The sequence below is a fragment of the Erythrobacter sp. JB1-15 genome (assembly GCF_057365035.1).
This window is the reverse complement of the sequence record NZ_CP200295.1, coordinates 2,450,547-2,508,217: the sequence shown is the minus strand read 5'-3', so window position 1 is coordinate 2,508,217 and position 57,671 is coordinate 2,450,547. Positions and strand designations below refer to the sequence as shown.

The 57,671-nt window shown below is 57.2% G+C and carries 52 protein-coding genes, 2 tRNA genes and 2 pseudogenes (2 of these 56 cut by a window edge); 13 read left to right on the top strand and 43 right to left on the bottom strand.

The genetic code is table 11. From position 1 onward, the window contains the following. From AC0V6L_RS12105 to aspS, 17 genes are all read right to left on the bottom strand, one after another. Positions 1-26: the 5' portion of an alpha,alpha-trehalose-phosphate synthase (UDP-forming) gene (locus AC0V6L_RS12105; protein WP_486155133.1), read on the bottom strand. It extends 1,366 nt beyond the left edge of the window; the window shows 26 of its 1,392 coding nt (coding positions 1-26); it begins with the start codon at positions 24-26; its stop codon lies beyond the left edge, outside the window. Continuing rightward, on the bottom strand, positions 23-1,864 hold the full coding sequence (locus AC0V6L_RS12100) for a glycoside hydrolase family 15 protein (RefSeq protein ID WP_486154467.1): 1,842 nt from the start codon (positions 1,862-1,864) through the stop codon (positions 23-25). Before AC0V6L_RS12100 ends, AC0V6L_RS12105 begins: the two co-directional genes overlap by 4 nt. 10 nt (positions 1,865-1,874) lie before the next feature. Continuing rightward, a complete protein-coding gene (otsB, locus tag AC0V6L_RS12095) occupies positions 1,875-2,609 on the bottom strand; it encodes a trehalose-phosphatase (RefSeq protein WP_486154466.1) in 735 nt (244 codons plus the stop codon). Between the two features lie 70 nt (positions 2,610-2,679). Next, positions 2,680-4,329, bottom strand: a complete 1,650-nt coding sequence (locus tag AC0V6L_RS12090; protein WP_486154464.1) for an acyl-CoA dehydrogenase family protein — start codon at positions 4,327-4,329, stop codon at positions 2,680-2,682. An 82-nt stretch (positions 4,330-4,411) separates the two neighbouring features. After that, the gene (locus AC0V6L_RS12085) at positions 4,412-6,538 is read right to left on the bottom strand and encodes a DUF11 domain-containing protein (RefSeq protein WP_486154463.1); all 2,127 of its coding nucleotides are present in this window, start codon (positions 6,536-6,538) and stop codon (positions 4,412-4,414) included. Between the two features lie 56 nt (positions 6,539-6,594). Beyond that, positions 6,595-11,823, bottom strand: coding sequence for a hypothetical protein (locus tag AC0V6L_RS12080; protein ID WP_486154462.1), 5,229 nt, complete (start codon positions 11,821-11,823; stop codon positions 6,595-6,597). 24 nt (positions 11,824-11,847) lie between these two features. Further along, positions 11,848-12,963: a hypothetical protein gene (locus AC0V6L_RS12075; protein ID WP_486154461.1), complete on the bottom strand. Its 1,116-nt coding sequence runs from the start codon at positions 12,961-12,963 to the stop codon at positions 11,848-11,850. A gap of 71 nt (positions 12,964-13,034) precedes the next feature. Beyond that, positions 13,035-13,550 carry a hypothetical protein gene (locus tag AC0V6L_RS12070; protein ID WP_486154460.1) on the bottom strand — a complete coding sequence of 172 codons (516 nt, stop codon included), beginning with the start codon at positions 13,548-13,550 and terminating at the stop codon, positions 13,035-13,037. Positions 13,551-13,581: 31 nt separating this feature from the next. Then, positions 13,582-14,562, bottom strand: coding sequence for a hypothetical protein (locus AC0V6L_RS12065; RefSeq protein WP_486154459.1), 981 nt, complete (start codon positions 14,560-14,562; stop codon positions 13,582-13,584). A 256-nt stretch (positions 14,563-14,818) separates the two neighbouring features. Further along, positions 14,819-14,895: transfer RNA gene (locus AC0V6L_RS12060), tRNA-Met, on the bottom strand. A 101-nt stretch (positions 14,896-14,996) separates the two neighbouring features. After that, on the bottom strand, positions 14,997-15,527 hold the full coding sequence (locus AC0V6L_RS12055; RefSeq protein ID WP_486154458.1) for a 2'-5' RNA ligase family protein: 531 nt from the start codon (positions 15,525-15,527) through the stop codon (positions 14,997-14,999). 208 nt (positions 15,528-15,735) lie between these two features. Next, on the bottom strand, positions 15,736-16,704 hold the full coding sequence (gene mltG / locus AC0V6L_RS12050; protein WP_486154457.1) for an endolytic transglycosylase MltG: 969 nt from the start codon (positions 16,702-16,704) through the stop codon (positions 15,736-15,738). Positions 16,705-16,708: 4 nt separating this feature from the next. Then, a complete protein-coding gene (fabF, locus tag AC0V6L_RS12045) occupies positions 16,709-17,971 on the bottom strand; it encodes a beta-ketoacyl-ACP synthase II (protein WP_486154456.1) in 1,263 nt (420 codons plus the stop codon). A 132-nt stretch (positions 17,972-18,103) separates the two neighbouring features. After that, positions 18,104-18,340, bottom strand: a complete 237-nt coding sequence (locus AC0V6L_RS12040) for an acyl carrier protein (RefSeq protein ID WP_067596821.1) — start codon at positions 18,338-18,340, stop codon at positions 18,104-18,106. A 108-nt stretch (positions 18,341-18,448) separates the two neighbouring features. Further along, positions 18,449-19,228 (bottom strand): hypothetical protein, encoded by a 780-nt coding sequence (locus AC0V6L_RS12035; RefSeq protein WP_486154455.1) that lies wholly within the window; start codon positions 19,226-19,228, stop codon positions 18,449-18,451. 38 nt (positions 19,229-19,266) lie between these two features. Beyond that, the gene (locus AC0V6L_RS12030; RefSeq protein WP_486154454.1) at positions 19,267-20,298 is read right to left on the bottom strand and encodes a hypothetical protein; all 1,032 of its coding nucleotides are present in this window, start codon (positions 20,296-20,298) and stop codon (positions 19,267-19,269) included. A gap of 109 nt (positions 20,299-20,407) precedes the next feature. Next, positions 20,408-22,195, bottom strand: a complete 1,788-nt coding sequence (gene aspS, locus AC0V6L_RS12025; protein WP_486155132.1) for an aspartate--tRNA ligase — start codon at positions 22,193-22,195, stop codon at positions 20,408-20,410. A gap of 190 nt (positions 22,196-22,385) precedes the next feature. Here aspS and AC0V6L_RS12020 point away from each other — a divergent pair, with 190 nt between their 5' ends. The 4 genes from AC0V6L_RS12020 to AC0V6L_RS12005 all read left to right on the top strand — a co-directional run bounded on the left by AC0V6L_RS12020 (position 22,386) and on the right by AC0V6L_RS12005 (position 25,798). Then, positions 22,386-22,865, top strand: a complete 480-nt coding sequence (locus AC0V6L_RS12020; RefSeq protein WP_486154453.1) for a hypothetical protein — start codon at positions 22,386-22,388, stop codon at positions 22,863-22,865. Positions 22,866-23,069: 204 nt separating this feature from the next. Further along, a complete protein-coding gene (gene rnd / locus AC0V6L_RS12015) occupies positions 23,070-24,272 on the top strand; it encodes a ribonuclease D (RefSeq protein WP_486151088.1) in 1,203 nt (400 codons plus the stop codon). Positions 24,273-24,279: 7 nt separating this feature from the next. Then, positions 24,280-25,188, top strand: coding sequence for a hydrogen peroxide-inducible genes activator (locus AC0V6L_RS12010; protein ID WP_486154452.1), 909 nt, complete (start codon positions 24,280-24,282; stop codon positions 25,186-25,188). A gap of 181 nt (positions 25,189-25,369) precedes the next feature. Next, on the top strand, positions 25,370-25,798 hold the full coding sequence (locus AC0V6L_RS12005; RefSeq protein ID WP_486154451.1) for a hypothetical protein: 429 nt from the start codon (positions 25,370-25,372) through the stop codon (positions 25,796-25,798). Positions 25,799-25,904: 106 nt separating this feature from the next. Here the strand turns inward: AC0V6L_RS12005 and AC0V6L_RS12000 are convergent, their stop codons facing one another. Both AC0V6L_RS12000 and pgsA read right to left on the bottom strand, forming a co-directional pair. Beyond that, positions 25,905-26,822, bottom strand: a complete 918-nt coding sequence (locus AC0V6L_RS12000; protein ID WP_486154450.1) for an OmpA family protein — start codon at positions 26,820-26,822, stop codon at positions 25,905-25,907. Positions 26,823-27,129: 307 nt separating this feature from the next. Next, on the bottom strand, positions 27,130-27,738 hold the full coding sequence (gene pgsA, locus AC0V6L_RS11995; RefSeq protein ID WP_486155131.1) for a CDP-diacylglycerol--glycerol-3-phosphate 3-phosphatidyltransferase: 609 nt from the start codon (positions 27,736-27,738) through the stop codon (positions 27,130-27,132). Positions 27,739-27,897: 159 nt separating this feature from the next. On the opposite strand from pgsA, the pseudogene AC0V6L_RS11990 reads away from it, so the two are divergent. After that, positions 27,898-29,318: pseudogene (locus tag AC0V6L_RS11990) on the top strand (MFS transporter). On the opposite strand, the gene AC0V6L_RS11985 reads toward AC0V6L_RS11990, so the two are convergent. Beyond that, complete coding sequence (locus tag AC0V6L_RS11985; RefSeq protein WP_486154449.1) at positions 29,311-29,601, bottom strand: hypothetical protein; 291 nt, start codon at positions 29,599-29,601, stop codon at positions 29,311-29,313. The pseudogene AC0V6L_RS11990 and the gene AC0V6L_RS11985 overlap by 8 nt on opposite strands. A gap of 152 nt (positions 29,602-29,753) precedes the next feature. Between AC0V6L_RS11985 and AC0V6L_RS11980 the strand changes: the two genes are divergently transcribed. Then, positions 29,754-31,448 carry a thiamine pyrophosphate-binding protein gene (locus AC0V6L_RS11980; protein ID WP_486155130.1) on the top strand — a complete coding sequence of 565 codons (1,695 nt, stop codon included), beginning with the start codon at positions 29,754-29,756 and terminating at the stop codon, positions 31,446-31,448. Between the two features lie 19 nt (positions 31,449-31,467). Here AC0V6L_RS11980 and AC0V6L_RS11975 read toward each other — a convergent pair whose 3' ends face one another. Continuing rightward, complete coding sequence (locus AC0V6L_RS11975) at positions 31,468-31,860, bottom strand: EVE domain-containing protein (RefSeq protein WP_486155129.1); 393 nt, start codon at positions 31,858-31,860, stop codon at positions 31,468-31,470. A gap of 237 nt (positions 31,861-32,097) precedes the next feature. Here AC0V6L_RS11975 and AC0V6L_RS11970 point away from each other — a divergent pair, with 237 nt between their 5' ends. The 5 genes and pseudogenes from AC0V6L_RS11970 to AC0V6L_RS11950 all read left to right on the top strand — a co-directional run bounded on the left by AC0V6L_RS11970 (position 32,098) and on the right by AC0V6L_RS11950 (position 37,543). Then, positions 32,098-33,801 (top strand): putative bifunctional diguanylate cyclase/phosphodiesterase, encoded by a 1,704-nt coding sequence (locus tag AC0V6L_RS11970; protein WP_486154448.1) that lies wholly within the window; start codon positions 32,098-32,100, stop codon positions 33,799-33,801. Positions 33,802-33,899: 98 nt separating this feature from the next. Continuing rightward, positions 33,900-34,721, top strand: coding sequence for a diaminopimelate epimerase (gene dapF, locus AC0V6L_RS11965; protein ID WP_486154447.1), 822 nt, complete (start codon positions 33,900-33,902; stop codon positions 34,719-34,721). A 110-nt stretch (positions 34,722-34,831) separates the two neighbouring features. Beyond that, positions 34,832-35,946, top strand: a pseudogene (locus AC0V6L_RS11960) (MiaB/RimO family radical SAM methylthiotransferase). Next, positions 35,943-36,872, top strand: a complete 930-nt coding sequence (gene ftsY, locus AC0V6L_RS11955; RefSeq protein WP_486154446.1) for a signal recognition particle-docking protein FtsY — start codon at positions 35,943-35,945, stop codon at positions 36,870-36,872. Before AC0V6L_RS11960 ends, ftsY begins: the two are co-directional and overlap by 4 nt. Continuing rightward, positions 36,872-37,543, top strand: a complete 672-nt coding sequence (locus AC0V6L_RS11950; protein WP_486154445.1) for an inner membrane-spanning protein YciB — start codon at positions 36,872-36,874, stop codon at positions 37,541-37,543. Before ftsY ends, AC0V6L_RS11950 begins: the two co-directional genes overlap by 1 nt. A 93-nt stretch (positions 37,544-37,636) precedes the next feature. On the opposite strand, the gene AC0V6L_RS11945 is transcribed toward AC0V6L_RS11950, so the two are convergent. From AC0V6L_RS11945 to AC0V6L_RS11895, 11 genes are all read right to left on the bottom strand, one after another. Beyond that, on the bottom strand, positions 37,637-37,834 hold the full coding sequence (locus tag AC0V6L_RS11945; protein WP_486151067.1) for a hypothetical protein: 198 nt from the start codon (positions 37,832-37,834) through the stop codon (positions 37,637-37,639). A gap of 263 nt (positions 37,835-38,097) precedes the next feature. Beyond that, a complete protein-coding gene (locus AC0V6L_RS11940; protein ID WP_486154444.1) occupies positions 38,098-40,020 on the bottom strand; it encodes a potassium transporter Kup in 1,923 nt (640 codons plus the stop codon). A gap of 84 nt (positions 40,021-40,104) precedes the next feature. Beyond that, entirely contained in the window at positions 40,105-40,785 is a 681-nt protein-coding gene (locus AC0V6L_RS11935; protein ID WP_486154443.1) for a tetratricopeptide repeat protein, read from the bottom strand. Next, positions 40,782-41,204, bottom strand: coding sequence for a cytochrome c-type biogenesis protein (locus AC0V6L_RS11930; protein WP_486151061.1), 423 nt, complete (start codon positions 41,202-41,204; stop codon positions 40,782-40,784). Before AC0V6L_RS11930 ends, AC0V6L_RS11935 begins: the two co-directional genes overlap by 4 nt. After that, positions 41,204-41,728, bottom strand: coding sequence for a DsbE family thiol:disulfide interchange protein (locus AC0V6L_RS11925; RefSeq protein ID WP_486154442.1), 525 nt, complete (start codon positions 41,726-41,728; stop codon positions 41,204-41,206). Before AC0V6L_RS11925 ends, AC0V6L_RS11930 begins: the two co-directional genes overlap by 1 nt. Then, positions 41,728-43,767 carry a heme lyase CcmF/NrfE family subunit gene (locus tag AC0V6L_RS11920; RefSeq protein WP_486154441.1) on the bottom strand — a complete coding sequence of 680 codons (2,040 nt, stop codon included), beginning with the start codon at positions 43,765-43,767 and terminating at the stop codon, positions 41,728-41,730. The genes AC0V6L_RS11925 and AC0V6L_RS11920 overlap by 1 nt, the downstream gene beginning before the upstream one ends. An 18-nt stretch (positions 43,768-43,785) precedes the next feature. Beyond that, positions 43,786-44,280, bottom strand: coding sequence for a cytochrome c maturation protein CcmE (gene ccmE / locus AC0V6L_RS11915; RefSeq protein WP_486154440.1), 495 nt, complete (start codon positions 44,278-44,280; stop codon positions 43,786-43,788). Then, complete coding sequence (locus tag AC0V6L_RS11910) at positions 44,277-44,417, bottom strand: heme exporter protein CcmD (RefSeq protein ID WP_486154439.1); 141 nt, start codon at positions 44,415-44,417, stop codon at positions 44,277-44,279. Before AC0V6L_RS11910 ends, ccmE begins: the two co-directional genes overlap by 4 nt. Then, positions 44,417-45,178, bottom strand: coding sequence for a heme ABC transporter permease CcmC (gene ccmC / locus AC0V6L_RS11905; protein ID WP_486154438.1), 762 nt, complete (start codon positions 45,176-45,178; stop codon positions 44,417-44,419). Before ccmC ends, AC0V6L_RS11910 begins: the two co-directional genes overlap by 1 nt. Before the next feature lie 114 nt (positions 45,179-45,292). Next, entirely contained in the window at positions 45,293-46,360 is a 1,068-nt protein-coding gene (locus tag AC0V6L_RS11900; RefSeq protein ID WP_486154437.1) for a Leu/Phe/Val dehydrogenase, read from the bottom strand. 43 nt (positions 46,361-46,403) lie between these two features. Beyond that, a tRNA-His gene (locus AC0V6L_RS11895) sits at positions 46,404-46,480 on the bottom strand. A 241-nt stretch (positions 46,481-46,721) separates the two neighbouring features. Between AC0V6L_RS11895 and AC0V6L_RS11890 the strand changes: the two genes are divergently transcribed. Together AC0V6L_RS11890 and AC0V6L_RS11885 are read left to right on the top strand one after the other, a co-directional pair. Further along, positions 46,722-47,360, top strand: coding sequence for a prolyl hydroxylase family protein (locus AC0V6L_RS11890; RefSeq protein WP_486151047.1), 639 nt, complete (start codon positions 46,722-46,724; stop codon positions 47,358-47,360). A gap of 139 nt (positions 47,361-47,499) precedes the next feature. Continuing rightward, positions 47,500-48,069, top strand: a complete 570-nt coding sequence (locus AC0V6L_RS11885; RefSeq protein ID WP_486154436.1) for an MOSC domain-containing protein — start codon at positions 47,500-47,502, stop codon at positions 48,067-48,069. Between the two features lie 9 nt (positions 48,070-48,078). Here AC0V6L_RS11885 and AC0V6L_RS11880 read toward each other — a convergent pair whose 3' ends face one another. The 11 genes from AC0V6L_RS11880 to pyrH form a co-directional block, all read right to left on the bottom strand. Beyond that, entirely contained in the window at positions 48,079-48,405 is a 327-nt protein-coding gene (locus tag AC0V6L_RS11880; protein ID WP_486154435.1) for a DMT family transporter, read from the bottom strand. Between the two features lie 114 nt (positions 48,406-48,519). After that, entirely contained in the window at positions 48,520-48,744 is a 225-nt protein-coding gene (gene rpmE / locus AC0V6L_RS11875) for a 50S ribosomal protein L31 (protein WP_486151041.1), read from the bottom strand. Between the two features lie 366 nt (positions 48,745-49,110). After that, positions 49,111-49,602: a 3-hydroxyacyl-ACP dehydratase FabZ gene (gene fabZ, locus AC0V6L_RS11870; RefSeq protein WP_486154434.1), complete on the bottom strand. Its 492-nt coding sequence runs from the start codon at positions 49,600-49,602 to the stop codon at positions 49,111-49,113. Between the two features lie 30 nt (positions 49,603-49,632). Then, the gene (locus AC0V6L_RS11865) at positions 49,633-50,319 is read right to left on the bottom strand and encodes an OmpH/Skp family outer membrane protein (protein WP_486154433.1); all 687 of its coding nucleotides are present in this window, start codon (positions 50,317-50,319) and stop codon (positions 49,633-49,635) included. After that, positions 50,319-53,087, bottom strand: coding sequence for an outer membrane protein assembly factor BamA (gene bamA / locus AC0V6L_RS11860; RefSeq protein ID WP_486155128.1), 2,769 nt, complete (start codon positions 53,085-53,087; stop codon positions 50,319-50,321). The genes AC0V6L_RS11865 and bamA overlap by 1 nt, the downstream gene beginning before the upstream one ends. Positions 53,088-53,340: 253 nt before the next feature. Continuing rightward, positions 53,341-54,474, bottom strand: coding sequence for an RIP metalloprotease RseP (gene rseP, locus AC0V6L_RS11855; RefSeq protein ID WP_486154432.1), 1,134 nt, complete (start codon positions 54,472-54,474; stop codon positions 53,341-53,343). Between the two features lie 8 nt (positions 54,475-54,482). Further along, a complete protein-coding gene (dxr, locus tag AC0V6L_RS11850) occupies positions 54,483-55,646 on the bottom strand; it encodes a 1-deoxy-D-xylulose-5-phosphate reductoisomerase (protein WP_486154431.1) in 1,164 nt (387 codons plus the stop codon). Positions 55,647-55,657: 11 nt separating this feature from the next. After that, entirely contained in the window at positions 55,658-56,341 is a 684-nt protein-coding gene (locus AC0V6L_RS11845) for a phosphatidate cytidylyltransferase (RefSeq protein ID WP_486154430.1), read from the bottom strand. Continuing rightward, positions 56,334-56,996 carry a polyprenyl diphosphate synthase gene (gene uppS / locus AC0V6L_RS11840; RefSeq protein WP_486154429.1) on the bottom strand — a complete coding sequence of 221 codons (663 nt, stop codon included), beginning with the start codon at positions 56,994-56,996 and terminating at the stop codon, positions 56,334-56,336. Before uppS ends, AC0V6L_RS11845 begins: the two co-directional genes overlap by 8 nt. A 104-nt stretch (positions 56,997-57,100) precedes the next feature. Further along, positions 57,101-57,658, bottom strand: coding sequence for a ribosome recycling factor (gene frr / locus AC0V6L_RS11835; protein WP_486154428.1), 558 nt, complete (start codon positions 57,656-57,658; stop codon positions 57,101-57,103). Positions 57,659-57,664: 6 nt separating this feature from the next. Further along, positions 57,665-57,671, bottom strand: partial view of a UMP kinase gene (gene pyrH, locus AC0V6L_RS11830; protein WP_486151025.1) — the 3' end only. Its footprint extends 716 nt past the window's final position; the window shows 7 of its 723 coding nt (coding positions 717-723); its start codon lies beyond the right edge, outside the window; its stop codon occupies positions 57,665-57,667.

Sequence of the window (57,671 nt, the reverse complement as noted above, 5' to 3'; positions counted from 1 at the left end):
TTGGATATGACAACGAGGCGGCTTATCGCACTTCACTCCACGGCTTGGACAGCAAGCCAGCACAATTGATTACACCTACTAGCGAATAGGTCTGCGGGAAGTTCCCCCAAAGCTCGCCAGTGTCGTAATCAAGATCCTCGCTAAGAAGGCCGGATTGCGTCGTGTGGCTCAGCATTGTGCAAAACAAATTGCGCGCTTCATCGCTGCGTCCAGCGAGATGGAGCGCCTCAATCAACCAGAAAGTGCACACGTTAAAAGCGGTTTCAGGCGCGCCAAAGTCGTCTTCGGCGGCATAGCGCAGCATGTGATTGCCCCGCCGCAAATGCTCCTCAACCGCCGCAAATGTGTGCTGAAAACGCTCATTATCGGGCGAAAGAAAACGCAGCTCGACCATTTGTAGCAGGCTTGCATCAAGATAATCGCTTTCAAAGCTGGCGCCGTAATGGCCGCCACCTTTGCCATCATCCTTCCACGCTTTGTCGTCGATCGTTTGCGCAATCGCATCCGCGCGTTCGCGCCAGATTTTTGCGCGATCCGCTTTACCCAAATGATTGGCCACGTTGGCAAGCCTGTCACACGCAGCCCAGCTCATCACGGCTGAATAGGTGTGAACCTCTTGCCGGGTGCGAAATTCCCAGAGGCCTGCATCGGGTTGATCGTGCATCGCCCAGGCCATTTTACCGACTTGCTCAAGGTTTTCAAAATCACCTTCATCCGCTGGGCGCAGCAGACGGGAATCAAAGAACCCTTGGACGCTAGGCAGGACAATCTGGCCATAACAATCGTGCTGGATCTGCTTGTAGGCCGCATTGCCGCGCCGCACAGGCCCCATCCCGCGATATCCGGCAAGATAGGAAGCGGTGGTCTCATCAAGCTCGCTTTCGCCCATCACTGAATAGAGCGGCTGTATCTGCCCCCCGCGCGCGCCATCGACAATATTGCGCAAATAGCCGAGATATTTCTCCATCACATCGAGCGCGCCAAGCCGGTTTAGCGCCTGCACCGTGTAATAGCTGTCACGGATCCAGCAGTAACGGTAATCCCAATTGCGCTGAGAATGCGCAGCCTCAGGGATCGACGTCGTCAACGCCGCAACAATCGCGCCTGTTTCCTCATGCTGGCACAGTTTAAGCGTGATCGCGCAGCGAATGACCTCTTCCTGCCATTCGAGCGGGATATGAAGGCCCCTTACCCAGCTTTGCCAATATTTGCGGCTGCGTTGTTCCATGCCGCGCAGTTCGTCGCGGACATTGCCGACAAAGGGTTCATCGGGGCCAAGAAAGAAATGCGTGTCCTCCTCCAGGCGGAAGGTGCGCCCTTCGAGGATATATCCCACCGGCGCATCGGTTGACAGGCGCATGGCCTGCGCGCCGACAAGATAGCGGATGTGATTGGTGCCATTGGTCGTCTCAGCGATTTGCGCGCCATAATTCTTGGTCGGTTTCAGCACCATGCGAATGCGCGGCGTGCCTTCGATCGGGCGCACCATCCGCACATAGGCGACCGGCCGATACATCCGCCCGGACCGTTCATAACGCGGGCAAAAATCGAGGATTTGAACAGCGCTGCCGTCCTGCGCGGTGAGCGTTGTCAGCAGGTGCGGCGTGTTGCGGATATATTCCTGCGTGCTGGACGTCTGCCCTTCCAGCTCAAACCGCCAAATGCCCGCATCGCGCGTGTCGCCATTGAGCAAGGCGGAAAACACCGGATCACCGTCAACCCGAGGTACACAGCCCCAGACAAGCGCGCCGGAATTGTCGATCAGGCCGGAAACCTGACAATTGCCAATTGGCCACAATTCCAGGTTGCGAGTGGTTTTGGATGATGCGGATTGCGGTGATGTGTCTTGGGAGAGATCGGTCATGTTCGAGTAGTTATAGCCCTAGCCATTGGTGGACGGAAGTCACGTCGGGCAATCGGTACGAAGCGGCTGTTTCTTCTCGATCCCCCACTAGGATACCATCGCTGCCAAACAGTTTACAGGCGGCAAATCCAGCCTCATCCGTCAGATCATCTCCGATGAAGATCGGAGTTGCACCGGCAAATGGTTCGACATTCATAAAGGTTCTCAATGCGCTTGCCTTGTCCTTGTCACCTTTAACAAGCTCAATCACACATTTGCCTTCCTGTGCCTTCCAACCATGCGTCGCTGCAAGCACTCTTCCAAACGAGCCAACAAACTCTGCCATTTCAGGTTTTGAACGATAATGCAGCGCCCCGCCATGCGGCTTGGTTTCGTATTCAATCGACCACTTGTCGGCGAAGTCGCGCATCGCCGCTTTGATAGCTTCGGGAAATTCGCCGGGCGGCTGGCCAAATTCCGTTCCGTTGGCCGCTCGCACATCCGCGCCATGCGATCCCGCCGCTGCGACAGGCAATGCACCGATATGCCCCTCAATATCGGATAAGGCTCGCCCGCTTACCAAGGCGAGACGGTGATCCAGTCGCTTTGACAATTCCCGCAGTTTTTGGGCCAATCCAGCGGCAGGCTCGATTGCATCAGGTCTCGCAGCGATTTCGACAAGCGTTCCGTCAAAATCGAGAAAGAGCGCAACGGGGCCTTTTTCAAGCCAATGCGAAAGCGGAGGCGGCGCAGGTGGAAAATCCAAGGCGGGCATGGTGCATTGCAATAGAGCCCGCAACATCCCCGTCAATCAAACCATTTGCTCGAGTTAGAAATTAAGCCGCTGCGCGCGCTTTCTGCTCAGCCAACAATCCGCGCCCAATCACTTGCGCCTGAATTTCCGCTGCGCCTTCGAAAATGTTGAGAATGCGCGCATCGCACAGCACCCGGCTGATCGGATATTCGAGCGCATAGCCATTCCCGCCATGGATTTGCACGGCCTGATCTGCAGCCGTCCATGCGGTGCGCGCGGCCAGCAATTTGGCCATGCCCGCCTCAATATCGCAGCGGTTTCCGCGATCTTTCTGGCGCGCGGCGAAATAGGTGAGCTCGCGGCTCATCACGATGTCGCACGCCATCAGCGCAAGTTTATCGGACACCCGAGGAAACTGGATAAGCGGCTCGCCAAACTGCTTGCGTCCCTGCGCATAATCGAGCGCCAGATCGAACGCATTCCACGCAACACCAACTGCGCGGGCAGCCGTCTGTATCCGCGCGCCTTCGAACGTGCGCATCAGCTGTTTGAACCCCTGCCCCTCGGCGCCGCCCAAAAGACCATCGCCCGCAACGCTGAAACCGTCAAAGCCCAGCGCATATTCCTTCATCCCGCGATAGCCGAGCACTTCAATCTCGCTGCCATCAATGCCGGGATCGGGAAACGGAAGATCTTCTGTCCCCCGCGTCTTTTCCGCAAGTAGCATCGACAAACCGCGATAGCCTGGCGCGTCAGGATCGGTGCGCACCAGCATTGTCATCAAATCCGCGCGCGCACCGTGAGTGATCCATGTCTTCGCGCCTGTAACCTGCCAGTCATCGCCATCTTTCACCGCTTTGGTGCGCACGCCGGCAAGGTCGGAACCTGTATCGGGTTCGGTAAAAACGGCGGTCGGCAATATGTCGCCTGACGCAATGCCCGGCAGGAATTTGGCCTTTTGCGCATCGGTGCCATTTTCGCCGATAAGCTCGCCTGCAATCTCTGACCGAGTGCCCAAGGAGCCTGCACAAATCCACCCGCGTGACAATTCTTCAGAAACGATCGACATGGCCAGCTTGCCCAATCCCAGACCGCCGAACCGTTCATCAATACAAATACCAAAAACACCAAGTTTTGACATTTTATCAATAACTTGGACGGGTATTAGAGAATCTTTCAAATGCCATTCATGCGCAAAAGGCGTGATCTGATCCGAAGTAAAACTGCGGAATTGTTCGCGGATCAAATCGAGCGTTTCATCGCCAAGGCTCTCATCAGGCCGCGCGCCTTCGCCCAGCAATTGCGCTAGCTCTTTCCGGTGTTCAGCGGTGTTTCCATGTGTGATGAAGGTTGCGACCGCATCTTGGGCGGCAAACCGGGAAGCGGCATTGGCTGCCCCCATGGCAGCGGGCCGCACGACTTCGCTTGCGCTCATCGGGACACCGTGGACGAGCTGGTTGCAATATTCGCCCATGCCGATCGCCAGCACCAATTCCTCGATCCGGCCAAACCGCCCATCCGCCTGAGCGCGCATGGCCCAATCGGTGGTCGCTTCGAGAGCTGCTACGCTTGATGCGATCCAGGCAAAGCCGTGCACACTATGCTGTTCGCGATTCAGCGTTGCGGCAGCGGGCGTGGTGCCCAATCGGTCCGAAACTGCGCTTCGCACATTCGAACAATATTCGCGCGCGGCATCGCATGCGCGGTGTGCCGTATTTATCCAATCTGTCATGCCGGAGCCCTTAGCAGAAGCAAGAACGCAAGGGGACCGATCAATTTTGACGAATGACGCGTTCGTCACGCAGTGATGCGGGTCACTTGACGATATAGCGGACCCGCAGCGTGAAATTACCGCCCGCCGAAAACGCGCCGCCGGGCAAAACCCGAAAATCGGTCACATCCTCGTCGCATCCATCGGTATCGGCCGTGGGCGTGTAAGCGAAACTCGTCGCATCATTGTCCGAAAATTCGACATCATCGGCGCCTGATCCCAGATTGACAAAACTGTAAGTCAGGCCAGAATTGCTGCCCGGATCGCTGAAAACAATCGGCCCGCTTGCGATATCGACCCGGCAAAACTTGGCATCCGCCGGTCCATCATCCCAAACCACAACGCTGTCTGGATCGGCCGCATCAGGTCCGCTATTGGTCACAGTGATCAGATATTCGACCACGGCCCCGGGTATCGCCTTGGGATTGTTCGTCCCGTTGATCGGGTCTGAGATAACCGAGCTGATTTTGCTGACGGATACATTCGCAAACGGATTGCACACGGTGATATCGTGCACACCAATGCCCTGAACCCCGGGATCGGGATCAGTTGTGACGTTGCCGTAAGTGACCGTTATGCTTTCAACGGGCTGTGTGAATGTGACCACCACATTGCCCAAAGCGGCATCACTATCCGAAGCGCCATCGCCAATCGCGACATTGCCTGCGCCGGTCACAAAGTTCACATTGCCATTGGTCAAAACCGGCAGGACCGTGGTCCCGCCATTGCTTCCGACAACTTCGACCCTGTCAGTGAATTGGCCCGCGTTGAAATCGACATCAAAAATCGTGAATTGCAGGCCGGTAAAACTGCGCGGCAAAGTGATCTCGATATCCACTTCACCAGCAGTCGTGACCTGATCGGCCAGCACGGTCAGACTGTCTTCGGCAGGATCGAGCCCCCCTTCAAACGTGTCCACAACGGTGGGTGACTGACCGCCAAAGCCAGCATTGTTGACATAGGCGCCATCATTGGTGAGCTCGAACTGGATATTCCCAAAGCCCAAAAAGGCGTAGGTGTTGTCGACCGAACCGGGTGCCCAACCTGAAATGGTATCCCAATCAAACTGCGAAAACCCGGCAGGACAGGACAGGATCGGGGGCACGCCGGGCGCTCTGCCTGATTGCACGGTAAAGCTGGACGTGTCGTAATCGTCCTCGCCTGTGTTGCCATTGTTGACCGTCGAGTCCGGATCAGCAGCGCTGCTGGCGATAATTTCGGCAATATTGGTCAAGGTGGTTCCAGCAGCAGAAGAGACCGTGCCTGTCAGATTGATGATCGCGCTTTCCCCCGGCGCGAGCGACCCGACATCCCATTGGCCGTTGCCTGAATTGAACGTCCCTTCCCCGCTGGCTCCTGTAAAACTGAACCCTGTGGGGAAAGTGTCTTGCACGATGATATTGTCTGCGGTGAGCGAAGAGCCTGCTGTGTTCGTCACTGTCAAACGCCAAGTGGCCGTGCCTCCTTGGATCGGCGGGGAACCAACCAGCGTTTTGCTCAATTCAAGATCCGCACCGGGGGCGAAATACGCAAGGTCAGACACGCTGGACCATTGCAACGGCGGGTTGCCTGTGCCTGTGTAGCTGAAGAATACGATGCGAATACGCTGCACCGGTGTTGCGCCGAAATCGAATGCAACATCGCCATCGGTGGCGAATTGATCTGATGGCGCTGTCCCGCGCCAACCGTTCAAGGTCGCATCATTCGTGCGAGTGACTGCCGATCCGATGGTCCAAAACGCATTGGTGTTGGCCGCATTGGTAAAACCGCCTGCAAGATCATCATCGTGAAACACTTCGACAGCATCAATGAAACCGCTGCTGTCGATGTCGCTCAATGCAAAGTTAAGGTCAGTAACCGCGCGGCTGAGAGTGATTGTCACAGTCACACGGTCAAGCGGATCAAATTCGGAATTGTCGAAATTGAGCAGCAAGGGAGACTGCCCATTACCGATTGTCCCATTGAAATAACTGAGATAATCGCTCGCAAAGGATGCAGGCGTAAACGTGCTGCCCCCCGATGTGGTTATGGTGCGCGATACCGTGGCGGTCGTGCCATCGGACCCTGTTACTGTGCCCCCATTGGGAAATGTCCCCAAGCTTGGAGCGCCAGCATCGGCCCAGTCAATATCTGCATTTTGCGCAGCGAGGCCTTGCGGCATAGCGAGCATCAAACATGCTGCCATAACCCCCAAAATCGCCCCAAGAAAACTACGCCCTGCTGGTATCACCGACCCAGCCCAAGGAAATCGAAAGTGCGCAGATCGAATTTCGCACGGATTGCGGCGTAAACGCCCTTATTGGTGTTGCGCGCTTCGGCGAAATCGCCATCGCGGAACCCTTCGACATTATAGCCAACGGTAAGCAGCACGCCTTCTGCAGGGACAAAACCAATCTGCGGGCCATAGGAGAAACTGGTCACATCATCTTCCAAATTGGCGCGCACGGTTCCTGTCACACCCAGCTCGAACCGCTCGCCCACTCCGATGCGTGCATCAAGACCTGCCAGCACAGTTGTGCCCGAAAATTCAGTGCCTTCAAACTCATCAAGATTGTAACGCGCACCCAGGAACAGGCCGTATTCGTCGCGCCGGGTTTGGTGTTCGATGCCGAACTCATCCTCGTCCCAATCGCGCGGCGACCAGTTGGACGACCAGCTTGCAACCAGACGCCGCGAAGTGGCATCGCCATCAACGATCAGCGCGCTAAGGCCTGCGCCATCAACCTGGCCAGCAACCGCGCCGGTTACCAGATCGCTGCGATATTCAAGCTTGCCCAAAGATGCGATTTCGGAATTGTCCGGGCGATGCGCAAAAGCGATGCTTGCGTCAAAAATCTCGTTTGTTGCGCCGCCGCGAGTTTCCGCACGTGTCCATGTGGCCCCGGTGCCAATCACGCTGCCTTCGCCAAGCTGCCGGATCGCGCCAAAGGTGATGCCGGTGCGATCAGCCAGTTCGCCATCGCGATATTCACCGCGCGCAGTCAGGCTCCAGCGGTCCTTGCGCCATGCCGCGCCGAATGTGACAGCGGTGAAGTCTTCGAAATTCAGACCCGATGTCAGCTGACCGCCCGTCGCGGCCGGTTGCAGAGGGTTCACCAGATCATTCGTGTCGGGCGCGCCGCCCAAAGTGCGATTGCCATCCAGCGTCGCATCCAGCGTCAATTCCTTGCTCACCTGCAGCGTTTGCGACAGGCCAAAGGCAGCGAAGGAACGGTTGCCAAATTCGTTGATCGTTTCCTCGCCAACGGTCGTAACAATCCGGCCGCCCTGCCAGGGGGTCACTTCCACACCCGCGCGCAATGAACGCGCGTCGATGTTTTCGCCATCGGCAATTTCATAAGAGCCAACCAGCCGCACATCGGGCGTGATTGCATAGCGAACACCGAAACGGTGACGGGCAGGCAAATCAACACTTTCCGCATCATCAAGAGCGATGGATGACGACACACTCAGCTCAAGCGTGTTGTCGAACAGACGCTGTGTCACGCCAGCTTCGGCCACTGTGGATGTGTTCGTGGTGCCGTCGGCCAAACGGTCGTTAAAGTGTGTGAGGCCAAGGCGCAGGTCGGTATTTTGGCGCGTATAGGTGGCTTGAACCTGAGCGGCGCGGCGACGTGCATCGTCAACCAGGCTATCGTCCTGCCATACGCTGCCCAGCACACTGAGATTGTCGTCAATCAGGACGCGCGCATCCACACCAAAGCGGCGGCGGCCCAGATCAACACCGTTTTGCTGGCCGACACCGTAATCGGCATCAAGCTGGCGAGCATAGGCAAGCACATCAAGCTTTCCGGTCTGATGCTGCGCTTCGACGAGCCAGCCAGTCGCGTTTTCCTCATCACGGCGGCTCACGGCCAGTTCTGCGCGGATTTCGGTGTTTTCGGTGACATTGGCGCGCAGATCGAGAGCGCCGATCGTGGTGCGCGATGCTTCGCCTTTATCCGTGATCGCGCTCGCACCAATGCGGATATTGCCATCATTGCTGGTCCAGTCAGCGCGCACGCCTGCATTCAGTTCAGCATTGCCCAGCCCATCAACTTCGTATTCCACGATGATAAATTGCGGGTTGAGATCAACATCGCGGCTCAGCACGGGCTGGGCGAAAGTGATCTGGCCGGTAAGCAGGTCAATGTCGTAATCAATAAAGCGCGTCAGCTGACGTTCGCTCACGATAATCTCTGCGCGGAACCGGTCGCGCACTTGCAAGGTCACAACTTCGCTGTTGGCAAGCAGGCGGCGGCTGCCGAGCTGATAGGGACCGGAAATGCCCTGCCCCTGAATTTCATCGCGCTGCAAACGAGTGGAAATGTCGGCAGCGAAAGCCTGCGCCTGAACATTGCCGATCCGCGCTTCGCCTTTGACGCCGGTTGCAGTGCGGTTGTACCGCGCCAGACGTGTCTGATCGAAGCCCGTTTGGAAATCGCCATACAGCGCATAGAACGTGGATGTTTCGATGCGGATATACAGGTTTTCGCGGCTGGCAGCGTCAAACCGGCGCAGTGAACCATCGGCAAACACGGTGTAATAAGCTTGCGGATCAATCGTGCCCAGCACGCGCTGATCTTCGCGCTGTTTCGCGCTGTCATAAGCGACAGTCACCAGATATTTACCCAGCACGCGCCCTTTTGCATACAGCGCCACGCGCGCGTCATCGCCAAGGTCGCTGGCAAAGTTGCTGGCGCGTTCCATATTGTCAGCCACCGAACGCGCACCAAAGGTGCCCTCGGCCAGACCCACAATGGTCCATTCGATATCGCCGGGTTCAATCCACGCTTCGAGCTGCTGATCGCGAGTGATCTCGCCATCATCAAACAGGAAATCGAGCCGCAATGAGCCGCTGACCATGGTCGGGGCAAGCTCGATCAGAGCGATGCCGTCAGTGCCTTCAACGACCCAGCGCGCAGAGCTTGCGCCCAGCCCGGTCAGTTGGCCAAGCTGCTGGCGATCAAGCTGTTCGGCGCTTTCATAGGGCGCGCTCAGCTGGAAATTGCCGGCAATGCCTTCGCGCAAGGGCCGATTGTTGCGATCAAGCACACGGATCGCAACCACCGGGCGCGTGCGGCCATCGGCGACGAGGTTCGACATTTCAGGCACCAGCTCCACTTTGGTGGGCGTGGTGGTGAAAAACACTTCGCGCGTGATCGTCCGGCTGATTTCGCCAAATGAATTGATGATATCCGCCTCAAGCACAGTGCGCTCGTTCTCAAGCGGAACCCCGCGCCACGTGCTGACGGCATATTTGCCGCGCGTCGCATTCGCAGTGCCGTCAAAGGCAAGCGGATTGACCTCTTCGCCATCGACGCGCAGCGCGATCTTTTGGCCCTTGCGGTGACGAATGGCGACTTTCACCGCCGGCGCACGCGGGTTCGCATCTTCAGTGGGTGACAGGAACCCATCGGGCCCATCGCCTAGCGCGAGCCAATCGGCTTCGGTTGATTTTTCAGCCTTGGGCGCGGTCTCAACGACAGCCTCTGCGGTGCTTTCTCGCACGCCAGCAGCAACCAGAACCTCGTCAGCGCCTTCGGGCAGGCGCTGGCCAGTCGCGATGGCATTCACCGCAAGCGCACCTGCACCGCCGGGACGGGTTTCTGCCAAAGGCGCAGCCTGCGGCAGCGCGCCTTCGGGAACGATGGCATGGAAATCGACAACGACAAGCTGGCCGCCGCGGCCCAACACAAAGCGCGAGATTGCGCTGCCTGCACTGCGCGTGGAGCGCGTACAGTCAATAAATTCAGACCCTTGGGGCAGAGTCATCGGCGATACGGCCACCACATGCGTGCCAGGGACAACACCTTCGAAGTGATAGCGCCCATCGGCATCGGTGATGGCAAAGCTGCCATCTTCGAGCATCACGCGAACGCCGGGAATGCCGGGGCGGTTTTCATCGCGCACAGAGCAAGCCCCGTCGGTGACACGGCCAATGATAGTCAGGCGATCCGCAATCGCATCGCGTTCCACATCAACCGCGACATTCGCGCGCGCCGTCCGGCCGACAGAATCGACCACGATGGCGTCGTTCAAAGCTTGTCCCGGTGCCGCATCAGGGCGAACCGTCATGCCATAGGTTACCCGCGCGCTGGCGCCGCCAGCAAGGTCACCCAGCGCAATTTCAAGCCGCCTGCCATCACCAGAAATATCAATGATATCATTAGCTTCCTCACCATTCACACGAATGGTATCGGGGCGCAGTCGAAGATCGCTGGCGGGTATATCGGTCAGCACCACGCTGCGTTTGGCGCGGGATGGATCGGTGTTTGTCGCAGTGATGGAATAGAACACGATATCGCCCGGCACTACGCGCTGACGCGATGCGGTTTTGACGAGGTTTATCTCAAGACTGGGCCTGTCGAGCGGAATATCGACCTGAACCGGGATCGGGCTGTCGAGTGTGAAGGATGCACCATAAGACGCATCAAGGATCACAAATTCGCGGCCATCCGGGCGCGTTATCATCGCCAGATCTTCGGGCGAGACAACCGATGGCGCAGTGTAAGGATCGGGCGGATCAATTTGCAGGCGGTATTGGCCAAGGAATGTCAGCGGGAACCAGAACTCACCGGCGCCCAGCTCAATCACGTTTCCAGCGCCATCCGTCACCGGATCACCAGAAATAACTGTTGATGGCCAGGGGGTTACGCCATCCTCAGCAAAGACGGTTGCGGGCTGACCCGTGGCCACATCAATCAAAGTAACGACCGCGCCGTCAACAGGCTCGCCCGTTTCGCTGTCGAACACAACGCCAAACGGATCGGCCAGCACTTCAACATCGGTTTCGACAATAATGTCAGTGCCGCCGGGCGGCGATGCAGAAATAGTGATCGTGTTGCCATCAGCGATGCTCAAACGGCAATCACCCTGCACAGGAGCAGGCGGAATGCGCGCCGTGGCGATCTGACCGACGAAAATGCCGGTGTTTTCGCCCGTTTCAAAGATGGTTTCTTCTTCGCGGTCGCCGCTGGAAGTGGTGATGACAATATCCAGGCTGTCGATCGCACCTGGATCTTCGTTCGCGGCAAGCGCGGTAATCTCGAAGAACAGGGTCTGACCAGCCCGGATAATCGTGGTGGGTTCCGCAGTGGTTGTCTGCGGTGTCTGCGTGTTGCCAGTGGCGGGCCCTGAGGGCTGCACATTGGCAAGCGACAAATTGTTTCCACCGCAGACCGGCTCGATAAAGGTGATGGGTTCACCGCCTTCAGTGCTCGGCCGCAATGTGCGAATTTCTGGAGGCGGGAAAGTCACATCAATTGTGACCTCGTTTGACTGTGTCTCAAACTGGTTGCCGCCAAACTCCCAGTTTGCATCCGCAATATTGGTAATAGTGCGAAGGATTTCAGTATCTTGCTCTGACCCATTATCCTGCGCAAGTACCCCCTCTCCGGGTACAGCAACAGCCAATGGCAGCAGCATTGCAAGCAATGCCGCTACCATCAGCCGTAGAGAGGGGGTTACACGCATGGAGTTAGATCCAGTCCGGCCAGCTTACGGCGTAGGAGCCGTGGCTGCCGGGATCGTCACACGGAAATAGAGTGCGCGGCTTGCGCCTCCATTGATGTTGCTGAGCGTGCCCGACACAAGGTCAAGTCCGCCCGTACCGCCACCAGCGGTGAAAGTGCCGCCGGATGTGCCGGAGGTATCATCGCAAGTTGCAACAGGTGTCGGCCCAGAGCTGTCAACCGTGGAGGTTGCATCAACAAAAATGCCAAATGCGGCATCAAAATCGACCTCTGCAGGCAGATCATCGAGTACGTTGATATTGGTAGCCGTTGCGCCGCCAGCTGCGTTCACAACCGCAATGCAGTACTGGATCGTCGCGCCCGGAATGGCCTTTGGATTGGTCGTTCCGTTGACAGGATCGCTGATAACTTCGCTCGATTTAACGACCGAAACAAGCGCGCCTTGGACAGTGATGGTGTTCTCATCAGAATCCGCACCGTCTTCGTCTACGTCTTCACCAGTGCCGCCATCGCCATCCGCTAGGACAGTATCAACAACACTCGGATCGGCAGAATCGCCAGCGCTTTCAGTGAGTTCCGTACCAAGACCAGCTGCACCGGCCTCGTGTGCGTTGGCAACCAGCGCGATATCGAATGAATCACCATTGGCTGTTGCGATATCAACATCGGCAACGACAAGCACCGAAATGGTCTCATCGGCATCAACTTCATCAAGGAAGGTGATCGGTCCGGCCGCAATATCGTTCGCATCCAGAGTGCCATCATTGTCAATATCAAGATAAATCTCGATATTTGAAAGGTCTGCAGCTGTGCCATCGGTGACGACAGTCGTCAGATCAAGGTCAACAGTGTCGTTCGACAGGTTAGTCACGTCGAAATCAAGCACGACTTGGTCTTCGCCAGGGCTGGCGTTAACACCGCCGCCAACGGCAGTCACATCGACATTGACCCGGCGGTCAACGGCGAATGTATCGCTGTCAGTTGCATCTGTCTGCTGAACACCGCCAACCTGATATTCAACGGTGACATTGTTCGTTATGTCCGTCCCTGCGCGGATACCTTCCGCCATGGCCGGAGTGCTGGACATGACAATAAGCGCTGTTGCGCTCACCATCCCCAGCAATTGGGTCTTTCTCTTCATACGAGTGGTCCTCTGCGTGTGTCCCGTGTCAAATTGACCGCCCCCGGGACTTGGCGGCTATCCCCCGCTTGTCAGCGAATGATCACTGGAAAGGCGACCCGTCCGCTTTCGCCCGGAGCAATGCTCGCAATCGTCCAGCGGACATGCGTCACATCACCATGGGAAGCGGGCCGGCTGGCCCCTGTTTCATCGGAAACTTCAAGATCAGCGAGGATCCCGAAGGTTTTGCCGCCATCCACCGACACGATCAGCGCCGGATCGGCATCGCTCGCCAATTGCACAGCGGCATTCATCGGATTGGTCGCCGTCACATCTGTGGCAGGCAATTGTCCTTTGTTTTCATAGCTTAAGCCAAAGCTGAGCCGAGTACCCGGCGTGAAGATCGTTGGCTCCACCAGCTCTGTAACCTGATTGCCATTGGCATCGGTGGTGGTTTGATACGCTTTGACATCGCTTTGCAGGCTGACATCAGGCTTGGCCGCTTCGGCCTGGGCTGAAGCGGTATTCTGTGCCGAAACGGGCGCTGTTGTAAGAGCGGCGATTGCGGCGACCAGAGCAGCTGCGACTGTTTTTGTTAGCTTGGTCATGATTTTGGTCCCTTTGGGGTCTTGGATGAGATCAATCGATGGTCACATCGAAAGTGATGGCTTGGGTGGTTCCGCCTGCAACAGTACCCAGATCGACACTGATGCCGCTTGCATCGCTGGCCTCGCCGGCATCTGCATCCGCGCCATCTGTCAAAGGCGCGCTGTCGAGCGTGAGAGTTCCGGCGACATAGGTGGTGTCATCGGGAATAGCGTCGGTGATAACGAGATCATCGACCGAACCGCTTCCGGCGACCTCTGCGGTGATGGTAAAGGTGACGACAGAGCCGGGAACAGCGCTGGTTCCGCCAAATGGGTCAACGACGCTGGCCGCTTTGGTCAAAGTGACATCCGTCACACCGATAATCAGCGATCCTGTTGCATTGTCATCGGCGCCGCTTGCGCCAACGATTGCATCGCCGCCTCCTGCGCCCGCACCTGCAAATGTGGTACCCGGTGCGCCAGTGCCGGTAACCGCAGCGGCGGTCAGTTCAACATCGCTTTCATCGCCGTCAGACACGCCATTGGGCACGGTCACGATGACGAAAACGGTAAGACTTTCATCGGCTTGCAGGACATCTGTGGTCTCAGGCCCGGTCAAAATCACATCGACGCCGGGGTCATAGGTGCCGTTGCCATTCGTATCGACCGCGATGGAATCCACCACGCTGTCAAAGTCATTGCCGGCAACCGCAGGATTGGCCGCCAGCTCAAAGGCTTCGGGTCCATTACCCTGGTTGATAATTTCGAACGTAAGCACCGCTTCGCCGGGGCCCGTCGAAATCGGGCCAGGGTCAAGCGACGTCGCAGTGACATCCAAAAGCTCATCGACGCGCACAACAACCGTATTGGAATCGATGGTTTGTGTCCCGCTTCCATCATCATAGGTGGCCGATGCGGTGTTCTCGATAAGAGTTCCCGCATCAATCCCCGCAGCAAACGCGGGCGCTGCAAGTGTTACCGACGCCACAACGCATGTGGCCAAAAGCGAATGAGTGAGAACCTTTGTATTCATACCTAAGGCGAATACGGGAGAATGGTTATCGAAAAGTTAGGGAAGCGCGCAAAAGCCGCAGGAAACCAACGATTTTACATCTTTTATCGTGGTTTAGATGGTCGTAACCATCAGCCAAATTAGCCACTGCTTTACCGCGTGCGCAGCGTTCCGGACGCGCGCAAAATGCAATTCTCGATCACAAATTCTCAAAGCGCTTAGCGCGGCACGCCAGCACTGGTCATTGTGCGAATACTGGGATTTGAGATCTGAAATTTGGTAGCGGAGGAGGGACTCGAACCCCCGACACATGGATTATGATTCCACTGCTCTAACCACCTGAGCTACTCCGCCCCGAACCTGTCTTTGGTTGGTCTGACAGGGGCTGACGCGTGGCGCGTTACACCAAGCGAGCCGCGCACATAGGGCGCACCCCCGGCGCGGTCAAGCCGCTCCTACAATTGTTCTTTGCCGCGGAAAGACTGGCGCTTCACCAACTCCCATGGGCCATCGCGGTAAAGGTGCAATTCGAGCGCGGGAAACACAAACACCCCTTCATCCGCTTTCAGCTCAACCTCAAGCGCCAAAAGGCGCTGCAATTCGCGCGCTTCGCGTTTGGATACCTTGTTCTGCACAGTGATATGCGGGCGCGGTTCGTGCAGATCCTGCGATGTTAGGCTGCCGTGAAAATGGTCCGCTATCAGCTCTCGCAAGGACAAAATCGGCTGAGAAGCCAAAGCGATGGCCGTGCCTGTGCCAAGGTCCATGATACCGCTGACCGCGCCCTGCGGGGCTGCAAATTCGCCTGTGACGCGCGGCAGGAAGGTTTTGAGCTCGTCCAGCAGGGAAGGCGCAAAGGAATGGAACAGCGTTACATGCGCATGCAGATGATTGCGCTGTGCCGGATAATGCGCGCGGCGAAGGCCCTCAGCCCAGCTTTGAATATGAGGCGGCAGCGCCGCAGTAAGGATGAACGGACGCGCCATTAGCAGGCCGATATCTCGCCGCGCTCTCGGCGTTCTTGTTTAGGGTCCGCCGAGGACCGACGCACCATGTTGGACCATCGGTTCATCTCTACCAACGCTTGACCTCGATCACATCTCACCGCGTTCTCGGCTTTTTTGTTTAGTGTCCGCCGAGGACCGATGCGCATTGTTGGACCCTTGGCTCATTTCCGCCAACGTTTGGCCTCCATTACATCTCACCGCGTTCTCGGCGGAGTTGATACCAGCGTTCCACGGCCTGCTGATGGCCCTCATTGGTTGTGTTAAATTCGTGCCCGCCTGTGCCATCGGCCACCATGAACAGCGCATCGGTCGCCTCAGGATTGAGCACGGCGGCAATGCTTTCACGGCCCGGATTGGTGATGGGGCCTTCGGGAAGACCAATCAGCGTGTACGTGTTGTATCCATTCACCGCAGCAATCTCAGATTGCCGGATGCGGCGGCCGAGCGGCTTGCCTTTGGTGATGGGGTAAATGATCGTCGGGTCCGCTTGCAGCATCATGCCCGTCTTCAAACGGTTCGAATACAGGCCCGCAATCATCCGGCGTTCGGATGCTTTCCCCGTCTCTTTTTCAACGATGGAGGCAAGGATCAACGCCTCGCGCAGGGTATCGACAGCGATGTCCTCTTTACGCTTCGCCCAGGCCTCAGCCAAATACGCGTCCATCGCAGATTGCATATCGCTCACCAGCGAAGCACGCGTCTGGCCGCGTTCATAGGAATAGGTATCGGGCAGGATCGACCCTTCGAGCGGCACTTCAATCTCGCCTGTCAGCAAATCCTCAGCCATCAGGCGTTCGCGCACCAGAATAGACGGCATGCCTTCGGGGATCGTCACAAAGCGCCGGACAACATCGCCCGATTGAAACAGCGCCAGAATATCGCCCTGGCTCATTTCGGGCTTAAGCTGAAATTCGCCCGCCTTGATTGGCTCTGATGATCCGAACAGGCGGGCGTTCATAACGAAACCATCGGCAGAGGCGATATGCCCCTGCTCTTCCAGATCATTCGCGACCGAAGTGACCGACGCGCCATCAGGAATGATGAAGGCCGTTTCCTGCTTAACCGTGGCCGAACCCAAAAAGACGGAACCAAAAAACAGCGCCGCTGCAGCAAGGACGACAAAGCCGACGCCAGCAATCAGTCCAAGCCGCTTCATCTAATCAACCGCCAAGCTTTTGCATGATAATCGACGCGTTCGTCCCGCCAAAACCAAAGCTGTTGTTGAGCACCGCGTTCACTTCGCGCTTTTTGGCCACCAGCGGCACCAGATCAATGCCTTCGGTGCCGTCATCGGGATTGTGCAGATTGAGCGTTGGCGGAACAATCCCATCGCGCATTGCCAAAATGCAGAACACAGCCTCAACCGCGCCTGCCCCGCCCAGCAAATGCCCAATGGCAGATTTGGTTGAGCTCATCGAAGCACCGCTCAGATCATCGCCCAGCACGCGTTTGACGGCGGCCAATTCGATCGTGTCCGCCATGGTCGATGTGCCGTGCGCGTTGACATAATCAATATCGCCGGGGCCAAGGCCCGCTTTCTTCAAAGCCATCCGCATGGCAAGCTCTGCGCCTTTGCCTTCGGGATGCGGAGCCGTGACATGATAGGCGTCGCCCGACAGGCCGTATCCGGTCACCTCGGCATAGATCGTTGCGCCGCGCGCTTTGGCGTATTCGTATTCTTCGAGCACAACCACGCCCGCGCCCTCGCCCATAACGAACCCTTCGCGGTCCTTGTCATAGGGACGGCTTGCTTCGGTTGGGCGGTCGTTAAAGCTGGTGTTGAGCGCGCGCGCCTGAGCAAAGCCTGCAATGCCCAGCGGATTAACAGTGCTTTCCGCCCCGCCTGCCAGCATCACATCGGCATCATCCATCATAATCATGCGCGCAGCATCACCGATGGAATGCGCTCCGGTTGAACAGGCCGTCACCACAGCATGGTTTGGCCCCATAAAACCGTATTTGATCTGTACCTGCCCTGTGACCAGATTGATCAGGCGGCCGTGGACAAAATGCGGTGAAACGCGGCCCGGTCCGCGATTGTGCAAATTGACGCTTTCCAGCTCAATCCCCGGCAACCCGCCGATCCCTGCGCCAATGGAGCAGCCCACGCGCTCTTTTTGTTCGTCGGTAAGATCAAGCAATCCGGCATGTTCCAGCGCCTGTCCTGCGGCATCAATGCCATAGACGATGAACGGATCGACCTGCCGCTGGACTTTGCCATCGACACGCTTGTCTGCATCAAAACCCCAGGGGTGATCCTTATCCTTGACCTCGCACGCAATGGTGCATTTCTGCCCCTCTGTATCAAAGCGCGTGATCGGGCCTGCGCCGCTTTCGCCTGCAATCAGGTTTTTCCACGAGGTTTCAACATCCCCGCCCAAAGGCGTGACAAGTCCAAGCCCGGTTACCACCACACGGCGCATGCAATACTCTCCCAAAATCAAACAGGGGCCAAGAAATACAACAGGCCCGCACCCTTAAAAAAGGGCTCGGGCCTGCAAGATAGGTGCCCGCATAATTGCGGGACAGTCGGGACCGGATCGGCCCGAAAAGGCTTAGCCCTTGTGCTCTTCGATGAATTTTGTCGCATCGCCCACGGTCGAGATTTTCTCAGCCGCATCATCGGGGATTTCGACGCCAAATTCTTCTTCGAAAGCCATCACAAGTTCCACGATGTCGAGGCTGTCTGCGCCCAGATCATCAATGAAGCTGGCTTCTTGTGTGACTTTATCGCCTTCCACGCCAAGGTGTTCGACAACAATTTTCTGCACGCGGTCGGCAGTATCGCTCATGTGTTTCCCTCTTAATTCTGGGGGTTTGAAATCTATCGGATGCCCTAAAGGTCGGTTTCATTAAGTGCAAGTCAAGATGCGCACCGCAGAAAAGCGAAATTTGCCCGGTCAGGCAAACAAATCACGGCTATCCAGCAGCTCGGTGTCATCACGCAGAGCAAGACTGCGTAAAATCATATACTTATGCGCGCTGCCAAACATAATGACCGCTGTAAGCCCTTGCCCGGAAATCGTATCGAGCGCGCTGTTGATAAGATCAGTGTGCGCTTTGTTGATCTGCGTCCAGCCGCCCAGGCCCAGATCATCGTCGAAAAATCGCTGATAAGGGGTGCGTGATGCTTCGACGAGAAGATCAAATTCATCCGTGTGGATGAACAGCGGATCATCGCCCCTGCCCGCGATCGCGCGGGAATATTCCTGCAATGCAGCACGGTGCTCGGCCCATTGCTGCGCGCGCGCCGGATCGTTTTCTATACGCTTCAGTGCAGCGCTGCGATTATCGGCAATTTCGCGGGTCCAACCGGCTGTGCCGAGGATCCGGAAATCCATCTTGCGGCTTAGAGGGAAGACGACATCGGTGTATTCAGGAAAAACCTGCGTGCGCGGCTCGTCAATTTCCCCGGTTTCGCGAAACGAGGTCACGGCCTGATCAATCCTGTCAGGCGGAATTTCTGAGAGGATAACATCGGGATTGGCCGCACGCACCGCCTTGCGCAGCACATCGAGCGAGTAACGCTCACTTGTGCGGTGACGGCCATGGATAGCGCCCATGACAAATACGCGCGTCACGCCAGCAGGGCCGCTTTCGGCCAATGCGCAACCATAAAGCGGCAGAGCCGCCACAGAGCTAAATCCTGCAAAAATCGCGGAACGGCGAGAAAACGTCATCACCTGTCGTTAGCAGCAATGACTGATTTGGTTACAGATTAATCAGTTCCGGCTGGCTCAACCATTGCACCATCTGCTGTAGCTTCATCGACCTCAGGTGCAGATTGAACGCCGGATGAGGCAGAATAGCGCCGGGTCAGTATATCGGCGCGCTGCGCCAATTGGTCCTCTGCCTTCATCCAACCTTCCACCCGATCAACCGATTCCAGCGCCATGAGCTTTTGCGGTTCAATCACGAGCGCTCTTTCCAATAACGCCAAGGATGTGCCGAAATCCCCGGCGCGTTCATGGCACATAGCTGCATTGAACAAGACAGAGACCTGCGACGGATTGCCCACTTCAAGCGCCTTAAACGCTTCGCACGCAGCATCCTCATTCGATTTAGTGAGCTTTACAGCCGCTTTGAACGCTTTGCGATCCGCTTTTTCTAGACCTTTTCTCCGTTCCAAAATGCGATAGTCCCGCTCGTGGTAACGCGGGGCAAGCGCGTTGCGCATGCGCCATGCAAAGCTGCTGACCAACCCATCGGTGATTTCACTGATAGACGGCGGAGGTCCAATGTTGGCGCAAATCTCTTTCGTGCGATTGATTGAATCGCGTGAGGCATAGATGAGACGTCCATCCTGCCCTACGACTTCTATGTCGGGGTAAAACGTCACCTCGGTGCGGCTGCATTCATAGACATCGGTACGGTATCGAATGCATTTGCCATCATCATTCTTTTCGTCGCAATTGCGCTCTCGCTTGGGTTCCAGCTCAATCACTGATGCATCAACCCCGGCGCTGCCTTGAATGACCGCATCCACTGGCCCCGCACCCAATACAATCACGTCAAACCAGGGCTCGTCTTCCACCGTCGCTTTTCGCAAGGACTCTTTCAGCTCAAACGCAAGCTGGCTGCCTTTTGCGCCGCCAAGATCATCAACCGCGATCGCTTCCACATCAAGCGCTGCATCTGTGCCAGCTGGCAAATGCGCGCCCAATCGCAGCGTTTCAGCCTGCGCAGGAACCGCAGTGGCTAAAGCCGCCAGTGCGATCAAAGATGCTGTGTATTTGCCGTGTGCGCCCATGTTCTACCTCCCCAAATCTGGATGTCTATTGCGGGACCTAGATTAGAAAAGCATGAATGGCGCGTTTTTGCTGGGTCATAGGCAGAGCAAAGCGCCCTGCCCCTCCCCTTTACGAGTTCGGCTTTTTCGGCGGCTCCACAACACGGATCGAAAGCTCGCGCAATTGAGCAAGATCAACCTGCGAAGGCGCGCCCATCATCAGGTCTTCGCCCTTTTGGTTCATCGGGAACGCGATCACTTCGCGGATCGCCTCTTCACCGGCCAGCAGCATCACAATCCGGTCAATGCCCGGCGCAGACCCGCCATGCGGCGGCGCGCCCAGTTTGAACGCTTCGATCATGCCGCCAAATTCGCGGTCCACATCCTCTTTGGTGTAGCCCGCAATTTCGAACGCTTTGTACATGATATCGGGCCGGTGGTTCCGGATCGCGCCGGATGACAGCTCGTAACCGTTGCACACAATGTCATATTGCCACGCTTTGATGTCGAGCGGGTCCATTGTTTCGAGCGCGTCCATCTCGCCTTGCGGCATGGAAAACGGGTTGTGTGAAAAATCGACCTTCTTCGCGTCTTCATCATATTCGAACATGGGAAAATCGACGATCCAGCAGAACTTGAAGCAGCCTTCTTCGATCAATCCCAATTGTTCGCCGACCTGCGTGCGAGCAGCGCCAGCGAGTTTTGCAGCATCCGCTTCCTTACCGGCGGCAAAGAACAGACCATCATCATCACCTAGGCCGAGCTCGTCATAAAGCTTCGCCATCAGGTCCGGCCCGTGGTTTTTGGCAATCGGCCCGCCAAATTCGCCGCCTTTGCGCGTGACATATCCAAGGCCAGCAAAGCCCTCGCCCCGCGCCCAGTTGTTCATATCATCGAAGAACTTACGGCTTTTCTCGTTGGTTTTGGGCGCCGGCACAACGCGCACCACACCGCCGCCGCCAACGATTTTTTCAAACAGGCCAAAACCCGATTTTTCAAAGTGGCTGGTAACATCCGAGATGATCAGGGGGTTGCGCAAATCGGGCTTGTCGCTGCCGTATTTCAGCATCGCCTCGGCGTAAGGGATACGCGGGAATTCACCCACAGGCGTCACTGTCTTGCCACCGGCAAATTCTGCAAACAGGCCGCCAAGCACAGGCTCCAGCGCCTGAAACACGTCTTCCTGCGTCACAAAGCTCATTTCAAAATCGAGCTGGTAGAACTCAAGTGAACGATCAGCGCGCAAATCTTCATCGCGGAAACAAGGCGCGATCTGGAAATAGCGGTCAAAACCCGACACCATGAGCATCTGCTTGAACATCTGCGGCGCTTGCGGAAGTGCGTAGAATTTGCCTTGCTGCATCCGCGACGGCACCAGAAAATCGCGCGCACCTTCGGGGCTGGACGCGGTAAGGATTGGCGTTTGAAACTCGGTAAAGCCTTGTTCCACCATCCGGTTGCGGATCGAGGAAATGACCTGAGATCGCAGCACGATATTGCGGTGCATGGTTTCACGCCGCAGATCGAGGAAACGGTATTTCAGGCGAATGTCTTCTGGATAGTCCTGCTCACCTGCAACCGGCATCGGCAGCTCTTCAGCGGCAGACTGCACCGTGATCGCGCGCGCAAACACTTCGATATCGCCAGTCGGCAAATCCTTGTTCACCGTTTCGGGCGTGCGCGCCTTTACCTCGCCATCAATGGTCACCACCGATTCAGCGCGCAGGCTTTCAAACACTGGCAGAGCAGGCGAATCTTCGTCCGCAACAATCTGCGTAATCCCATAGTGATCGCGCAAATCGACAAACAGCACCCCGCCATGATCGCGGATGCGGTGGATCCAGCCGGACAAGCGAACGGTTTCGCCAACGTGGCTGGCGCGCAGATCAGCGCATTTGTGAGAGCGGTATGCGTGCATGGTCATCGTGGTCGTGTTTCTCAATATTTGTGAACGTCGAAGCGAAGAGCTTTTGCGTGCTCTCGCTCCCATTGCCGCGCGCTCTAGCGGTTCACCTGCAATCGGTCACCCCCTTCAAGTTTTTTGACCCGTTATTCCCAAACGCTGCGCTTTTCATATTGAGCATAATCAAAGCGAGGGGGGCAAGTTTATGAAACAAGCGGGCATCATCATTGCAGCGGCAAGTGTATCACTGGCTGGATGCAGCGATTTCAAGGAAGGGTTTGAGGAAGGGTTCGAAGAGCAAACTGAGGCGGCGGCGCAAACAGAACCGCTCGACACCTCGGCCGCAGCATACACGGAAGTGACCCGCTGCATGGTCGTTAACGAGCGCCTGACAACGATCTATAACATTGTGGCCGAAACAAGCGATAGTGAGGAACAGAAGCGATCCATCGCTGAAATTGCGACCAAAAAGGCGGCAAATGCCGAGGAATTCGGAGTTCTTCTCGATCAGATGATTGAGGCAAGCAAGCTGGATGATAAAGCGCGCTCTCAGGTCGCGAAGGCGGTTTCAAGCGAGATGAAGGCAATCGAAAATGACAACGAATTCGTAGAAATGGCCGAAGCATTTGAGGCAATCGCGGCCCAATGCGATGAAGATTATGTCACGGTGGATGTGCCCGGTTGATCAGGACCACTCGCGGCGGAAACCGAAAACCGGAACGGACCGCTTAATCACCGCAATTGTGGGCAGTGTGGAGGCCAGCCCTAAACAGATATCAATTTTCTGCGTAACACTCTAAGCGCGTGGCCGATGGCGGCTGCGCCTTTGAAACCCCATGGACCAGGATTGGGTCCGCGAGCGGCACTCCGCTCAAACGCAAGAGATGATATGAAAATTCATGATCTGATTACCACCACCGATGCTCTTTCCGATTTGTGCGACCGATTGGCGCAATCCGAATTTGTCGCGGTCGATACAGAATTCATGCGCGAAAACACCTATTGGCCGGAATTGTGCCTGGTGCAGATCGCCAACACCGAAGAAGCCGCCGCGATTGATCCGCTGGCAGACGGGCTGGATATGACCCCGCTGCTCAATCTGCTGTGCGAAAACGATGACGTGTTGAAAGTCTTCCATGCAGGCGGGCAAGATGTTGAGATCATCGTCAATATGACGGGCAAAACGCCTTTCCCGATTTTCGATACGCAAATTGCGATGATGGCCATCAGCCAGTCGGAACAGATCGGCTATGCCAATTTGGTGGAAACCTGGCTGAATATCACCATCGACAAGGGCGCACGGTTTACCGATTGGAGCCGCCGTCCGCTGACCGATCGGCAGATCGAATATGCGATTGGCGATGTGACGCATCTGTCGAAGATTTTCCCCAAGATACTGAAAAAACTGATAAAAACAGATCGCGGCAATTGGCTCAATGCCGAAATGGAAAAACTCGCCGATGCCTCGCGCTATCTGATTGATCCTGACAATTCGTGGAAGCGCATCCGATCACCGGGGCGCAATCCGCAAGTGCTGGGCCGGTTAAAAGCGCTTGCCGCGTGGCGCGAGGGCGAAGCGCAGCACAAGAACATTCCGCGCGGGCGAATTATGCGCGATGAAACCCTGGCTGACATTGCATCGCATCCGCCGAAAAAACAGGGCGATCTGGCCAAGGTTCGCGGGCTTTCCAGCGCGTGGAAAGACAATGATATTGGCAAGCGGCTGATGAAAATCATCGCCGATGCACAGCCTCTGCCCAAATCGGAAATGCCCGAAAAAATGAAACGCGGCGCGCCTTTGGGTAAAGAAGGCGCGCTGGTTGCCGACCTGCTCAAATTGCTGCTCAAAATCCGCGCGCGCGAAATTGATGTCGCAGCCCGCTTGCTAACCCGCGCAGATGAGATGGAAGCGCTGGCCGCCGGTGTGCGCGATCTGTCAGTGCTGCAAGGCTGGCGGTATGAAGTGTTCGGCAAAGATGCGCTGGAACTTGTCGAAGGCAAAACCGCCTTTGCCGTGCGCGAAGGCAAGCTCACCATGACCCATATCGACGACATGCAAGCCAGCATGGAAGAAGCGCTGGCAGCCGAGTGAGCCGGCGGTGAGCACCTATCTCCCCACGATCAAACAGCTGCAATATCTCGTCGCCTTGCATGAACACGGCCATTTCGGGCGTGCGGCAGATGCGTGTTATGTGTCGCAATCGACGCTGTCGGCTGGCCTGCGCGAATTGGAATCGCTGTTGGGCGTGACCTTGGTTGAACGATCGCGCCGGGTGGTGCGCTTTACGTCATTGGGTGAACAGGTCGTGCAAAAAGCAGGCCGGCTGCTGCGCGAGGCAGAGGAATTGTCCGATCTGGTCCAGGCATCGGGCAAGCCTTTATCCGGGCAATTGCGCATGAGCGTAATCCCGACCATCGCGCCATTTATGCTGCCACGGTTTCTGCCGCGTCTGCGCGAAGAACGGCCCGATCTCAAATTGATGCTGCGCGAGGAAACCAGCCAGGATGCGATGGAATCGCTCACGCATGGCCGGGTGGATTGCGTGCTGTTGGCTTTGCCGTTCGACACCGGTGATGCCGCGATTGAGCATATCAGCGATGACCGGCTGTTCGTCGCCTTTCCCAAGGATGACCCGCGCGATCCCCCTGCCCTGATCCCGCCTGACATGATCGAACCTGCGATTTCCGAAGGGCGCTTATTGCTGCTCGAAGATGGGCACTGCCTGCGCGATCATGCTCTGGCGGCGTGCAACCGGTCTGAATTGCGCGCCAGCGCGGCGATGATCGGGACGAGCCTTCACACCTTGGTGCAAATGGTCGACCACGATCTGGGGCTGACAATGCTGCCCGAAATGGCGATTGAGGCTGGTATTCTTGGCGGCACGAATGTCGTTGCGCGCCCTGTCAAAAGCGACACAGCACGGCGAGAGATTGTGCTGGTGTGGCGTAAAAACTCCCCGCGTGAGGCTGATTTCAAGCTGCTTGCCGAAGAATTGCGCGCCGGATAAGGGGTTTTACGAGGGCGCCGCGGCGTTTTCGGAAAGCTCCTGTTAACTCTTCCCGGCAACACGATGCCAAATGGTTTACGCTATTTAACGTCCCGAACTTGAGCGATTTGGGGCTGAAAACATGGGTAAATTTTCCAAACTTCTCTGTATTCTCACAGCGTTTTTCGCAAGCAGCGCAGCCATGGCCAGCGATACAAGCTGGACGATTTCGGATGCCGACGGGCAAGTGACCGTCACGCGCGGCAACAAACCGATCTATGGCGCGCAAGGCACCGTCTTGCAGCCCGGCGATGTGATCAGCACCAGCAAAACAGCGCGCGCTGTGCTGGTGCGCGGCGGGAAATTCGTCGTGATCGATCCGGGCAAGAAAATGCGCATCGCAAAGCCCAAGGACAAAAGCAGGGTCGCGCAGATCTTTGAGTATCTGGGCGGGCTGGTTTCGTCAGGATCAAAGCAGAACACGTTTAACGCAGGCACATCAGCGGCTGTGGTGAAAGGCCTTGGCGATGGGATCGACAAAGGCGCTTCGGCATCGGCGAGCGGACAGTCTGCCAAGGCAAGCGAAGATGATCCGGCCATGTGGAAACCTGTTGAACCGCAAAACCTCTAAGGCTCGCCCCGGTTCTCCTACCAGTAAACTGACGTGAAAAAAGGGCGGAACAGCATCAACTGTTCCGCCCTTTTTGTGTTAGCAATCGCAATCTGCGAAGCGGACCTTAAAGCCCGTCAACACTCTTGCTGACCAGCACATTCACAGCCACGCGGCGGTTTTGCGAACGGCCATAAGCGGTTGAATTGTCCGCCGTCGGATCAGAATCGGCAAAGCCCGAAGGTGCCAGCATCCGCCACGGCTTCCATCCGCATTGCTGCTGAAGGTAATTCACAACCCGGCCAGCGCGCTTTTCGCTGAGCGTTTGGTTCACTTCATAGCTTCCGGTTGAATCGGTGTAACCAACCACCAGCAGGAGCGCATTGTCCATCGCTTCTGCCTGGGCAGCCGCCTGACACAGTTCGCCGCGCGCTTGATCGGACAGATTAAACTTGCCCGTGTCGAAGAACACATTGGTGGTGCCGCGCACATTGTATTTGTCAATGTCGCCAAACCGTCCGCGAAGAGCTTCGGCAGCGGCAGCATTGGCAGCGATGTCAGCTTCGTTCTGGCCGAAACGCTGATTGGTGCCGCTGCGGATCATGTTTGCGGTGCGCAGATCCTTGTTCTTCAGCGCAATCTTTGTCGCAACAAGCGATCCGGCCCATTCCACCGTGTCCACTTTGACAGGCAGGCCGTTCAGCAGTGCATCAGCGCCCAGATTGTCACGGTTGAGGCCGAGAAAGCCGCCCGATGCGCGGATTTGGGTGCCTTCGCTCAATGTCACCACGGTGTTGGTGCCGTCGTTCAAAGTCACTTGCAGATCGCTGCCAGTGCGCGCCGAGATGATGCCTTCGACATCCGGCCCTTCGGTAAGGCCATCAAGATCAGCAGGCGGCGAACCGACAACAGTGGTCAGCACTTCGCCCTGTTCGGCAGCGGCCGGCTGGCCGTAGGTTTCCTGCGCTGCGACGCCGAAAGATGCGGTCCCTGCGATCATGGCAGTTGCAGCCAGCGCGGCTGCGCTTTTCGTTGTGAAAGTCATTTTGATACTCCTTAACCTGTATCACGAACAATGCGCGGGAGGGTGTTTCCCTTTGCAAGACATCTTGAATGTGCCCCATTCCTGCAAAACGGCATTGATCCGTGTGAATCCCTGTTGGTGTGGTCCTCTTTTTAACGTGAACATAAGCCGGAGTGCCTAACCACAGCTCTCGTCCACAAACGCCAAATGACGCTGTGACATTGCGCGTAAATGAATGGTTCTTTCAAAAACAGGGGCCAGACAGACAGCCAGAGAGCAACTTGCGATGAACCGTTAATCTTCGCGTGAGCCTCGGCTGATCGCGGGCTCATTCCATATGTTTCAGGCCAACGCGCAGATAATCCCACCCGGTGATGCAGGTCAGCACGGCAGCCGCCCACAATGTCGTCAGCCCGATCACATGCATCCAATTGTCCGCAAATGTCCCGCAATCAGCCGCCAGCGATTGGCAAGGCTGGCCATGAAGCGCGCCGCCCAGGATCAGCGCGGCAAGGCTGATGAGCTGAAATGTCGTTTTCCATTTGGCCAGTTTTGAGACCGGAACCGATATCTGGATGCCGCCCAGAAATTCGCGCAATCCCGATACGGCAATTTCCCGGATCAGGATCACTGCCCCTGCGATGACATGGATATCGCCCACATAGGGGCCGCGCAGATATCCTTGCGCTGTCAGGATCAAAATGACCGATGCGACCATAATCTTATCGGCAATCGGATCGAGAAAGATGCCGAGTTTTGAAACGGTCCCCTGCGCCCGGGCAAGATAGCCATCGAAAAAGTCAGTGATCGCAATCCCGCAATACAATAGAAATCCGATCAGATATCCCAGCTTCCATTCGGGCCACCACAGGAAGAAGCCCAGCAATGGCACAGCCAGAATGCGCGACAGCGTAAGGATGTTGGGCAAAGTCAGCATAACGTTCACAATCCCTTAGCCGCTCTGACCTATAAGCCAAAGGGTAAGCGCGCAGGCCATGCACAGGACTTGTGCAGGCCGCCTTGATCGATTGGGGTTCATCGCTATGTCAAACGATCACGGGGAAACAGCGCAGGGTTAGCCATCTCGCTCTAACGCATGACAACATCGACAAACCTGATGCGCCAAAAGCGCTTTTTGCCGCTTATGGTCACGCAGTTTTTCAACGCGTTCAACGATAACCTGTTCAAAACCGCGCTGGTATTGTTCGTGGTGTATTCGGTTTATAATGATGAAAAAAGGAAGCTTTGTTCAGCGGGCTGGCTTCTGTCATCTTTATCGTGCCGTTTGTGATTATGTCAGCGCTTGCCGGGCAATTGGCCGATACGCGCGACAAGGCCGCGATCATCCGAACCGTGAAAATCTGCGAGATAGGCTGGGCCACGCTCGGCGCGATCGGGCTGTTTATGGCCTGGCAAGGCATTGCGGTGGATATGGTTGCGATCCCGCTTTTGCTGTTCGTGGTGTTTTTGGCTGCGGCGCAATCGACATTTCTTGGCCCCATCAAATACGCAATCCTGCCCCAGCACCTTGAAAAAGAAGAAGTGCTGCCCGGCACCGGATTGATCGAAGCGGGCACTTATATCGCGATCCTGACGGGCACGATCCTGGCCGGGTTTATCTCTGTCGAAGTGGCGATGGTGCTGGTCGTGCTGACATCTTTTGTCGGCTATTTTGTTTCGCGCTTCGTGCCGGACGCCCCGCCGCAAAGCGATTATGAAATGCATTTCCCGGTGATCGAGCCATGGCTGAAAAAGCCGATGAACCCGGTGATGCGCATTTTGAGCGCGCCGCATACCCTCATCCGCGATCAGGCCGTGATGAGCTGGCGATTGATCCGCGACACGCGGGACAACCGCGAGATTTGGCTTTCCATCGTCGCCATCAGCTTTTTCTGGACGATTGGCGCGGTGCTGTTCATCCAGTTTCCGCCGCTTGCCAAAAACCAGCTGCTTGCCAGCAAAGAGGTTGCCAGCCTGTTTCTGGTGATCTTTTCTGTCGGCATTGCGATTGGATCAGTGGGCATCAACGCTTTGCTGAAAGGCGAAGTGTCTGCGCGTTATTCGCCGTTCTCGGTGGTCGTAATGGGCGGGTTTGTGCTTGGCTTTTACATCGTTGCCAAAGCTTGGGTGCCCAATGCAGCGGGTCAATTGCTACCAGTGCAGGAATGGATTTTGGAACCGCTCGCGATCCCGCTTTCCCTGATGCTGCTGGGCATATCAACAGCGGGCGGGTTTTTTGTGGTGCCGCTTTATGCGTTTTTGACGACGCGCTGCGAACACGATGCCGCATCGCGCACGATTGCGGCCAACAATATCGTCAATTCGCTATCGATGGTGGTCGGATCAATCTTTGCCATCGGGCTTACGAGCATCGGCATACCCGTCGTCGATCAATTGCTGTTCGCAGCCGCCATGACCGTGGTGGCAGCATGGCTTGGCTGGGTACTTTATAAAGCCGAGAAAGAGGCCGGCGCAGCGCGCAGCCTGCAAGGCGCAGAGGCCGATACCCCTAAATAATAAAGGCGAGGATCGCCGCCGTTGCCGCAACATAGGTTGTCGCCGCACCGCGCACGTCATCTTTCGTCAATTGCCACAGCGCCTCTGCCGGGATGTCGTGCAGATCTTCGCGCACATGGGCGGGAAGCGTCGCGCGGAAAGGATGATTGGCCTGCTCATCGGTGAGGACGAGCGCCCTGCGGCCTTCCGAGAACCGCGGATTGGCAGCCGGCGCGAGTGTTTTAGCGCCTTCTGGATCGCGAGTGGGCCGAATGCGAACTTGGGTAAGACTTGCAAAAGACATAAGCGTAATCTTAAGACTTTTTTAACGATTGCCCAGCCCGGTTCGCGGCCATGTTGCACAGCGGGACAGTTAGCCCCGCCTTTAACCGCGTTGATTGACCATGCCCGCCTCGCTAAGCGCTAGGACGCAAGGGAGAGCGCGCCATTATGACAATGCAACACACCAAACGGGCAGGCGATTTGCTGGTCGAATGTCTGGCCATACAAGGGACCGACCGGGTTTTTACCGTGCCGGGGGAGAGCTTTCTCGCGGTGCTCGATGCGCTGCATGATGCCGGCGGAATTGATACTGTGACTGTGCGCCAGGAAGGCGGCGCGGCCTTTATGGCGTGCGCGGACGGCGCGCTGAGCGCAGGCGAAACGCTGCGGCCCGGCATCGCCTTTGTCACACGCGGCCCCGGCGCGACCAATGCGAGCATAGGCGTGCATGTGGCGCATCAGGATTCGCAGCCGATGATCCTGTTTGTCGGCGATGTCGCGCGCGATATGCGCGATCGCGAAGGGTTTCAGGAGATCGACTTTCCTGCTTTCTTTGGCCCCATTTCCAAATGGGCAGCGCGCATTGATGATCCGCTGCGCATTCCTGAATATATCGCGCGCGCTTACTCGGTTGCCATTTCCGGGCGGCCCGGCCCTGTCGTGCTTGCCCTGCCCGAAGATATGCTTTGCGATGAAGTGCCAGCTGACCTTGTCCCGCGCCCCGCGGTCACTCGCCCTGCCCAGGCCGTGTGCCCGGATGCCATGCAAGCGATGTTCGCGATGATCGCCGATGCGGCCAGCCCCGTGGCGATCATTGGCGGAGCAGGCTGGAACGCGAAAGCGCGCGATCATTTTGAAAGCTTTGCCGAGAAAATCGGCCTGCCCGTTGCGACCGCTTTTCGCCGGCAGGATGCGATTGCGCCGTCTTCACCTGTCTATGCTGGCAATCTGGGATATGGCCCCAATCCCAAACTGGTGGCCCGCGTGAAAGATGCTGACCTGATCCTTGCCGTGGGTGCGCGCTTGGGCGAGGCGACCACCGATGGATACACTGTCCCTGCGCCCAAAACAGGCGCCGATGCCGCCAATCAAAAGCTGATCCACATCCACCCTGACCCCAATGAGCTCGGCAGCGTCTACCCGGCCGATCTCGCCATGGCATGCAGCATGGACGAATTTGCCGAGGCCGCCAGCCTGTGGGACGATGCCAGCATCATCCCCTTTGATGCAGGCGCGAGCGCGCACCGCGAATGGCAGCAATGGGCCAGCCATACCCCTGCTGACAATCCCCCCGCCCTCGACATGGCAGCCTGCGTCACAGCAATGCGAGAGTCCTTGCCGCCGGACACCATCATCTGCAACGGAGCGGGCAATTTCGCCGGATGGTGGCACCGGTATTGGCGCTATCAGGGCCACCCCACTCAGCTTGCCCCAACATCAGGCGCGATGGGGTACGGGGTGCCCGCCAGCATTGCAGCAGCGCTCAGATATCCGGACCGCACAGTCGTAGCGGTCGCAGGCGATGGCGATTTTCTGATGAACGGCCAGGAATTGGCGACCGCTGCGCAATATGGCGCAAACCTGCTGGTGCTGGTGGTCGATAACGGAGCTTACGGCACTATCCGCATGCATCAGGAGCGCGATTATCCCACGCGCGTTTCTGCCACCGAGCTGACCAATCCAGATTTCGCAGCGCTCGGCGCAGCTTTTGGCGGATGGTCCGCTGCAGTTTCAACCACGGCCGAATTCGAAGAGGCCCTGGCCCAAGCGACTGCCAAAAAGGGCCTGCGCCTGATCCATCTAAAGATTGATGTCGAACAGCTCGCCGCCAGCGGAGCGACCATTTCAGGGCTTCGAGCGCGCGGGTAGCCCCTCCATCACCTCTGCCTCAATCATCTGCCATATTGCAGATGATGTCCCATTCCTCCGGCGTGATTTTGGCCACCGATAAGCGCGACAATCGCACCAGTTCGCAATTGGCCAGTTCGGGCACAGCCTTGATCTGTTTCAAAGTCACCGGATTATCAAACTTGCGGCTAGGCTTGATCTTCACCGCATCCCATTTGCCGGTTTCATCGGTGGGGTCCATAATGCCGGACACCGAAACCTTTGCGATGCCAACAATTTCCAGCCCTTCGCGTGAATGGTAGAAGAACGCCTCATCCCCCACTTCCATCGCGCGCAGGTTCAGCTTTGCCGAATGGTTGCGCACCCCGTCCCAAGTGCCTTCCGCCTCTTCGACCAGATCATCCCAGCTGTATTTGAACGGTTCGGATTTCATCAGCCAGTAATTGGGGCGAGTATTGGCCACACCTAACCTCCTAATTCATTGATCGCGGCAGTAAATCTGTAGATGTTCTGCTTAAACGCGCAGCGCAAAGATCGCCACCCTTAGGCAACCCCTTCGCAGCGTTAGTGAGGTGTTAACACTTTATTTATCACATCCACCTAGTTGTTTCATATGGATAAGGGCAGCAAATGGGGACCGCGCTTCACCTGAAGCATGGTAGTGCAATTAGTGGCAACCAAACACGCATCTGACCGTCTGAGCATCGCCAATCGCGATATCGTCGCACTAGGCATTGCTACGGCTGCGATTATCCTGTTCGTCGGCACAGGCGGATCGGTGTTGCCCAGTGTGGTTGCGGCCCTTTTGGCTGGCGGAAAAGGCCCGGATTTCCTGCTCGTCAACGCTCTGCTTTTGAATGTCGCGCTGATCATCTTTGGCTGGCGCCGTTATCGCCAGCTGACCATGGAAATCCGTGAACGCGAAGATGCCGAAGACCGCGCGCGCCGCTTGGCCGAAATCGACCCGCTGACCGGATGCCTCAATCGCCGCAGCATGGCCGAAGCCACGTTGGAGACCAAAGATATCGCGAATGATCGCGGTTTGGGCATTGCCTATGCGATGGTCGATATCGATAACTTCAAAAAAATAAACGACATTCATGGCCATATGGCAGGCGATCAATTGCTGATGGCTTTAACCAAGCGGCTGAAAGAACTGCTGCCAGCAGACACCCCGCTGGCGCGTCTGGGCGGCGATGAATTTGCTTTTGCCGTGCCGTTCGACAAAACGCAGCAGGACCGCGTCGATGATCTGGTCATCCGTTTGTTCGAAAAACTGGCCACGCCGTTTGAACTGAACACCATCACTGCCCATGCGACGATTTCTATCGGGCTCGCGCATGAATTTGATGCTCTGGCGAAAGACCCGCAGGAAAGCGAATGCGATCGGCTGATGCATATGGCGGACATCGCCATGTATCACGCCAAGAAAGAAGGCAAAAACCGGTTCTGCTGGTTTGAACCTTCGATGGAAAATGAACTGCGTTTTCGCAACCAGCTGGAAACGGGCATCCGCGCCGGATTGAAACGCGACGAATTCGTCCCTTATTACGAACAGCAGGTTGATCTGGAAACGGGCACGCTGGTCGGGTTTGAAGTGCTGGCGCGCTGGCAGTCGCCCGAACTGGGTTTGATGAGCCCAGAATTGTTCATCCCCATCGCCGAGGAAATTGGCGTTATCAATGAATTGTCCGATGTGCTGATGCGCAAGGCATTTGCCGATGCGCGCCATTGGGATCCTTCGATTTCGATTTCGGTCAATATCTCGCCTGTGCAATTGCGCGATCCGTGGTTTGCGCAAAAACTGCTCAAAACCTTGGTCGAATGCGATTTTCCCCCGCAGCGCCTCGAAATCGAAATCACCGAAAGCTGTCTGCACGATAACATCGCCATGGTGCGTTCGATGATTACCAGCCTGCGCAATCAGGGCGTTCGCGTCAGCCTTGATGATTTTGGCACCGGCTATGCCAGCCTTGAACAATTGCAAAGCCTGCCGTTTGACCGTTTGAAAATTGACCGATCTTTCATTCGCGATCTGACCAATTCTTCCAGCAACACCACCGTGGTTGATGCGATTGTGGCGTTGGGCAATGGATTGGGGATGCCGATCACCGCCGAAGGGATCGAGGATCAGGCGACGCTGGACGCGCTCAAAAGCAAAGGCGGGTTCAAAGGGCAAGGCTATCTGTATGGTCAGCCTGAAAGCGCGCTGGATGTGTGCAAGCGGCTGGGCCAATCGGGCCAATTGCTGGTCAATGCCGCGCCTGAAGATCTTGAAATCACTGCCGCGCCTGCCTCCTCTGATGAAGAGGACGACATCGCAGACCTGCGCCAGGATCATCGCCCCGATTGGCGCCGCACCGCGAGCCAATAAAGCGCCTGTTAGGGCCCCCGCTACATCGCCCAATAAATCACGGCACCGCACAAGACTGGACGATTGCCTTTGCCATGCATAAATGCGCTGGCAAGACCATGCGCATTCCCTTCATCAAAATGCACGGGCTTGGCAATGATTTCGTCGTGCTTGACGGGCGCGGTGAGGCATTGCCCGCCATGACTGCAACTGCCGCGCGCGCGCTGGCTGACAGGCGTACCGGTGTGGGCTGCGATCAGGTGATTGTGCTTGAGCTGTCAGACACTGCCGATTTCCGTATGCGGATATTCAATTCAGATGGCAGCGAGGTTGAGGCCTGCGGCAATGCTGCGCGCGCTGTAGCGATCCTGCACGGCGAACCTGCGCGCGTTGAAACGGGCGGAGGGGTCATTGCCCTCACCCCGTCTGAAACCGGCGCCAGCGTCGATATGGGCGTGCCCCGGTTCGATTGGGAGGCGATCCCGCTTGCCTTCCCGATGGACACCGCCGCCATGCCGCTTGCCTGGGGCGAAGGAGGCGCAAAGCTTGAAGCGCCCATGGCGGTCAATGTCGGCAATCCGCATGCCGTATTTGTGGTGGATGATGCCGACGGGGTCGATCTGGCCGCAATCGGCCCGCTGATAGAGACCGATGCCGCATTTGCCCAAGGGGTTAACGTTAACGTTTTAAGCCTTGCTGGCGGCAATCATATCAAACTGCATGTGTGGGAACGCGGCGCAGGTCTGACCCGCGCGTGCGGCACAGGCGCCTGCGCGAGCGCCGCCGTCGCCATTGCCAAAGGTATCGTGCAAAGCCCGGTGACTGTCACTCTGCCCGGCGGCGATCTGGTGATTGAGTGGGAGCGCGGCGGCTCCATCACCATGACAGGCCCCGCGGCAGAGGCGTTTCGCGGCACTATCGAATGGGATGATTACGCATGAGCGCGCCTCCCCGTACTGCCACCCCTCAGCCAGCGCCTACTCGCCCAGCAACGTCACGCGCCGAGGTCATCAATCTGGGCTGCCGTTTGAACACAGCCGAAGCCGAACGCATGCGCGCCATGCTCGCCAAGGAGAGCGATCTGGTGGTCGTCAATTCGTGCGCGGTCACATCAGAGGCCGTGCGCCAGACCCGTCAGGCCATCCGCAAAGCCCGGCGCGAACGCCCCGATGCGCGTCTGATCGTCACCGGCTGCGCCGCCGATATCGAGCGCGAGGCTTTGGGCGCGATGGACGAGGTCGATGGGCTGGTTGCCAATGCGGCAAAGCTTGATCCGCGCAGTTTTAACATCGCGGCAGAAAAGGCTCCGCTGGCCCCCACAAAAACGCGCGCGTTTATCGCAGTGCAAAATGGCTGCGATCACGCCTGCACGTTCTGCGTGATCCCTCAAGGGCGCGGGAAAAGCCGGTCCCTCAGTGTGGCCGAAGTGCTCGAACAGGTGGAACAGCACCTCGATTTGGGGGCTAAGGAAATTGTCCTAACGGGTGTTGATCTTACAAGTTGGGGACATGATATTTCCAACACGCCTGTTCTGGGCGATCTTGTGTCCGCTATCCTGAATGTACTTAGCCAACGAGCAAGGTTGCGCCTGTCATCCATGGACGGGATCGAAATTGACCCACTACTCGAAGATCTGATCGCCTCAGACCAGCGGATAATGCCGCATATCCACCTGTCCTTGCAGCACGGCGCAGACCTGATCCTAAAGCGCATGAAACGCCGCCATTTGCGCCAAGATGCAGTGCGATTGGTTGATCGGTTAAAAGCGCGCCGGCCCGATATCGCAGTGGGGGCAGATCTGATGGCAGGCTTTCCAACCGAAAGCAGCGAGCATCACGGCGAAAACCTCTCAATCATCCGCGAGCTTGATATCGTCCACGGCCACGTCTTCCCTTTCTCCCCCGCCCCGGCACGCCCGCTGCGCGCATGCCGCAATTGGACCGCTCGGCAATCAAAAGCCGCGCAGGCGAATTGCGCGCCGCCATCGCCGATATCCGGGCGGACTGGCTGGCTTCCCATGTGGGCAATTCGCAAAGCGTCCTCGCCGAACGCGATGGCACAGGCTATGCGCCGGACTATGCAAGAATTGCTTTGCCCCCCGAAACGCCCGCAGGCTCCATCGTGAACGTCACTCCAACCCGCATTGAACAAGGGCTGCTGCGATGAGCGAGGCACCTGCTGGATGGAGCGACAAGCTGCTTGGCGGCTTTCGCAAGACGTCTGAACGCCTTGGCGAAAATCTGTCAGGCCTGGCTGGCGGCGGCAAATTATCGGATGACGAGCTCGACAATATCGAAGACGCGCTCATAATCTCGGACCTCGGCCCGGCTGCGGCAAGCCGTATCCGTGCCAAGCTGGCCGAGAAGCGTTTTGGCAGCGCGATCACCGAAACCGAGCTTAAAGAGGCGGTAGCTGAAGAAATCGCAGAAATCCTGCGCCCGGTGGCAAAACCGTTGGAAGTCACCGCTTTCCCAAGGCCGCAGGTCATCCTTGTGATCGGGGTCAATGGCTCGGGCAAAACCACCACCATCGCAAAGCTCGCCCATCTGTTTATGGAAGACGATTACGGCGTGCTGCTCGCCGCTGGCGACACTTTCCGCGCTGCGGCCATTGGCCAATTGGCAACCTGGGCAGAGCGGGCCGGCGTCGATATTGTTAAAGGGCCGGAAGGCGGCGATCCGGCATCCATCGTGTTCGATGCGGTAAAGCAGGCCACCGATACAGGGATCGACGCACTGGTGGTCGACACCGCAGGCCGCCTTCAGAACAAAGCCGAGCTGATGGACGAGCTGGCGAAAATTCGCCGCGTTCTTGGCCGCTTGAACGAGGCCGCGCCGCATGATGTGGTGCTGGTTCTGGATGCCACTAATGGTCAGAACGCGCTGAGCCAGATTGATGTCTTCAAGGAAGTCGCAGGGGTCACAGGCCTCATCATGACCAAGCTTGACGGGACAGCGCGCGGCGGTGTGCTTGTCGCAGCGGCTGAGCAGTATGGCCTGCCGATCCATGCGATCGGCGTGGGAGAGAAAATGGAAGATTTGCGCCCCTTCGATCCCGATCTTGTTGCGCGTGTTATCGCTGGGGTCGCGTGATGTCTGAACCGCAAACCGATAAAGCTGCGGAGAAAAAGCCGGCTTCGGGATGGCTGAATGTCGTCATCGATTACGGGCCCTTGCTTGTGTTCCTTGGGGTTTATCGCTGGAATGCGCCTGGTGATCCGAACCCGGCAGGCGAGCTGGTCGCGATAATTTCCGGGACAATTGCTTTCATGGTCGCCGCTGTCGCAGCATTGATCGCAAGCCGCACACTGCTCGGCAAAATCTCGCCCATGCTGTGGTTTTCGACCGCACTGATTGTCGGATTTGGCGCGCTCACCATTCTGTTTGGCGACCCTGTCTTTGTGCAGCTTAAGCCGACCATCATTTACAGCGTTTTCGGCGTGGCATTGCTCGCTGGATATGCAATGGGCCGCCCGCTGCTGAAAATCCTGCTGGAGGCCGCCTTTGAAGGGCTCTCGAACGAAGGCTGGCTCAAACTGTCCCGCAACTGGGGCGTCTTTTTCCTTTTATTGGCCGGCTTGAACGAGGGCCTGCGCGCGTTTCTCTCATTTGAGGGCTGGCTATGGGCAAAGCTGTGGGTGTTTCTGCCGCTATCGTTCCTCTTCACCTTCTCGCAGATCCCAATGCTTCTCAAATACGGGCTGGATGTTGGCGGCGATGATGAAAGCGACAAACCCCAAAGCGCAGACGACAAGCCTGCCTGAATAAACCCTAGAAACAACAACGCCCGGCACTCTCACGAGCGCCGGGCGTGTTGAACAAGTGTCTAGCCGCAAGGGACCAAGGAGCGCGCGTGCTTAAGCGGCGTGGTATTCCCAACCGCTGCCAGCAAGCTCGCAATTCATATAGAGATCGCGGCGCGCGCGTTCAGCGCGGACGGCCTGCAAAACCTCTTCTTGGTTGTCGACGGACCGGCGTGAACCGAAGTCCAGATACCCTCTGTGCCCTAATTGAGCTTCGCGATGACCCGAGGTGTAAACGCGACGTGCTGTCATGATTCGCCCCTATTGGAAGTTGATCTTTTTACTACTTCGTGATTCTGTCTTGATGCAACTGCATATCATGTAACTTGCTGTTTCAGGAAATGTCCTGTGTGGAAAAGACCACATCGGGACATTCACTTGTTAAATATTACCGCAAATCGGAAACATCCGACTGAGTTATAGCTAGCATGGATGCCCGGTTATGCGGATTGTATGGAGCCGTCACTTATGAATGCGCATTGCAAATAAAGCTGTGAACAAGCGCCCCGCGCGTGTCAGATTTCGACTTGACTGCCCAATTCGACAACACGGTTTGTCGGCAATTTGAAAAAGTCCATCGCATTGGCCGCATTGCGCAGCATCCATGCGAATATCTTCTCGCGCCAGATTGGCATGCCCGGCTTGTCTGATGCCAGTAATGTCTGACGCGACAGGAAGAAGCTGGTTTGCATCATATCAAACTCGCCGCCGCACCGCTCCATATGCTTCAGGCCAAGCGGAACATTGGTTTCTTCCATAAAGCCATAATGCAGCACAGCGCGGTAGAATCCGTCGCCCATATCGGTGTATTCGCACCTTTTCTCCGGATCGACATAGGGCACATCCTGAATATCAACCGTGAGGATCACAACACGTTCGTGCAGCACCTTGTTGTGCTTGATGTTGTGAAGCAGCGCCGAAGGCACGCCTGAGCTTTGGCTGGCCATAAAAATCGCGGTGCCCGGAACACGCAATGCAGAGTTCTTTGCAGACTTAGCGAAAATCTCGATGGGCAGCGCATGCTCTGACATATTGGCGCGCATAAGCTTTCGCCCACGCGCCCATGTGGTGAGCAAAAGAAACGCGATAAAGCCGATCATAAGCGGGAACCATCCGCCATCGGGCACCTTCGTCAGGTTCGCAGCGAAATACGCACCATCGACTATCAAGAACAGGATGACGATGGGTGCAGCATACCACCATTTCCACTTCCACACGCCCACAAACAACACGCCCATCAACAAAGTGTCGATGGTAACAGCACCCGTCACCGCGATCCCGTAAGCGCTGGCGAGGTTTGAAGAGTTCTGGAATGTCAAAACCAAGATGATGACGGCGACCATCAACGCCCAATTGACCACTGGGATATAGATCTGCCCGCCCTCAGTTTCAGACGTATGCCGGATCGACAGCCGCGGAATATATCCCATCTGTATCGCCTGATGCGTGATCGAAAACGCGCCCGAAATCACGGCCTGACTGGCGATGAATGTGGCAACCGTTGCGAGCAAAACGAGCGGCAAACGCCATTCCTCGCTAGCCAGAAAGAAAAACGGTGACTGGATGGCCGCCGCCGCCGCTTCGGGCGGCATGCCGATAATCATGGCCCCTTGGCCAAAGTAATTGAGCAGCAGGCATGGCATCACAAAGCCAAACCAGGACAAACGCATCGGCCCTCGCCCGAAATGCCCCATGTCCGAATACAGCGCCTCAGACCCTGTCACCGCCAGCACGACGCTGCCCATCGCCAGGAATGCAAGCCAGCCGTCCAGCACAAAGAAGTTGACCGCGTGATAGGGGTTTAGCGCCCACAAAATCTCCGGCATCTGCACAATCTGCCAAGCGCCCAGAGAGGCAATCACACAGAAATACACAATCATCACAGGCGCAAACAGAGCGCCCACTTTGGCGGTCCCGCGCTTTTGCAGCAGGAACAGACACACGAGCAGGACGAGCGCAATCGGGATGACATAGCGTTGCAAACCCGCATCCACCACTGTCAGCCCTTCAACGGCAGACAGTACCGAAATAGCCGGCGTTATCATACTGTCGCCATAAAACAGCGATGTCGCAAACACGCCCAGAAGCACAGCGACCCAGCCATATTTCGACTTTGAAATGCTGCGCGAGATCAGCGCCACCAAAGCGAGCGAGCCGCCCTGCCCTTTGTTATCGGCGCGCATCAGGATCGTGACATACTGGATCGCGACGACCAAAGTCATCGACCAGAAGATCAAACTGATAACGCCGAGCACATGCGGGGTATCGAGCGCAAGGCGATGCGGGCCGACAAAGGTTTCGCGAAAGGCGTAAAGCGGACTTGTGCCGATATCGCCGAACACAATACCAATAGCGCCGACCGCGAGCGCGCCCTTCGACGCGCTGTGCCCTTTGCCCCCTACGGGAGGTTGGTGTGCGGGAGCCGTGGCTTCGCTCATTTCAATGCGGTATTCCCATTGCGAGGGATTGATCCCCGAAAGGCCGCGCGCCTAGCACTGCGCGGCTACACTCGCAACACCAGCTCAAGGCTGCGTCTCAGCCTGCTGCGCGGCTTCTGGGCGGTTTTGTTGCAGCATCGGCGCATTTGCGATCATCTGATCGAGACCGGCGATGCGCTGTTCCAGTTCGGGCCGCCATGGCGCATCTTCGGGCGAACGCAAAAGCAATTCGCCCCAGACAGCGCGTGCCTCGCGTATCTCTCCGGTTTGCAAGTAAGATATGCCAAGAAAGAAATCCGCTCCCGGATTGGCAGGATTGATCGCGCGCGCACGGTCATACGCATAGAGCGCCGCAGGGGTGACCACTCCATCGGCATGCCCGGTGAGCGACATGGCCAAAGCCAGCCATCCTTCGAGATGATCGGGATTATCGCTCAGACCTTTGCGCAACAGCCCGGCTGCATCGCCAAATTGCCCGCGCCGAGCAAACGCATCCGACGTGATAAGGTACGAAGGTTTCGGCTGCACAGGATCAAACAATTGCATGCGCGCCTCGACCATGCCTTCGCCCGAACCTGAAGGAGCCGTCACTGGCGCCTTTGGGGAAGACGCCTGCTGCGGCGCGCCTTGCCAGGCATAACCCGCCAGCCCCAGTGACAAGGCAGCAGCAAACAGCGCCCAGCTTTGCCGTGGCAGCTTCAAAGCGAAAGCAGCAAACGCAAAGGTCGCGAACGCCAGTGCCAACACGGAAAACCAGCCGATCACTCGCTCACCTGCGCAGTTTTGGCCTGACGCCTCAATCGCCGCCACAGGACCAGTGTGACGATCAGGAAGACAAGCACCGGCACGGCAAATAATGGCCATGTCGTCTGGCTGATTTTCGGGGTGTAGCTGACATAATCACCATACCGATCAATCAACCAGCTGCGCACTTCGTCAGGCGATTGGCCTTCCAGCAGTCTCACACGAACCTGATGGCGCATATCTCCTGCCATGGGCGCATCGCTGTCAGCTATCGATTGCGATTGACAGGTGAGGCAGCGCAAAGTGTGCATCAAAGCGGTCGCTTCCGCCTCGAGCGCGGCATCCTCCAATTGCACATTGGCATAGGGCGCAGGCGGCGCATTGTCCTGCGCATGAAGCGGGACTGCGGCAAGCAGCAGCCACATGACCAGTGCGCGCATCACTTCGCTCTTTCCAGCATTTCGAGCAGCATCGGCACATGCTCTTTACGGATATCGCCGATATGCTGATAGCGGATCACGCCCTCACCATCGATCACATAAGTTTCGGGCAGCCCCGATGAGCCAAGCTCAAACTGGATCGCCGATATTTCGTCATGTCCTATTGCGATATAGGGGTTACCGTGCGCGTCAAGGAACGCGGCCACGTCTTCAGGCGTGTCGCGCATGGCTATGCCGATAATCGGAGCGCCTGCCTCTTTTAACGCTTCCAATTGCGGCGCTTCGGCGATGCATGGCGGGCACCAGCTAGCCCATAGGTTGAGAAGACGCGGTTCGCCTTGTCCGAAATCTGCGCTTGATGCGCCTTTTACGCCGTTTGTGGCAGGCGGCAGATCAAATTCGGGCAGAGGCTTGGCGATCATCTGCGAGGGGATCGTGTCATCCTTTACCTGGGTGAGCATATAGCCACCCAGCCCTGCGATGAATGCGAACAGTCCAAGCGGTATAAGATAGATGAGGCGCATTATTCAGCTGGCTCCTGCTGGACCGCGTGCCCGAGTGCGGCCCTTACTTCGGCCCGCGCTTCGGCCCGCGCTTCGGCCTCGTCCTCGCGCTGTTCTTCGCGGCGGCGAACCGTATGGCGGCGGCGCAAATCATCGCGCAGGCGGCCAATCATCGCAAGCATTCCGCCCAGCCCAATCAGCAATCCGCCATACCAGATGAAAGTCACAAACGGTTTCCACCAGACGCGCAATTGCCAGCGTTCCGCGCCCGTTTCATCGGCTCCGACACTTTCGCCCAGAACGGCGTAAAGCTGCCCGTCCCAGCGGGTAAGCAGCGCACTTTCGCTTGTCGCCATGGCGGGTGACCAGAAGTTTCGCGCTTGCGGAGACAGCACCACCGGATCGCCGCCGCGGCTGACCGAAAGCCGCGCTTCCATCGCGGTCCAATTGGGGCCTGCCACAGCATCAACGCTGTTCAACGTCACATCCCAATCGCCAATTTGCGCCGTCTCGCCAGCAGTAACCGCGGCAAGCTTTTCCTGAGTGAAAGCGCTTTCCGATGCCATCCCGAACAAAGCAACCGCCACGCCAAAATGCGCGCACACCATACCCCACACGGCCACAGGAGTGCGGGCAAGTTTTCGCCCGCGCAGCGGTAAAAACGCGGCCAAGGCCAGCGCAAAAGCCAAGCCCAAACCCAGCAGAGCCAGCACGCTGACATCGGCCATGACGCCGAAGATCACCAACCCCGCAATCAGCACCGCAGCGAGCAGTATCAGCTCACGGTTGATGCGCGCAGCCTTGTCCTGTTTCCACCTGAGCAATGGCCCCACTGCCATTACAAGCAGCATCGGGATCGCAAACATTGCCCCTGCGGGATTGAAATAGGGCGGCCCAACCGAAACCCGCACATCGAACGCCTCGGTCAACAAAGGATACAGTGTGCCGAGAAGGACAATCGCAAGGATCGCCGTCAGCATCACATTGTTGAAAACAAGCGCGCCTTCGCGGCTGTTCACGGCGAAAGTCTTGCCTTCCGCAACAGCGCCTGCACGCATGGCAAAAATGGCCAGTGCGCCGCCGATATACAGCAGCAACAGAATAAGGATGAATGTGCCGCGCTCTGGATCAACAGCAAATGCGTGAACGCTGGTCAGAACGCCCGATCGCACCAGAAATGTGCCCAGCATCGACATGGAAAAGGCCAGCACGCCCAGCATAATCGTCCAAGTGCGCAGTGCATCGCGCGCTGCCAGTACGCTCACCGAATGCATTAACGCCGTCGCTGCCAGCCAAGGCATAAGCGATGAGTTTTCAACCGGATCCCAGAACCACCAGCCACCCCAACCCAGCTCGTAATAAGCCCAGTAAGAGCCTGCCGTAATGCCAAGCGTCAAAAAGACCCAGGCTCCCAAAACCCATGGCCGCATGACGCGCGCAAATTCGGGCGTGACTTGCCGTGTGATAAGCGCGCCCATCGCAAGGCTGAATGCCACCGACAGCCCGACATAACCCACATAAAGCGTGGGCGGATGCAGCGCGAGGCCGATATCTTGGAGCAGCGGGTTTAGCCCGATGCCTTCTGCGGCTGATACAGGAAGCCGCTCAAACGGATTGGATGAGCCAATCAAAAACGCATAAAATCCCAGCGCGACGAACCCCTGCACCGCAAGCGCGGCCTGCATCGTGCGTTCTGGCAAGCGCCGCTCAAGCCCCGCGAGCAGACCGCCCGAAAGCGCCAACACCGCCACCCAAAGCAGCATCGAACCTTCGTGATTGCCCCAGGTTCCCGTGATTTTGTAAAGGTCAGGCTTAGCCGAATGCGAGTTGGCGGCAACGAGTTTAACCGACAAATCGGTCACCGCGAACGCATACAGCAATGCCGCAAATGCCAGCACTGCGAGCGCCGCCTGCACCACAGCCGCCGGACGCGCATAATCCGCCATAGGCACGGCTTGCCCTTCGGGAATTTCGCGCATGGAAAGCGCGCCTGCGACCATTTGCAGAACCGAAAGCGCTGCGGCGAGCCACAAGGCGGCAAGACCTATTTCAGGGATCATGGTGCCGTTTTACCCGCCCTAATCCAAACCAACCGCAGTATCAGCGGCGGCTTGCGCAGCCTCATGGCTTTCCAGCCCTTCAAGTTCGCGGGGCACGTAGTTTTCATCGTGTTTGGCCAAAAGATTGCTGGCAACAAAAACGCCGTCTTCTGCGAGGGAGCCCTCTGCGATCACGCCTGACCCTTCGACGAAGAGATCCGGCAGGATGCCGGTGTAACGCACTTTGATAAGGTCAGGCGTATTGCCGGAAACAGCAAATTCCACCGTCACGCCGTCATCCAGCCGGGTCAGCGTTTCAGGCGCAACCATCCCGCCCAGCCGCACCGCGCGGCCTATTTCGGGCGGATCTTTGACCATTTGTTCCGGCAGATAGAAGAAATTCGCCTGATTGGGCAAAGCCCATGCAGCCAAAAACCCTGCCCCCAAAATCGCGAGGGCAGCGATAACCACCAGGACAAGCCTTTGGTGCTTTGCCTTGATCGGTGCGTTGGCCGAAGCGTTAGGAGCGGTCATCGGCGTTTCACCTCATCGCGGCGTTTTTCTGCGCGGCGCATTGCGATCCAGCTGAGGCCGATGAGCAAAATAAGCGCGCCAATCCCAACACCGTATGCGCCGATGATGTAGGGCCAATGATCAAGGCTTTCGCGCATCACACATTCTCCATTGCCGGGCGCGCGGCGGTGGGTGCAGGTTCATCATCCAGAGCCCGGCGGCGCAAACGCGCCTCGACCTGCTGCTCGGCAATGAGCGTTCGCATTCGCATCAGCACGGTGGCCCCAAACAAAAGCGAAAACCCGATGACCGCAGCCATCAACGGCACAAGGTAATCCGCGCTCATCGACGCTTTGCCAGCGGTGATCGACGGGGGCTGATGGAGCGAATTCCACCACACCACACTGCGATTGATGATCGGGATATTGATCGCGCCCACAAGGCCGAAAATGGCCGCAATCTTGTCAGAGCCGCCATCGCGAACGCTGGCCTGCGACAGCGCGATATAGCCCATGTAAAGGAACAGCAGCACCAGCATGCTCGTCAAGCGTCCATCCCATTCCCACCACGTGCCCCATGTCGGCCTGCCCCAGATCGACCCGGTTGCAAGACAAATCGCGCAAAACACCATTCCCGGCACCGCAATCGCGCGCGCTGCAATGGCTGCGAGAGGATGTTTCCAGATCAGCAAAGCCGCGCTGGATAAAGCGATGCCAGTCCAGCCGCCCATGCCCAGCCATGCCGCAGGCACATGGATAAAAATGATGCGCACGCTTTCGCCCTGCAACGCTTCGGCAGGGGCAAAAAACAGGCCCCAGATCATCGCCCCAACAGCAAACGCAAGCCCGCTCCACAGCAGCAGCGGCATAAGCCAAATGGCAAGCGTCAAAAAGCGCTTTGGGTTTGCGTAGATATGCACCTTGGATCTCTAACGCACGGCATTACTGTCTGTGCCCGGATGCGCCAAGGGGAAAGGCGGCGCAAATGATGCAAAACCGGGTGCATAAGAAGCCAGAGCGCCTCTCAATCGGCTTCAGCTGCGCCCGATCAGGTCTTGAGCCATCCGGTCCGCGACAATATCGGGCGACGTTTTCGACGCCTCGCTGGTATCCCAGATTTCGGTCAGTCGCTCTGGTATCTGCGAAATGCGCGCATACACGTCATCGAGCGAACATGAAGCGGCATCGCGCCGCCCAAGATATTCCATCGCGACAGAGATTATACCGCCTGCATTGATGACATAATCGGGCGCATACAAAATGCCGCGTTCAAACAGTTTTGCCCCATGCCCAGCGCGCGCGAGCTGATTGTTCGCGCCGCCGGCGATGATTGGGGTCTGAAGAGCCGCAATGCTCTCATCATCCAATATCGCGCCCAATGCATTGGGGCTGAGCACATCACACGGTGTCGTCAGGACCCTCTCAGCAGAGACAACCTCTGCGCCAAGCTCTGCGCCAAGCTCGGCAGCGCTCTCTTCGCGGATATCGGCCAATGTCAGTTTCGCCCCGTCAGCCGCCAGCAAGCGCGCAACGCCCCCGCCAACACTGCCGGTGCCCTGCACCGCGACATGAACACCTGCCATGGTGTCTTTGCGAAGCTTGTGCCGGACTGCCGCTTTAATCCCTTGATAGATGCCTTGCGCGGTAAACGGGCCTGGATCGCCGCCTGCGGCCCCTTCCCCGTTCGCTGGTAGGCCAGAGACATGCGCGGTGCGCTTTGCCACTGCGACCATGTCTGCCTCGGATATGCCAACATCCTCGGCCGTGACATAACGCCCGCCCAATCCCTCAACGGCATCGCCAAATGCGTCCAGCAACGCCGGGGTTTTGGTGCGCGCATCATCCGCCAGAATGACAGCTTTACCTCCGCCCATTGGCAGCCCAGCCATCGCGTTTTTGTAACTCATCCCCCGCGACAATCGCAGCGCATCGCGCAGGCCATCTTTGGGATCAGCATAGTGCCAAAAACGGGTTCCGCCAGCACCGGGGCCAAGATGGGTCGAATGCAGCGCAATAATGGCTGTCAGGCCAGACTTTGCATCGCGCACAAAGTGCACCAATTCGTGATCGTCAAAATCAGGCTCAGTCCAGAAAGCGGTCATGCGCGAAGTGCCTCATATCTCAGCGCGACTTCGATAAAGCAGGTGGGGCGACCGACGGGACTTGAACCCGCAACCTCCGGCATCACAAGCCGGCATTCTAACCAATTGAACTACGGTCGCCACATGCCTTTGCTGATTTCGAAGACCTTCACTGAAGATCAATCCCGTCAGCATTCGCGCAAGAGCGGCGGTTTACGCCCACTGCCACGCCCGTCAAGACCATGCTATCCGGGCGCGAGCGTGTTGCACAAAGCGCTTTTCAAGGGAAGGGAAAACTTACCTCAAGCGACCTTGCGCGCAATTTTATGTCGCATGCCCACTTACCCTTGCTTCAGCCTGAGACGATTTTACAGATGAAGCGATGGACCCACTTGCCGAATCTGTCCCGCAATCCATGACCGCGCACGCCGATGCTGGCCTGCAGCGCCTGCCCAGCCCCAAGGCGCAGATTTTCCAGATCAAGAACTTTGTCGATACGCCGCTGTGCGAGCAGCTGATCGCGCTGATCGAAAAAGATCGCCGCCCTTCCACGATTGCCGATCACAATGGCGACAATTATTTCCGCACCAGCGAAACCTGCGATCTTGCCGCTGAAGATCCTGCAGTGGCGCAAATCGAAGCCAGACTTACCGCTTTAAGCGGCCTCGACCCCGCTTTTGGAGAACCCTTGCAAGGGCAAAGGTACGATGTGGGCCAGGAATTTAAGGCCCACACCGACTATTTCACTCCGGGCGGCGCCGATTTTGACAAGTTTTGCTCAGTTGCGGGCAATAGAACCTGGACCTTCATGATCTACCTCAATGCAGTCGAGGCAGGCGGGGCCACCCGTTTCAAGGCTTTGTCAAAAACATTTCAGCCCGAGCAGGGAAAGCTGGTGTGCTGGAACAACAAACGCCCCGATGGCAGCGTTAATCCAGCGACTTTGCATCACGGAATGAAAGTGCGCAAAGGGCTGAAATACGTCATCACCAAATGGTATCGCGAGCGCCCCTGGGGATAGCTTCAGGCCTATGCAGCGGCCTTGTCTCTTTAACCGCTTGCCGAGCACCAAGGGTCAATTGCAACGAATTCACTTGCTTTCAACCGGCGAGAGGCGCAGCTTCCACCCTGATAAAGTGTCCTTGGTAGAGGGATCAACCATGGCAACCGAAGCATCAGATGCCCCCGCAATAAGCGGCAGCGTCGTGGCTGTTAGCCGCGATACCAGGCATCGATTCTCCAAACCAAAAGCGCGCAAAATCAGTGTGCTGGCTGGATTTGGGGTCGATGGGGATGCGCATGGCGGTCAGACCATCCAGCACCGCAGCCGATTGAAAGTGAACCCGAAAGCGCCCAATTTGCGGCAAGTGCATCTGATCCACCGCGAGCTGTTTGACGAATTGGGTTCGAAAGGTTTCACCATCCGCCCCGGCGATCTGGGCGAAAATATCACCACCAGCGGCGTTGATCTGCTCGATCTGGGCCGCGATACACTACTGAGGATTGGACCCGATGTGGTGCTTAGCGTAACCGGGCTGCGCAATCCGTGCGGGCAATTGAATACGTTTGAGCCGGGCCTTCTCAAACATCTTGCGATCAAAACGCGCACACGCCTAATCCGAAAGGCTGGCATTATGTGCGTCGCGCTAAAAGGCGGCACCGTCTCGCCTGGCGACACGATCACGATTGAACCGCCTGACGGAATGCACATCCCTCTCGACCGGGTTTAATGCTGCCGACTAATTGTGCTGCACGGTCAGGTTCAGTCCGACTGCGCCGGTCAAAATCATCGCGATAAACACATATTGCAGCGCGTTTAGCCGGTCATCAAAAGCAAAAATGCCAATGACGCTGACAGCGACAATCCCCACGCCTGACCAGATTGCGTAAACGATACCCACCGGCAAAACCTTCATCGCCGGGGCAAGCGCCCAAAAGCACGCCGAATAGGCAAGGATGGACAGCGCCCCCCAATGCCATTTCTCAAACCCGTCAGACAGTTTGAGCAGGATGGTCCCTGTCACTTCCAACACAATCGCGATGCCAAGATAAATCCATGCGTTCATCCGTCGCAACTAGCGTAATGCGCCACGTCTGAAAACGATTTTGGCCGCACCGGTAGGTCCGGCACGGCCAAATCTGAATTATTCGCAAGCCCCGGAATGCGGCGCTGGTAAAGCTTATTTCTTGAGCGAAAGCCCGCCGAAACGCTTGTTAAAGGCTGCAACGCGGCCGCCTTCCTGAATCTGTTTCTGACCGCCAGTCCAAGCCGGGTGGCTGGTGGGGTCAATATCAAGCGCCAGCGTATCCCCTTCGCTGCCCCAGGTGGAGCGCGTTTGGAATTCGGTGCCATCGGTCATCTTGACCGTAATCATGTGGTAATCGGGGTGACCTTCGGTCTTCATAATATCAGTCCTTGCTAGCTGGTGCCCGGTTCCGACCGGGTGAGCTGTGATGCGGGAAAGCGCGCCGATTAGGCTGCTTTGAACGAAATAGCAAGCCTGCGTGAACAGGCCGTTTTCCTACACTTGCTGCGCCCGTTAAAACAAAGCCAATCGGTTGAAATGGCGACGCCAGCCCGGCTGATTGGCAGCGCGCTTTTTAGCCGCGCAAAGTGAAAGATGAATAAGGTGACACACAGATTGGCGAAAAAGCGAAATTCTTATGGTTTTTCCGAATTTTGTGAAGGATCGCAACTTTTGCAAAACCCCTCTTCACCGGTCCATGTCTCACGCATGAGCCCGCGCGCACTCAATCAGTCTTTGGCCCCGTCAGCCTTTGGGAGGATCGGCGATCATCGCAGTGAATTCGGTTTCGCAGCTCGTCTTGCCTTCGACGCTGGCTTTGCCTTTGAATTTGTAGATCGTGCGGCGCTGCTGAAGAAATTCAACCTCAAGATCGAGCAAACAGCCGGGTGTGACAGGAGAGCGAAACTTGGCGCTATCAATGCCCATGAAAATCACAAGCTTGCCCGTGCCAGCCAGCTCAAGCGTCTCAATCCCCAGGATTGCCGCAGCCTGCGCCAAAGCCTCAATCTGCAAGACCCCCGGCATGATCGGAGCGCTCGGGAAATGCCCCTGGAAGAACTCTTCATTCATGCTGACGGCTTTCACCGCATGAATGCGCTCTCCCAGCTCAATGGAGCGGACGCGGTCAACCAGCAAAAGCGGATAGCGATGGGGCAGAGCCTTGAGGATCTTGTGGATGTCATAGTCCACAATCGACGGCTTGGGCGCTTGCGCGCTTGCGGTGTCGTCACTCATGCTCTGCCCCTTTGCTTGATCGCGCAGACCTTAGCGGCCCGACGGCGCTTCGGCTGCGCCTTGCTGCTGCTGCTGCTGCTGCTGTTGTTCGCGAATAGAGCGAAGCAAAGCGCGGCGCTGGATTTCCTGGAAAATCTGCACCGAGTTGGGACCAGGGCGCCAGCCGCTTGGCGGCACGATACCGACGGTTGGAACTTTGGCGTTCAGAGCAGTCACCACCAGCGGGGTAATATCAGCACCTTCAACTGCGTATTGCAGGCTGGCAGGATCAACCACCATCTGGATCTGGTTTTGGGTTGCAACTTCCTGCAAGGCCGCGGGATATTGGCCAAGCACCTGCTCAACAGCGTAAACGCGCGCTGCGGTAACCTGATCGTTGATAGCCGAGATCTCGGCTTGCAGCGTCTGGATTTGCGCGAAATTCGGGGCCGATTGCAACGCGTTGCTCTCAGTCTCACTAATCTCGCCATTGCCATCCGTATCGAACGGCTGGATCAGCGTTTGAAGCTCACCCTGCTTGGTCTGCGCGGTTTGGATTTGCGCGACATAGGTCTGATTGACCTGCGTATAGGCGTTTTGCAACGCGGTCGAACCTTGAACAGCGCGCGAGATGCTGGCGGTGCCGACTTTGCCTTCAACCTGAGCCGCGAGCGGGCTGGCCATCATTGTGGAAAGAGCGAGGCCTGCTGCTGCAAGCGATTTGGTAAGTTTAGTCATCAGAACTGGGTTCCTACGTTGAATGTAAATGTCTTGTCATCATCGCCTTCGACCTTACGAATGGTCTGGGCAAAATCGATCCGGAACGGCCCAAAAGGCGAGTTCCAGTTGACGCCGATACCGGCGGTTATGCGAGGGCTTGGCGAATTGCCCAAGAAGACCTCACGAATGGCGCTGCCTTGGCGAATACTCGCAGTGTTGGCAGTTGTCCCATCGGCAGCGATTGGATTGATCGTCGAAATCTGGGTCAGGACGGGATTGCCATTGGCATCGACCACCCCATTGCCGTCAGCGTCCGTGGCTTGAACCGTCTCAAGGAAAAGCGGGTTTCCATTAGCATCGGTGAACTGGATGCCGTTGGGGTTGTCTTGCAACACGGGCGCATCCGCACCCCACAGCGCGCCAACATCCATCCAGATCGATGGCCTGAGGCCAAGTTCGCGGGCGCCTGTGCCAAGCGGTATTTCAAGCTCTGCACGCGCAAGGTAGAAATTGCGCCCGCCAAGGGCATCATCACGGATTTGATCGCGATCGGTGATGGTTGTCAGATTGCCATCCGCATCGGTTATGTAAGGCTGGGTCAAAATACGCGGGCCAACCCCGCGGATGTCAAACCCTCTAAACTGCGGCTCACCCAGGAAGAACCTGTCGGTCAGCAACACGTCATCGACATCGACACCGTCAACGAACCGGTCGCGCAGCGGCACAATCGTGCCCCCTTCCGCAGATAGCGAGAATATGAAGCCAGAATTTGCGACATTCCAGAACTGCTGCGCCCGCCCGCGGAAACGCAGATAACGGACATTACCGCCCAGCCCTGCAAACTCGGTTGTGAGCGAAACAGTGCGGCCTCGTGTCGGCCGAAGTCGGGAATTCAAGGAATTGTAATTGAGGCTGACCCCGAGGATCGAACTCAACCGGTCACCCAGCGCATCACACAAGAAACGACCGGCTAGCAAAGGATCACATTCCGTTGTGCCATCGCCGTTCAAATCGGAGAAGAACAGGTCCCGATCAAGACTGACTTCATCGTAATTGAGCGTGTAGCTCCCCACCAGCGACATAAATTCAGTGAGCGGCACACCCAGGCGAACAGCAAACCCTGTTGTCGCCTGTTCAAAGGTCGTGTTGCGATCGCTACCGAAGCGGTTGAAGCTGTTAAAATCCTGCCTGTAAATGTCGATGCCGGACTGGATGTTCCGGTCAAACACATACGGTTCAGTAAAGCTGATCCGCGCAGACCGCGAGAACTGGGAGTAGTTGAGGCTCAACCCAATGGTCTGCCCTCGCCCGCGGAAATTGCGCTGGCGGATGCTGCCCGCCAGGATGAATTGCTCAATTGATGAAAAACCGGCAGAAAACTGCAATTCGCCCGTTGGCTGTTCTTCTACGTTGGCCTCGAGGACGATGCGATCAGGCGCGCTGCCCTGCACCTGATTAACCTCGAAATTCTCTTGGAAATAGCCAAGTGAATTGATGCGAGCAGTGGTGCGCTGAATGCCAAGCGAGTTAAATGCATCACCTTCGCTGATGCGAAATTCACGCCGGACAACCTTATCCTGCGTCAAAGTGTTGCCATTCACATCGACACGTTCAACATAAACACGCGGAGCCTGGCGCAGGATAAACGTGATATCCATCGTCAGATCATCAGGGTTGCGGTTAAAGCGCGGCTGGACATCGGCAAAGGCATAGCCAAAGCGGCCAGCGACCTCAGTCAATTGTTCAACCGTGTCCTCTACCGATTTCGCATCATACCAATCACCGCCCTGCATGCCAAGCTGAGTGGTCATCACATCGCTGTCAAAATCGCGCAATTGGCTGTCTACCTGCACGTCGCCAAACTTGTAGCGCTCACCTTCTTCCACCACGTAAGTGATGATGAAGTCTTTCTGATCGGGCGTTAGTTCGGCCACCGCTGAAACGACGCGGAAATCGGCGTAGCCTTCAGTTAGATAAAACTGCCGCAGCTTTTGCTGGTCAAACGCAAGACGATCGGGATCATAGCTGGTGTTGGAGCTGAAGAACCGGGTGAAGCGGGCCTGCTTTGTCACCATCTCACCGCGCAGATCGCCGTCGGAAAACTTCTCGTTCCCGATGATATTGATCTGCCGGACTTTCGACTTTGGCCCTTCGCTAATTTCAAACACCACATCGACGCGGTTTTGCGGCAGCTGCACCATTTTGGGTTCAACACTGGCTGCAAACCGGCCCTGGCGCTTATACAACTCAATGATCCGGGCCACATCGGCGCGCACTTTGGACCGCGTGAAAATCTGCCGCGGCGCGAGCTTGATTTCAGGCAAAATCTTCTCGTTATCGAGGCGCTTATTGCCTTCGATAACGATCCGGTTGATCACCGGGTTTTCTGTAACCGTGATAACAACATTGCCGCCGTCATTGCGAATGTTGAAGCGCGAAAACAATTCGGTCGCGCCGAGGTCTTTCAAAGCCTGGTCAGCGGCGGCAGAGGTGTATTCCTGGCCCACCCGCAGGCGGATGTAACTGAGAATGGTGGTTGGCTCCAACCGCTCGGAACCCGATACGCTGATTGTGCGGATAATATCCGTCGTCGGAGCCGGTGCGGGTGCGGGCTGTGCAGTCGCTGGTTGAGCCGTTGCAGGCGGAGTTGCCGCGGGAGCAACCTCATCCTGAGCCATAGCGGCATAGGGCACGCCTGCCAGCATCGACCCGCATGTCAGGGCAAAGGCAAAACGTCCCGCGTGGCCAGTAAAGCCCTTGTGCCTAGACACCAGAGACCCAGCCATATCGGCCCCAGTCGTTACAAAATTGTCAGTGGCAGGCATGTGGCCTGTCTCGCTGCATCGGTTCATCAAAATAGTGTTCCCGTATTCCCGATCATAACGCACGCCTGCCCCCGCGGGCGTATCATTCACAAGGCCCCAACCTTCAACGTTAGTCTCATCAAAGTGCTTTTCGTCTGCCGCCATTGCCCGAAGCGCTCTCAGCAATCAAGCGGCCATGGTTGACTTCACCTGTCGGTGCGTTCCCTTTCCCCGGCTAACTGCCAAGTAAGTTTGTAAATCCGAGCAGACCGTCAACATCGTTGAATGTGACGACCAGCATGAACACCAAAACGAACGCGATACCTGTACGATAAGCCCATTCCGTCGCTTGCGGGCCAACCGGCTTTCGCCGGATCGCTTCGGCAGCGTAAAAGGCAAGGTGTCCGCCATCCAGCGCAGGGATTGGCAGGAAGTTAATGAATGCCAAATTAAGCGATATGAGAGCGGCAAAATTGAAAAACGCAAGCGGCCCTGCGCTCAGCTGCTCGCCGGAATATTTAGCGATCTTCACAGGCCCGCCCAGCTCCTTGATCGATCGCTGTCCTGTTACGACCTGTTTGATCCCTGTCATCATCAGCGCAAAGACACGGTAAGTCTGCTCACCAGCCAAGACAATCGAATCCCCAAGCCCCACAGGTTCAAACCTGTATTGCGGAGCTGCTGCTGCAACCCCCATCCGGCCAACCCGGTTAAGATTGCCAAACCGGTCGTTTTCTTCGACGAGGTCAGTGCGAAACTGGAACGTCTTTACCTCGCCATCGCGCTCAACGGTGACAGAGATATCGCGGTCCAAATAGATCGCGACTTTATCGAGGATTTCGCCGAAGTTATTGACCGTTTCGCCATCAATCGCGGTGATGCGGTCGCCAACTTCCAATCCCGCTTTTTCGGCAGCGCTTTGCTCGCTGAACCCGCCTATTTGTGTGGACCCTTCCGGATCGACGGGAACAGGCTGCCCCAGAATGGCGAAGAATGCCGCAAATATACCAACTGCCACCACAAGATTGGTAACCGGGCCAGCAGCTACAATCAGCGCGCGCTTCCATAAGGCGGCAGCCTGAAAACTGCCGGCTTCCACGGGCGCATCAGGGTCAGCGATGCTGGCCGGGTTCATGTCTCCTTTGAATTGGACATATCCGCCCAGAGGCAAGACCGAGAGTTTCCAGCGCGTGCCGTGCTTGTCATTAAAGCCAAGCATTTCCTTGCCGAAGCCAACCGAGAACGCCTCAGCATGCACACCGAACCAGCGCCCGACCAGATAATGACCCAATTCATGAACCGTTACCAAGGGGCCAAGGACCAGCAGAAATCCGATCGGGTACATCCACAGCGGAACGGACTCAAACATGAGCAAACTCAAGCACTAATTGGCGTCTCCACTAAGCGCGCAGCCTGCTGCCGCGCGTCTTTGTCCAGTGCCAGCACATCTTCAAGGCTGGCAGGCGCGGGCGCGCTATAACGGCTCAGCACCTCTTGTGCCAATGCCGTGATCTGGGTGAACCCAAGCTTACCTTGCAGAAATGCGGCAACAGCCACCTCGTTCGCGGCGTTAAGCACAGCAGGGGCCGCCCCGCCCGCTTCAATCGCTTCACGTGCAATGCGAGTGGCGGGAAAGCGCTCTTCGTCAGGTGCATGAAAGGTCAGCTGCCCAATGGCCGCCAGATCGAGCGGCTCCAAAGGTGTTTCCATCCGAGCAGGCCAGGCCAGACATGAGGCGATAGGCACACGCATATCCGAGGGGCCAAGCTGAGCGAGCGTGGAGCGGTCTTTGTATTCGACCATGGAATGAATGACGCTTTGCGGGTGCACCACGATTTTGAGGCGGTCCAGCCCAACCGGGAACAGATGATGCGCCTCGATATATTCAAGGCCCTTATTCATCATCGTTGCACTATCAACGCTGATCTTTGCCCCCATAGACCAGTTGGGATGCGCGATCGCTTCGGCAGGTGTTGCCGCTGCCAATTGCTGCGGGGTCCATGTTCGCAAAGGCCCGCCGCTTGCCGTAAGAGTGATCGCCGCGACATCATCCAAAGAGCTGTTCGCAAGGCATTGGAAGATAGCGTTGTGCTCTGAATCGGTGGGCAGCAATGTCGCCCCGTGCCGCGCAACCGCCGCCGTCATCACTTCGCCTGCGGAAACCAGAGCCTCTTTGTTAGCCAACGCAATCGTTCCGCCCCGCTCAATCGCCGCCATGACAGGGGCCAGCCCTGCGCAGCCCACGATGGCTGCAACGCACATATCAACAGGCCGCGCCGCCGCCTCGCACAAGGCCGCTGCACCGCCGGCCGCCTCGATATCGGTTCCAGCTAAAGCGCCGCGCAATTGCGGCAGGCAGGCCTCGTCCCCAACGACAGCCAGCTTTGCGCCAAATTCGCGCGCCAATTGCGCCAGTTCTTCCGCGCTGCAATTGGCAGTAAGTGCCTCAACCTGCCACGCATCCGGATTGCGCCGCACCAGATCGAGCGTCGATGCGCCGATTGAACCTGTGGCCCCGAGAACGGTGATTGAGCGGGTCATCGCGGTCTCACTCACAAAAGCTCAGGCACGACGGCCACCAGGAACAACACGAAGAACACCGCGATAAACCCATCGAGCCGGTCAAACAGCCCGCCATGTCCGGGTATCAATCCGCTGGAATCCTTGACCCCAGCGCGCCGTTTCATCCAGCTTTGGAAGAAGTCGCCCGCCTGCGCGATCACCGCAATCACGATGCCCACGACTACCGCCTCGGACCAATGCGTTTCTGCAACGAACACCTGCCCGGTGATGGTTTGCTGAAATGAGGTGACACCGATGGCAACCAGGCTGGCGGCAATGGCCCCGCCCATCAGTCCCGCCCAGGTCTTGGACGGGCTGATCGATGGTGCAATGCGAGGACCGCCGATCAACCGTCCAGCGAAGTACGCCCCAACGTCCACCGCAATGATCGGAGCGATAAACAGAAGCGCAACCTGCACCGCATCATAGCTCACTCGTACCTGCATCATTGCATAGGTCGCCGCCGCGACATAGACCGCGCCGCCAAACAGCCATGCGATCTCCCCGCCAGCGGACGTGCCAAAGCCGCCCACAAGGCCATTCCATTCCCACAGCACAATCCCAGCCAGCAACACGACAAAGCCAACCCAGAACCAGCCGCCTGCCCACAAGGCAGCGCCCGCTATCGCAGCCATGGCCAATGCCGATAGCAGTCTTACACCCAGATCAGCCATTGCTGGTCCCGCTCAATCGCCCGCCATAGCGGCGTTCACGCTTGGCAAAGTCATCCAGAGCCTGAGCCAGATGCTCGGGTTTGAAGTCAGGCCAAAGCGTATCGACAAACAGCATTTCCGCATAAGCCGCTTGCCACAACAGGAAGTTCGATAACCGGATCTCCCCGCTCGTTCGGATCAGCAGGTCGAGCGGCGGCAGGTCGTTCGTATCAAGCTCCGCTTCGATCGCATCGGCAGTCACTTCGCCTTTTGCCGCCGCCTTGGCCGCAGCCCGCGCGATCTCGTGCTGCGATCCGTAATTGAGCGCCACCGCCAGCGTCTGCTTTCCATTCGCCGTCTTCGCCAACGCATCTTCGAGCATTTCGACAATATCGGGCGCAAGGCCTTGCCAATCTCCGATGATCTTGAGCTTCACTCCGTTTTCGACAAACTCTGCAAGGTCCGATTTGATGAACCGCCGCATCAGGTTCATCAGATCATCAACCTCATCAACCGAGCGCTTCCAGTTCTCCGACGAGAACGCATAGAGCGTCAGGCATTCCAGCCCCATCGGTTCCAGCGCGCGTACCAGGCGGCGCACCGCCTCCACCCCGCGCTGATGGCCGATAGCGCGGGGCAAAGCGCGCTTCTTCGCCCACCGCCCATTGCCATCCATGATGATAGCAACATGACGAGCGCCGGCCCCATGCTGATTGCCATCATGCTGGCCACCATCGGTTGTGGGCGGTTTGCCGATCTGCCTTACCCCTCTCGACCCGGTTACTGAGTCAGGATTTCCTGAACCTTCTTCTCTACCGCTGCATCCACATCGGCAACGGTGCTGTCGGTCATCTTCTGGACCTCATCTTCAAGCTTCTTGCGCTCATCTTCTGATATCTCTTTGGCTTTCTCATCCGCTTTCAGGCTTTCCATCCCATCGCGCCGCACATTGCGCGCAGCGATCTTGGATTTCTCACCATATTCGCCCGCCAGCTTAGCCAAGTCCTTGCGTCGTTCCTCCGTAAGGTCGGGCATGGGCAAACGGATGGTTTGGCCATCGGTCATCGGGTTGAGGCCAAGGTTCGCTTTCGCAATGCCTTTCTCAACCGCGCTCACATTGCCTTTGTCCCACACCTGCACGCTTAGCATACGCGGCTCGGGTGCGGACACTGTTGCTACCTGCGCCAGCGGCATCATCGCGCCATAGACCTCAGCCACAACCGGGTCGAGCAGGCTGGTGTTCGCCCGGCCTGTGCGAAGGCCGGACAGGTCGCTTTTGAGCGCTTCAACCGCGCCTGCCATCCGGCGCTCTATGTCTGACTTATCGTATTGAGCCATGGTTCGTTACACT

Excerpts from the sequence above, each read along its gene's own strand:
- AC0V6L_RS12100 (WP_486154467.1), bottom strand. The coding sequence starts at position 1,864 with ATGACCGATCTCTCCCAAGACACATCACCGCAATCCGCATCATCCAAA.
- AC0V6L_RS12090 (WP_486154464.1), bottom strand. The coding sequence starts at position 4,329 with ATGACAGATTGGATAAATACGGCACACCGCGCATGCGATGCCGCGCGC.
- AC0V6L_RS12085 (WP_486154463.1), bottom strand. The coding sequence starts at position 6,538 with ATGCTCGCTATGCCGCAAGGCCTCGCTGCGCAAAATGCAGATATTGAC.
- AC0V6L_RS12080 (WP_486154462.1), bottom strand. The coding sequence starts at position 11,823 with ATGCGTGTAACCCCCTCTCTACGGCTGATGGTAGCGGCATTGCTTGCA.
- AC0V6L_RS12075 (WP_486154461.1), bottom strand. The coding sequence starts at position 12,963 with ATGAAGAGAAAGACCCAATTGCTGGGGATGGTGAGCGCAACAGCGCTT.
- AC0V6L_RS12070 (WP_486154460.1), bottom strand. The coding sequence starts at position 13,550 with ATGACCAAGCTAACAAAAACAGTCGCAGCTGCTCTGGTCGCCGCAATC.
- AC0V6L_RS12065 (WP_486154459.1), bottom strand. The coding sequence starts at position 14,562 with ATGAATACAAAGGTTCTCACTCATTCGCTTTTGGCCACATGCGTTGTG.
- AC0V6L_RS12055 (WP_486154458.1), bottom strand. The coding sequence starts at position 15,527 with ATGGCGCGTCCGTTCATCCTTACTGCGGCGCTGCCGCCTCATATTCAA.
- mltG (WP_486154457.1), bottom strand. The coding sequence starts at position 16,704 with ATGAAGCGGCTTGGACTGATTGCTGGCGTCGGCTTTGTCGTCCTTGCT.
- fabF (WP_486154456.1), bottom strand. The coding sequence starts at position 17,971 with ATGCGCCGTGTGGTGGTAACCGGGCTTGGACTTGTCACGCCTTTGGGC.
- AC0V6L_RS12040 (WP_067596821.1), bottom strand. The coding sequence starts at position 18,340 with ATGAGCGATACTGCCGACCGCGTGCAGAAAATTGTTGTCGAACACCTT.
- AC0V6L_RS12035 (WP_486154455.1), bottom strand. The coding sequence starts at position 19,228 with ATGACGTTTTCTCGCCGTTCCGCGATTTTTGCAGGATTTAGCTCTGTG.
- AC0V6L_RS12030 (WP_486154454.1), bottom strand. The coding sequence starts at position 20,298 with ATGGGCGCACACGGCAAATACACAGCATCTTTGATCGCACTGGCGGCT.
- aspS (WP_486155132.1), bottom strand. The coding sequence starts at position 22,195 with ATGCACGCATACCGCTCTCACAAATGCGCTGATCTGCGCGCCAGCCAC.
- AC0V6L_RS12020 (WP_486154453.1), top strand. The coding sequence starts at position 22,386 with ATGAAACAAGCGGGCATCATCATTGCAGCGGCAAGTGTATCACTGGCT.
- rnd (WP_486151088.1), top strand. The coding sequence starts at position 23,070 with ATGAAAATTCATGATCTGATTACCACCACCGATGCTCTTTCCGATTTG.
- AC0V6L_RS12005 (WP_486154451.1), top strand. The coding sequence starts at position 25,370 with ATGGCCAGCGATACAAGCTGGACGATTTCGGATGCCGACGGGCAAGTG.
- AC0V6L_RS12000 (WP_486154450.1), bottom strand. The coding sequence starts at position 26,822 with ATGACTTTCACAACGAAAAGCGCAGCCGCGCTGGCTGCAACTGCCATG.
- pgsA (WP_486155131.1), bottom strand. The coding sequence starts at position 27,738 with ATGCTGACTTTGCCCAACATCCTTACGCTGTCGCGCATTCTGGCTGTG.
- AC0V6L_RS11985 (WP_486154449.1), bottom strand. The coding sequence starts at position 29,601 with ATGTCTTTTGCAAGTCTTACCCAAGTTCGCATTCGGCCCACTCGCGAT.
- AC0V6L_RS11980 (WP_486155130.1), top strand. The coding sequence starts at position 29,754 with ATGCAACACACCAAACGGGCAGGCGATTTGCTGGTCGAATGTCTGGCC.
- AC0V6L_RS11975 (WP_486155129.1), bottom strand. The coding sequence starts at position 31,860 with ATGAAATCCGAACCGTTCAAATACAGCTGGGATGATCTGGTCGAAGAG.
- dapF (WP_486154447.1), top strand. The coding sequence starts at position 33,900 with ATGCGCATTCCCTTCATCAAAATGCACGGGCTTGGCAATGATTTCGTC.
- ftsY (WP_486154446.1), top strand. The coding sequence starts at position 35,943 with ATGAGCGAGGCACCTGCTGGATGGAGCGACAAGCTGCTTGGCGGCTTT.
- AC0V6L_RS11950 (WP_486154445.1), top strand. The coding sequence starts at position 36,872 with ATGTCTGAACCGCAAACCGATAAAGCTGCGGAGAAAAAGCCGGCTTCG.
- AC0V6L_RS11945 (WP_486151067.1), bottom strand. The coding sequence starts at position 37,834 with ATGACAGCACGTCGCGTTTACACCTCGGGTCATCGCGAAGCTCAATTA.
- AC0V6L_RS11940 (WP_486154444.1), bottom strand. The coding sequence starts at position 40,020 with ATGAGCGAAGCCACGGCTCCCGCACACCAACCTCCCGTAGGGGGCAAA.
- AC0V6L_RS11930 (WP_486151061.1), bottom strand. The coding sequence starts at position 41,204 with ATGCGCGCACTGGTCATGTGGCTGCTGCTTGCCGCAGTCCCGCTTCAT.
- AC0V6L_RS11925 (WP_486154442.1), bottom strand. The coding sequence starts at position 41,728 with ATGCGCCTCATCTATCTTATACCGCTTGGACTGTTCGCATTCATCGCA.
- AC0V6L_RS11920 (WP_486154441.1), bottom strand. The coding sequence starts at position 43,767 with ATGATCCCTGAAATAGGTCTTGCCGCCTTGTGGCTCGCCGCAGCGCTT.
- ccmE (WP_486154440.1), bottom strand. The coding sequence starts at position 44,280 with ATGACCGCTCCTAACGCTTCGGCCAACGCACCGATCAAGGCAAAGCAC.
- AC0V6L_RS11910 (WP_486154439.1), bottom strand. The coding sequence starts at position 44,417 with ATGCGCGAAAGCCTTGATCATTGGCCCTACATCATCGGCGCATACGGT.
- AC0V6L_RS11900 (WP_486154437.1), bottom strand. The coding sequence starts at position 46,360 with ATGACCGCTTTCTGGACTGAGCCTGATTTTGACGATCACGAATTGGTG.
- AC0V6L_RS11890 (WP_486151047.1), top strand. The coding sequence starts at position 46,722 with ATGGACCCACTTGCCGAATCTGTCCCGCAATCCATGACCGCGCACGCC.
- AC0V6L_RS11885 (WP_486154436.1), top strand. The coding sequence starts at position 47,500 with ATGGCAACCGAAGCATCAGATGCCCCCGCAATAAGCGGCAGCGTCGTG.
- AC0V6L_RS11880 (WP_486154435.1), bottom strand. The coding sequence starts at position 48,405 with ATGAACGCATGGATTTATCTTGGCATCGCGATTGTGTTGGAAGTGACA.
- rpmE (WP_486151041.1), bottom strand. The coding sequence starts at position 48,744 with ATGAAGACCGAAGGTCACCCCGATTACCACATGATTACGGTCAAGATG.
- fabZ (WP_486154434.1), bottom strand. The coding sequence starts at position 49,602 with ATGAGTGACGACACCGCAAGCGCGCAAGCGCCCAAGCCGTCGATTGTG.
- AC0V6L_RS11865 (WP_486154433.1), bottom strand. The coding sequence starts at position 50,319 with ATGACTAAACTTACCAAATCGCTTGCAGCAGCAGGCCTCGCTCTTTCC.
- bamA (WP_486155128.1), bottom strand. The coding sequence starts at position 53,087 with ATGGCTGGGTCTCTGGTGTCTAGGCACAAGGGCTTTACTGGCCACGCG.
- rseP (WP_486154432.1), bottom strand. The coding sequence starts at position 54,474 with ATGTTTGAGTCCGTTCCGCTGTGGATGTACCCGATCGGATTTCTGCTG.
- dxr (WP_486154431.1), bottom strand. The coding sequence starts at position 55,646 with ATGACCCGCTCAATCACCGTTCTCGGGGCCACAGGTTCAATCGGCGCA.
- AC0V6L_RS11845 (WP_486154430.1), bottom strand. The coding sequence starts at position 56,341 with ATGGCTGATCTGGGTGTAAGACTGCTATCGGCATTGGCCATGGCTGCG.
- uppS (WP_486154429.1), bottom strand. The coding sequence starts at position 56,996 with ATGGATGGCAATGGGCGGTGGGCGAAGAAGCGCGCTTTGCCCCGCGCT.
- frr (WP_486154428.1), bottom strand. The coding sequence starts at position 57,658 with ATGGCTCAATACGATAAGTCAGACATAGAGCGCCGGATGGCAGGCGCG.